At 65.1% G+C, this 54,860-nt stretch carries 58 protein-coding genes and 1 tRNA gene (2 of these 59 only partly in view); 28 read left to right on the top strand and 31 right to left on the bottom strand.

Annotation, left to right across the window (positions count from 1 at the left end):
- Positions 1–854, bottom strand: the 5' portion of a protein-coding gene (locus NV382_RS17145) for a trans-sulfuration enzyme family protein (protein ID WP_260597942.1). The gene continues 355 nt to the left of window position 1, outside the view; the window shows 854 of its 1,209 coding nt (coding positions 1–854); it begins with the start codon at positions 852–854; the stop codon falls past the left edge of the window.
- A gap of 97 nt (positions 855–951) precedes the next feature.
- Between NV382_RS17145 and NV382_RS17140 the strand changes: the two genes are divergently transcribed.
- The gene (locus tag NV382_RS17140; RefSeq protein WP_260597940.1) at positions 952–2,205 is read left to right on the top strand and encodes a glycosyltransferase family 39 protein; all 1,254 of its coding nucleotides are present in this window, start codon (positions 952–954) and stop codon (positions 2,203–2,205) included.
- Between the two features lie 145 nt (positions 2,206–2,350).
- Here NV382_RS17140 and leuB read toward each other — a convergent pair whose 3' ends face one another.
- The 11 genes from leuB to NV382_RS17085 all read right to left on the bottom strand — a co-directional run bounded on the left by leuB (position 2,351) and on the right by NV382_RS17085 (position 11,174).
- The gene (leuB, locus tag NV382_RS17135; protein WP_260597938.1) at positions 2,351–3,394 is read right to left on the bottom strand and encodes a 3-isopropylmalate dehydrogenase; all 1,044 of its coding nucleotides are present in this window, start codon (positions 3,392–3,394) and stop codon (positions 2,351–2,353) included.
- 54 nt (positions 3,395–3,448) lie between these two features.
- Complete coding sequence (gene recO, locus NV382_RS17130) at positions 3,449–4,075, bottom strand: DNA repair protein RecO (protein ID WP_260597937.1); 627 nt, start codon at positions 4,073–4,075, stop codon at positions 3,449–3,451.
- A gap of 160 nt (positions 4,076–4,235) precedes the next feature.
- Positions 4,236–5,150 (bottom strand): GNAT family N-acetyltransferase, encoded by a 915-nt coding sequence (locus NV382_RS17125; protein WP_260597935.1) that lies wholly within the window; start codon positions 5,148–5,150, stop codon positions 4,236–4,238.
- Complete coding sequence (locus NV382_RS17120; RefSeq protein WP_260600461.1) at positions 5,147–6,097, bottom strand: polysaccharide deacetylase family protein; 951 nt, start codon at positions 6,095–6,097, stop codon at positions 5,147–5,149. Before NV382_RS17120 ends, NV382_RS17125 begins: the two co-directional genes overlap by 4 nt.
- 47 nt (positions 6,098–6,144) lie before the next feature.
- Positions 6,145–8,064 carry an excinuclease ABC subunit UvrC gene (uvrC, locus tag NV382_RS17115; RefSeq protein WP_260597933.1) on the bottom strand — a complete coding sequence of 640 codons (1,920 nt, stop codon included), beginning with the start codon at positions 8,062–8,064 and terminating at the stop codon, positions 6,145–6,147.
- A 189-nt stretch (positions 8,065–8,253) separates the two neighbouring features.
- Positions 8,254–8,574, bottom strand: a complete 321-nt coding sequence (locus NV382_RS17110; RefSeq protein ID WP_260597932.1) for a hypothetical protein — start codon at positions 8,572–8,574, stop codon at positions 8,254–8,256.
- Positions 8,575–8,746: 172 nt separating this feature from the next.
- Positions 8,747–9,301 (bottom strand): F0F1 ATP synthase subunit B family protein, encoded by a 555-nt coding sequence (locus tag NV382_RS17105; RefSeq protein WP_260597931.1) that lies wholly within the window; start codon positions 9,299–9,301, stop codon positions 8,747–8,749.
- Positions 9,294–9,788: a F0F1 ATP synthase subunit B family protein gene (locus NV382_RS17100; protein WP_260597930.1), complete on the bottom strand. Its 495-nt coding sequence runs from the start codon at positions 9,786–9,788 to the stop codon at positions 9,294–9,296. Before NV382_RS17100 ends, NV382_RS17105 begins: the two co-directional genes overlap by 8 nt.
- Positions 9,789–9,816: 28 nt before the next feature.
- Positions 9,817–10,029: a F0F1 ATP synthase subunit C gene (locus NV382_RS17095; protein ID WP_260600460.1), complete on the bottom strand. Its 213-nt coding sequence runs from the start codon at positions 10,027–10,029 to the stop codon at positions 9,817–9,819.
- Between the two features lie 63 nt (positions 10,030–10,092).
- Positions 10,093–10,851, bottom strand: a complete 759-nt coding sequence (locus NV382_RS17090) for a F0F1 ATP synthase subunit A (protein ID WP_260600459.1) — start codon at positions 10,849–10,851, stop codon at positions 10,093–10,095.
- A 32-nt stretch (positions 10,852–10,883) separates the two neighbouring features.
- Positions 10,884–11,174, bottom strand: a complete 291-nt coding sequence (locus NV382_RS17085; protein ID WP_260597929.1) for an AtpZ/AtpI family protein — start codon at positions 11,172–11,174, stop codon at positions 10,884–10,886.
- A 222-nt stretch (positions 11,175–11,396) separates the two neighbouring features.
- Between NV382_RS17085 and radC the strand changes: the two genes are divergently transcribed.
- Positions 11,397–12,101 carry a RadC family protein gene (gene radC, locus NV382_RS17080; protein WP_260597928.1) on the top strand — a complete coding sequence of 235 codons (705 nt, stop codon included), beginning with the start codon at positions 11,397–11,399 and terminating at the stop codon, positions 12,099–12,101.
- Positions 12,102–12,438: 337 nt separating this feature from the next.
- Here radC and NV382_RS17075 read toward each other — a convergent pair whose 3' ends face one another.
- Positions 12,439–12,906: an EF-hand domain-containing protein gene (locus NV382_RS17075; RefSeq protein ID WP_260597927.1), complete on the bottom strand. Its 468-nt coding sequence runs from the start codon at positions 12,904–12,906 to the stop codon at positions 12,439–12,441.
- Between the two features lie 197 nt (positions 12,907–13,103).
- Here NV382_RS17075 and purB point away from each other — a divergent pair, with 197 nt between their 5' ends.
- The gene (purB, locus tag NV382_RS17070) at positions 13,104–14,414 is read left to right on the top strand and encodes an adenylosuccinate lyase (protein ID WP_260597925.1); all 1,311 of its coding nucleotides are present in this window, start codon (positions 13,104–13,106) and stop codon (positions 14,412–14,414) included.
- A 320-nt stretch (positions 14,415–14,734) separates the two neighbouring features.
- Here the strand turns inward: purB and dnaJ are convergent, their stop codons facing one another.
- Positions 14,735–15,853 carry a molecular chaperone DnaJ gene (gene dnaJ, locus NV382_RS17065; RefSeq protein ID WP_260597924.1) on the bottom strand — a complete coding sequence of 373 codons (1,119 nt, stop codon included), beginning with the start codon at positions 15,851–15,853 and terminating at the stop codon, positions 14,735–14,737.
- Positions 15,854–15,921: 68 nt separating this feature from the next.
- The gene (dnaK, locus tag NV382_RS17060) at positions 15,922–17,826 is read right to left on the bottom strand and encodes a molecular chaperone DnaK (protein WP_260597923.1); all 1,905 of its coding nucleotides are present in this window, start codon (positions 17,824–17,826) and stop codon (positions 15,922–15,924) included.
- Between the two features lie 166 nt (positions 17,827–17,992).
- Between dnaK and NV382_RS17055 the strand changes: the two genes are divergently transcribed.
- From NV382_RS17055 to NV382_RS17045, 3 genes are all read left to right on the top strand, one after another.
- Positions 17,993–18,442: a copper chaperone PCu(A)C gene (locus NV382_RS17055; RefSeq protein ID WP_260597921.1), complete on the top strand. Its 450-nt coding sequence runs from the start codon at positions 17,993–17,995 to the stop codon at positions 18,440–18,442.
- Between the two features lie 75 nt (positions 18,443–18,517).
- Positions 18,518–18,982 carry a vgr related protein gene (locus NV382_RS17050; RefSeq protein ID WP_260597920.1) on the top strand — a complete coding sequence of 155 codons (465 nt, stop codon included), beginning with the start codon at positions 18,518–18,520 and terminating at the stop codon, positions 18,980–18,982.
- Between the two features lie 442 nt (positions 18,983–19,424).
- Positions 19,425–20,591: an indoleamine 2,3-dioxygenase gene (locus NV382_RS17045; RefSeq protein WP_260597918.1), complete on the top strand. Its 1,167-nt coding sequence runs from the start codon at positions 19,425–19,427 to the stop codon at positions 20,589–20,591.
- A gap of 112 nt (positions 20,592–20,703) precedes the next feature.
- Here NV382_RS17045 and NV382_RS17040 read toward each other — a convergent pair whose 3' ends face one another.
- The 5 genes from NV382_RS17040 to NV382_RS17020 all read right to left on the bottom strand — a co-directional run bounded on the left by NV382_RS17040 (position 20,704) and on the right by NV382_RS17020 (position 24,332).
- Complete coding sequence (locus NV382_RS17040; protein WP_260600458.1) at positions 20,704–21,927, bottom strand: threonine synthase; 1,224 nt, start codon at positions 21,925–21,927, stop codon at positions 20,704–20,706.
- Positions 21,928–21,952: 25 nt separating this feature from the next.
- Entirely contained in the window at positions 21,953–22,105 is a 153-nt protein-coding gene (locus tag NV382_RS17035) for a hypothetical protein (protein ID WP_260597917.1), read from the bottom strand.
- A 49-nt stretch (positions 22,106–22,154) separates the two neighbouring features.
- The gene (gene grpE, locus NV382_RS17030) at positions 22,155–22,703 is read right to left on the bottom strand and encodes a nucleotide exchange factor GrpE (RefSeq protein ID WP_260597916.1); all 549 of its coding nucleotides are present in this window, start codon (positions 22,701–22,703) and stop codon (positions 22,155–22,157) included.
- Positions 22,704–22,729: 26 nt separating this feature from the next.
- Positions 22,730–23,779, bottom strand: coding sequence for a heat-inducible transcriptional repressor HrcA (gene hrcA, locus NV382_RS17025; protein WP_260600457.1), 1,050 nt, complete (start codon positions 23,777–23,779; stop codon positions 22,730–22,732).
- A gap of 61 nt (positions 23,780–23,840) precedes the next feature.
- Positions 23,841–24,332 carry a DUF6438 domain-containing protein gene (locus NV382_RS17020; protein ID WP_260597915.1) on the bottom strand — a complete coding sequence of 164 codons (492 nt, stop codon included), beginning with the start codon at positions 24,330–24,332 and terminating at the stop codon, positions 23,841–23,843.
- 100 nt (positions 24,333–24,432) lie between these two features.
- On the opposite strand from NV382_RS17020, the gene rph reads away from it, so the two are divergent.
- Positions 24,433–25,149: a ribonuclease PH gene (gene rph / locus NV382_RS17015; protein ID WP_260597914.1), complete on the top strand. Its 717-nt coding sequence runs from the start codon at positions 24,433–24,435 to the stop codon at positions 25,147–25,149.
- The gene (gene rdgB, locus NV382_RS17010; RefSeq protein WP_260597913.1) at positions 25,146–25,775 is read left to right on the top strand and encodes an RdgB/HAM1 family non-canonical purine NTP pyrophosphatase; all 630 of its coding nucleotides are present in this window, start codon (positions 25,146–25,148) and stop codon (positions 25,773–25,775) included. Before rph ends, rdgB begins: the two co-directional genes overlap by 4 nt.
- A gap of 392 nt (positions 25,776–26,167) precedes the next feature.
- Here rdgB and NV382_RS17005 read toward each other — a convergent pair whose 3' ends face one another.
- Both NV382_RS17005 and NV382_RS17000 read right to left on the bottom strand, forming a co-directional pair.
- Positions 26,168–27,445 (bottom strand): MBL fold metallo-hydrolase, encoded by a 1,278-nt coding sequence (locus NV382_RS17005; RefSeq protein ID WP_260597912.1) that lies wholly within the window; start codon positions 27,443–27,445, stop codon positions 26,168–26,170.
- Between the two features lies 1 nt (position 27,446).
- Positions 27,447–28,970, bottom strand: coding sequence for a fumarate hydratase (locus tag NV382_RS17000; protein ID WP_260597911.1), 1,524 nt, complete (start codon positions 28,968–28,970; stop codon positions 27,447–27,449).
- Between the two features lie 166 nt (positions 28,971–29,136).
- Between NV382_RS17000 and NV382_RS16995 the strand changes: the two genes are divergently transcribed.
- From NV382_RS16995 to NV382_RS16985, 3 genes are all read left to right on the top strand, one after another.
- A complete protein-coding gene (locus NV382_RS16995) occupies positions 29,137–29,301 on the top strand; it encodes a hypothetical protein (RefSeq protein WP_260597909.1) in 165 nt (54 codons plus the stop codon).
- A gap of 45 nt (positions 29,302–29,346) precedes the next feature.
- The gene (locus tag NV382_RS16990; RefSeq protein ID WP_260597908.1) at positions 29,347–30,087 is read left to right on the top strand and encodes a 16S rRNA (uracil(1498)-N(3))-methyltransferase; all 741 of its coding nucleotides are present in this window, start codon (positions 29,347–29,349) and stop codon (positions 30,085–30,087) included.
- 121 nt (positions 30,088–30,208) lie between these two features.
- On the top strand, positions 30,209–31,579 hold the full coding sequence (locus tag NV382_RS16985; RefSeq protein WP_260597907.1) for a glutamate--cysteine ligase: 1,371 nt from the start codon (positions 30,209–30,211) through the stop codon (positions 31,577–31,579).
- 118 nt (positions 31,580–31,697) lie between these two features.
- Here the strand turns inward: NV382_RS16985 and NV382_RS16980 are convergent, their stop codons facing one another.
- Positions 31,698–32,981 (bottom strand): methyltransferase family protein, encoded by a 1,284-nt coding sequence (locus tag NV382_RS16980; protein ID WP_260597906.1) that lies wholly within the window; start codon positions 32,979–32,981, stop codon positions 31,698–31,700.
- A gap of 238 nt (positions 32,982–33,219) precedes the next feature.
- Positions 33,220–33,372, bottom strand: coding sequence for a hypothetical protein (locus tag NV382_RS16975; RefSeq protein ID WP_260597905.1), 153 nt, complete (start codon positions 33,370–33,372; stop codon positions 33,220–33,222).
- 98 nt (positions 33,373–33,470) lie between these two features.
- Between NV382_RS16975 and NV382_RS16970 the strand changes: the two genes are divergently transcribed.
- The 9 genes from NV382_RS16970 to NV382_RS16930 all read left to right on the top strand — a co-directional run bounded on the left by NV382_RS16970 (position 33,471) and on the right by NV382_RS16930 (position 39,683).
- Positions 33,471–33,544: transfer RNA gene (locus NV382_RS16970), tRNA-Gly, on the top strand.
- Between the two features lie 330 nt (positions 33,545–33,874).
- Positions 33,875–34,972, top strand: coding sequence for a YjgN family protein (locus NV382_RS16965; RefSeq protein ID WP_260597904.1), 1,098 nt, complete (start codon positions 33,875–33,877; stop codon positions 34,970–34,972).
- Positions 34,973–34,987: 15 nt separating this feature from the next.
- On the top strand, positions 34,988–36,028 hold the full coding sequence (locus NV382_RS16960) for a M48 family metallopeptidase (protein ID WP_260597902.1): 1,041 nt from the start codon (positions 34,988–34,990) through the stop codon (positions 36,026–36,028).
- 40 nt (positions 36,029–36,068) lie between these two features.
- Positions 36,069–36,800, top strand: a complete 732-nt coding sequence (locus NV382_RS16955; protein ID WP_260597901.1) for an alpha/beta hydrolase — start codon at positions 36,069–36,071, stop codon at positions 36,798–36,800.
- Positions 36,797–37,549 (top strand): tetratricopeptide repeat protein, encoded by a 753-nt coding sequence (locus NV382_RS16950; protein WP_260597899.1) that lies wholly within the window; start codon positions 36,797–36,799, stop codon positions 37,547–37,549. The genes NV382_RS16955 and NV382_RS16950 overlap by 4 nt, the downstream gene beginning before the upstream one ends.
- Before the next feature lie 45 nt (positions 37,550–37,594).
- Positions 37,595–38,029 carry a VOC family protein gene (locus tag NV382_RS16945; protein ID WP_260597898.1) on the top strand — a complete coding sequence of 145 codons (435 nt, stop codon included), beginning with the start codon at positions 37,595–37,597 and terminating at the stop codon, positions 38,027–38,029.
- Positions 38,030–38,060: 31 nt separating this feature from the next.
- Positions 38,061–38,798, top strand: a complete 738-nt coding sequence (gloB, locus tag NV382_RS16940) for a hydroxyacylglutathione hydrolase (RefSeq protein ID WP_260597897.1) — start codon at positions 38,061–38,063, stop codon at positions 38,796–38,798.
- Positions 38,799–38,850: 52 nt separating this feature from the next.
- Positions 38,851–39,237, top strand: coding sequence for a DUF6491 family protein (locus tag NV382_RS16935; protein WP_260597896.1), 387 nt, complete (start codon positions 38,851–38,853; stop codon positions 39,235–39,237).
- Positions 39,238–39,299: 62 nt separating this feature from the next.
- Positions 39,300–39,683, top strand: a complete 384-nt coding sequence (locus NV382_RS16930; RefSeq protein ID WP_260597895.1) for a DUF6491 family protein — start codon at positions 39,300–39,302, stop codon at positions 39,681–39,683.
- On the opposite strand, the gene hslU is transcribed toward NV382_RS16930, so the two are convergent.
- From hslU to NV382_RS16915, 3 genes are all read right to left on the bottom strand, one after another.
- Positions 39,680–40,975: an ATP-dependent protease ATPase subunit HslU gene (gene hslU / locus NV382_RS16925; protein WP_260597894.1), complete on the bottom strand. Its 1,296-nt coding sequence runs from the start codon at positions 40,973–40,975 to the stop codon at positions 39,680–39,682. The genes NV382_RS16930 and hslU overlap by 4 nt on opposite strands.
- Before the next feature lie 80 nt (positions 40,976–41,055).
- Positions 41,056–41,604 (bottom strand): ATP-dependent protease subunit HslV, encoded by a 549-nt coding sequence (gene hslV, locus NV382_RS16920; RefSeq protein ID WP_260597893.1) that lies wholly within the window; start codon positions 41,602–41,604, stop codon positions 41,056–41,058.
- 409 nt (positions 41,605–42,013) lie between these two features.
- Positions 42,014–42,427 (bottom strand): holin family protein, encoded by a 414-nt coding sequence (locus tag NV382_RS16915; protein ID WP_260597892.1) that lies wholly within the window; start codon positions 42,425–42,427, stop codon positions 42,014–42,016.
- A 168-nt stretch (positions 42,428–42,595) separates the two neighbouring features.
- On the opposite strand from NV382_RS16915, the gene paoA reads away from it, so the two are divergent.
- The 4 genes from paoA (at position 42,596) to NV382_RS16895 (ending at position 47,131) form a co-directional block, all read left to right on the top strand.
- Positions 42,596–43,231 carry an aldehyde dehydrogenase iron-sulfur subunit PaoA gene (gene paoA / locus NV382_RS16910; RefSeq protein WP_260597891.1) on the top strand — a complete coding sequence of 212 codons (636 nt, stop codon included), beginning with the start codon at positions 42,596–42,598 and terminating at the stop codon, positions 43,229–43,231.
- A complete protein-coding gene (locus NV382_RS16905; RefSeq protein ID WP_260597890.1) occupies positions 43,228–44,178 on the top strand; it encodes an FAD binding domain-containing protein in 951 nt (316 codons plus the stop codon). The genes paoA and NV382_RS16905 overlap by 4 nt, the downstream gene beginning before the upstream one ends.
- Before the next feature lie 4 nt (positions 44,179–44,182).
- A complete protein-coding gene (paoC, locus tag NV382_RS16900) occupies positions 44,183–46,402 on the top strand; it encodes an aldehyde oxidoreductase molybdenum-binding subunit PaoC (protein WP_260597889.1) in 2,220 nt (739 codons plus the stop codon).
- 114 nt (positions 46,403–46,516) lie between these two features.
- Positions 46,517–47,131, top strand: a complete 615-nt coding sequence (locus tag NV382_RS16895; RefSeq protein ID WP_260597887.1) for a TetR/AcrR family transcriptional regulator — start codon at positions 46,517–46,519, stop codon at positions 47,129–47,131.
- 229 nt (positions 47,132–47,360) lie between these two features.
- Here NV382_RS16895 and NV382_RS16890 read toward each other — a convergent pair whose 3' ends face one another.
- The 3 genes from NV382_RS16890 to NV382_RS16880 all read right to left on the bottom strand — a co-directional run bounded on the left by NV382_RS16890 (position 47,361) and on the right by NV382_RS16880 (position 48,718).
- The gene (locus NV382_RS16890) at positions 47,361–47,633 is read right to left on the bottom strand and encodes a hypothetical protein (protein ID WP_260597886.1); all 273 of its coding nucleotides are present in this window, start codon (positions 47,631–47,633) and stop codon (positions 47,361–47,363) included.
- 111 nt (positions 47,634–47,744) lie between these two features.
- On the bottom strand, positions 47,745–47,984 hold the full coding sequence (locus NV382_RS16885; protein ID WP_260597884.1) for a hypothetical protein: 240 nt from the start codon (positions 47,982–47,984) through the stop codon (positions 47,745–47,747).
- Between the two features lie 2 nt (positions 47,985–47,986).
- A complete protein-coding gene (locus NV382_RS16880; protein WP_260597883.1) occupies positions 47,987–48,718 on the bottom strand; it encodes a Crp/Fnr family transcriptional regulator in 732 nt (243 codons plus the stop codon).
- Positions 48,719–48,927: 209 nt separating this feature from the next.
- Between NV382_RS16880 and NV382_RS16875 the strand changes: the two genes are divergently transcribed.
- From NV382_RS16875 to NV382_RS16860, 4 genes are all read left to right on the top strand, one after another.
- Entirely contained in the window at positions 48,928–49,476 is a 549-nt protein-coding gene (locus tag NV382_RS16875; RefSeq protein ID WP_260597881.1) for a DUF4142 domain-containing protein, read from the top strand.
- A gap of 285 nt (positions 49,477–49,761) precedes the next feature.
- Positions 49,762–52,173: a UDP-galactopyranose mutase gene (glf, locus tag NV382_RS16870; RefSeq protein WP_260597880.1), complete on the top strand. Its 2,412-nt coding sequence runs from the start codon at positions 49,762–49,764 to the stop codon at positions 52,171–52,173.
- 365 nt (positions 52,174–52,538) lie between these two features.
- A complete protein-coding gene (locus tag NV382_RS16865; protein WP_260597879.1) occupies positions 52,539–53,018 on the top strand; it encodes a DUF2231 domain-containing protein in 480 nt (159 codons plus the stop codon).
- On the top strand, positions 53,015–54,310 hold the full coding sequence (locus tag NV382_RS16860) for a PQQ-dependent sugar dehydrogenase (protein ID WP_260597878.1): 1,296 nt from the start codon (positions 53,015–53,017) through the stop codon (positions 54,308–54,310). Before NV382_RS16865 ends, NV382_RS16860 begins: the two co-directional genes overlap by 4 nt.
- A 98-nt stretch (positions 54,311–54,408) precedes the next feature.
- Here NV382_RS16860 and NV382_RS16855 read toward each other — a convergent pair whose 3' ends face one another.
- Positions 54,409–54,860: the 3' portion of a peptidoglycan recognition protein family protein gene (locus NV382_RS16855; RefSeq protein ID WP_260597877.1), read on the bottom strand. 346 nt of this gene lie beyond the right edge of the window; only the last 452 of its 798 coding nucleotides appear in the window; its start codon lies beyond the right edge, outside the window; it ends in the stop codon at positions 54,409–54,411.

The raw sequence follows: 54,860 nt of genomic DNA, 5'->3' as shown, positions 1-54,860 counted from the left end.
AGGAAAGCGCCGACCTTCAGACTGTTCTCGCTCTGCCGCTGGATGCGCAGGTCGAGCGTCTCCAGGCCCTTCAGCACCACCCAGGCATTGAACGCGCTGAGCGTCGGCCCGGTGTTGCGCGTGAACGGCAGCAGCACGTCGTTGATGAACGCGTTCGTCCCGCACACCGCGCCCGCCAACACGCGGCCCTGCCCGTCCATCATCTTGGTCGCGCTATAGGCGGTGACGTCGGCGCCGAACTCCATCGGCCGCTGCAAGGCAGGCGTCGCAAAGGCATTGTCGACCACCGAGGTGATCCCGTGGCGCTTGGCGATGTCGCACACCGCCTTCAGATCGACCACGTCCATGGTCGGATTGGCCGGCGTCTCGAAGAAGAACACCTTGGTATTGGGCCGCACGGCATCCTCGAACTGCTGCGGGTCACGCGCATCGACGATCGTCGTCTCGATGCCGAACTTGGGCAGCAACGTATCGGTCAGCCAGCGGCACGATCCGAATGCCGCCCGCCCGCCGACCAGATGGTCGCCCTGTTCGAGCTGGCACAACAGAACCGCCGTCATCGCCGCCATACCCGTCGCCATGGAGCGGCACGCCTCGGCGCCTTCCAGCAGCGCGATCCGCTCCTCCAGCATCTGCACCGTGGGGTTCTGCAGGCGCGAATAGGTCATGCCGACCTGCTCGCCGGCAAAGCGCGCGGCCGCATCGGCGGCGCAATCATAGGCATAGCCCGAGGTCAGGAACAACGCTTCGGAAGTTTCGCCGAACTCGCTGCGTGCCGTCCCCCCGCGCACTGCCTGCGTGGCGGGGCGCCAGTGGCGCGTGATATCCTGGTTCTGTCCGGTGCGGCGTTTCATGGCAGATGCTTTGCCGGGCCGGATCGGTGCGCGTCAATGCCGCTCTTGTCCATCGCCGCTCTTGAACGCGCGCCGCGAAGCAGGAATAGCAGCAATGATGGCCGCTGCACCCGCCCCCCGCCCGATCCTCCCCGCGACGATCATCGGCGCTGCGGCGCAGTTCCTGTTCACGCTCAACGTCGCCCGCCCGAGCATCCCGGTGTTCGACGAGGTGCATTATCTGCCCGCCGCCCGCGCGCTGCTTGGGCTCACCCAGCCGACGAACATCGAACACCCGCTGCTCGGCAAGCTGCTGATCGCCTGTGGCATAAAGCTGTTCGGCGACAATCAGCTCGGCTGGCGCATCCCATCGACCATCGCCGCGACCGCCGTGGTGCTGGGCGTGTTCTGGATCCTGTGGATGTTGTTCCACCGCACGCGCACTGCTGTGCTCGGCGCGCTGTTCGTAATGCTCAACATCACCGTCTTCATCCAGGCACGGATCGGCATGCTCGACGGCTTCATGGCCGCGTTCCTGGTGCTGGCGATGGTCGCCTTGCTGCGCGCCGCCTACAGCCCACCCGACCGTGTGTGGCGGCGCTGGCTGCTGGGCAGCGTGCTGCTCGGGCTGGCGGTGGCGGTGAAATGGGCGGCGGCGCCGTACGTAGCCTTCGCCGCAATCGCCTTCCTCGCCGTGCGTTGGCGCGACGCCAAGAGCGGTCGCGCGCAACATTGGCCCTGCATGGCAACGCTGCCGGCGATCCTGGCGCTGGGGACGGTCAGCATCGTCACCTATTTCCTGACCTTTGCCCCTGCCTTCTTCTACGCGCAGGAGCCGATGACACTGGCCGGGCTGATCCCGTTTCAGGCGACCATGTACGGACAGCAGACGCAGATCCTGCCGCCGCACCCGTATCAGTCGGCATGGTGGACCTGGCCGTTCATGGTCCGCCCGATCTGGTACCTCTACGAAGTCGCCGACGGCGCGCAGCGCGGCATCCTGCTGCTCGGCAATCCCGCGATCTTGTGGGGCGGGCTGATCGGGGTCGGCTATTGCCTGTACCAGGGCTGGCGCAGCCGATCGCTCCGGCTCGTCGGGCTGGCAGCATTATGGATCGGATCGGTCGCGGTATGGGCGATCATCCCCAAATCGCTCGGCTTCTTCTATTATTACTATCCCTCGACAATCTGGCTTTGCCTCGTGCTCGCAGCTGCGTTCGATCACTTGCGCGCGCGTGGGAAATATTGGGACGAGCTGTTCCTCGGGGCAGTGGCCGTGCTGTTCGTCTATTTCTACCCGATCATCTCCGCCGCCGCGCTGCCGCATGCTAGCGCGTTCCGATACTGGATGTGGTTCCCGACCTGGCCTTGACGCAAAACAGTTCCCCGCCGAAGGCCGGGGTCCAGTTGCGGAACAGGCATGGCACGCGCTGCGCCTGTTACAGCGACCTGTCCTCCTGGGCCCCGGCCTACGGCGGGGAACATCATGTCGCAAATTGCCTGCTTGTTCCCTAGTGCTACAGCGCGACCAGCACCGCATCACCCATCGCGCGCGTCGACAGCGTACCGCCAAGATCGGCCGTGCGCGCCCCGCCGGCCAGTGCCGCACCGACCGCTGCCTCCAGCCTGTCGGCCGCTTCCGCCATTCCCAACGAATGCCGCAGCATCATCGCTGCCGACAGGATCGTCGCGCACGGATTGGCCTTGCTTTGCCCGGCAATGTCCGGCGCGCTGCCATGGATTGGTTCGTACAGCCCCTTGGCCGACGCATCCAGCGAGGCGGAGGGCAGCATGCCGATCGATCCCGCACACATGCTCGCCTGGTCGGATAGGATGTCGCCAAACAGATTGCCGGTGACGATCACATCGAACTGCCCGGGATCGCGCACCAGCTGCATCGCGCAATTATCGACATACATGTGCGTAAGCGCGACCTGTGGATAATGCGCCGACACTTCGATCACCACGTCGCGCCACAATTGCGACGTCTCCAGCACATTGGCCTTGTCGACCGAGCACAGCTTGCCCGCTCTTTTGGTCGCTGTCTGGAAGCCGAGATGCGCGATCCGCGCCACCTCGCTTTCGTCGTAGCGCATCACATCATAGCCTTCGCGCAGGCCCGCCGCCGTGGTGCGCATGCCCTTCTCGCCGAAATAGACATCGCCGTTCAGCTCGCGCACGATCACCATGTCGATCGCCGCCGCCACTTCCGGCCGCAATGCCGATGCATCCTCGAGCCCGGGGAACAGCTTGGCCGGGCGCAGATTGGCGAACAGCGCCAATTCCTTGCGCAACCCCAGGATCGCCTGCTCGGGGCGGAGCGACCGCTCCAGCGCATCGCACGTGGGGTCGCCCACCGCGCCGAACAATATCGCATCCGCCCGCCGTGCCAGGTCGAGCGTGGCCGCAGGCAGCGGATGGCCGCCTGCCTGATATGCCGCGCCGCCAACCGGCGCCTCCTCGAACGTCAGATCGAGCGACATGGCGTCGAGCACGCGGCGTGCCTCGGCGATCACTTCGGGGCCGATCCCATCACCGGGCAGGAGAGCAATTAAGGGCATGGACGATCCAAAGCTAAACGGTGGCTTCTCCGCCTTTGCCCCAGCGCGCGGCGGTCACGCAACCGCCCTCTTCAGCCGCTCGACGAGCCGCGCGCGCGCCGCAAGCGTATCGGTGCGCCGGTCGGTGAGAATGTCGGCCTCCAATGCCTCCCCCGTCACTTTCAGCGCCGCCAGGATGTCCCGCCACCCCGCCTCGCCACCGGTACGCAGCACGTCGGGCAGCACGTCGAGCTCCATGCCATAGCCCAGTTCCGCCAGCACCAGCAGCTCGAAGCGCGCCAGCGCGACGGCCCAGCCCCGCGCCGCCGGCGCCGCCTCGATCGCCCCGATTACCCCGTCCAGCGAACCGTACAACCGCGGATAGGGCTGCGCCTCGGGCAAAGCGGTGGCGGTGAGTGCGGTGACCCATTCCAGCGCCGCGGCGGGCAACGGCTCGGCGAACAACGGCGCCCGGCTGGTGATCAGCTCCACCGTCAGCCCGGCGAGTTGCTCCTCGGTTCGCGCGCGCCACTCGCCGAGCACCAGATTGGCCGGCTGCAGGATCGGCCGGATACGCCGCGATCGCCCGCCGCGCACATAGCCGGCCTGCAGCCCATCCTCGGCCGTCAGCGCGCGCACGATGCTGCCATGTTCGCCGTGTTGACGGACCGCGAGGATCAAGGCTTCGGCGCGGAGATGCATGGAGAATGCTTAGGCAAGGGTCGCCCCCGCGTCACCTCTCAGCCAAACCAGTTCCCCGACGAAGGCCGGGGCCCAGTCGGAATGGCCGATGTAACTGCGCAAAACACCCGCCAACCGTCGCCTCGCGACAGAACCCCCGCCTTCGCCGGGGAACATAAGACTAAGCCCGCCTTATCCTCTTCGCCAGATCGCCCAGCCCGAACCGCGCCACGCCGCTTTTCCCCAGCGCCATACCCCGGTCGAATGTCCCCAGCGCCAGCGTCGTCATCCGATTGCCCAGGCTTGGCCGCAGCAACAGCATGTCGAGGCACGCCACCCCACCGGTCGAGAATTGGCGCTTGTGCTGCCCTTCCCCTTCGGTGAAATCGAACCGCTTCAGCCCGCCCTCGGCATACAGATCGCGCATCGCCTCCATCTGCAGCACGCCGCCCGGCGACAGCTCGTTGAACACCGGATCATGCCCCAGATATTGGTACAGCACCGTGCCGTCCTCGATCGGGCAATACAGATAGGCCGCAGGTACCTCGCCTATATACAGCAGCCAGCCCCGTACCCCGTCGGCCCCCGCCAGCGCCCCCAGGTGCTGCAGGAAGGACGCATTCTCCGGTAGCCCGGCGCCGAGCAGCTTCTCCTGGTACGTCGTTGCGGAAATCCGCCGCGCCACGCCGTAGAATGCGCTCATCTCCTCCGCCGTGCGAAACCGACGCACGTCGAGCGCCCCGCCCGATGCAGCCGCCAGCTTCTTCGCCTTGCGCTTCAGGCCGCTGCGCGTGTTCGCCGACATGGCGGCGAGATAGGCGTCATGCCCGATCGTCAGGTCGGCATAATAGCGCGTGTAACGCTGCCGCACGAACGCGATCATGTCGGCCCCAGCCTCGGTCATCGCCCGCTGCCGGTCTTGCGGCAGCGAGGTGACCTGATACCCGTCAGCCCCGCTCGGAAGCGACGGCAGCGCGGGCAGCCGCCCGATAATCACGTCGTCGAGATCGAGCGGCACCCGCACCAGCTGCCGGTCGATCGAGGCCAGCGTGCGAGCGCCGACCTGAAACCGAAGCGGCAACGTGACCGCGCTCACGCCGCGCGCTCCTCGATCATGTTCGACCAGGCCTGCTCGGCATAGCGCCAGCCAGTGCGCAGCAGGTTGGGCGCAAGGGGCACATCATGCTGGTCGACTGCCAGATCTGCTTCCGCGAAATGCACGGTCGGTAATAACTCACGTCGCGCAGCCAGCAGAACACATAACGCGTCGAACCGCTTCACGTGCACCGCATTGGGCCTAGTCCCGGCGCGATTGGCGAGCTCGAAGCTATGGCTGACGATCGTCACCGCAGCGTGGCGCTGCATGGCGGCGTGATCGAGCGCCGCTGCCATCTCGCCGCCCGACAGAGCACAGATCTGGAAGTTGCGCGCGCTGCCCGGGCGATCGTGGATCAACGTCACCGGCACTTCGATCAGCCCCTGGTGGCGGACCGGCGCGATCTGCGTCGCGGGAAGGTCGATGGCGCTGGGCCAGGGATGTTCCGCGCCATTATGGCTGCTGTCATAGGCAAAGCCCAGCGCCGCCAGTGCGCGCAACGTGGCGTCGTTTGCACCATAGCTTCCGGCGCGAAACGCCACCGGCATCGGCGCCCCCGCCGCGATCAGCAGGTCACGTGCGCGGTCGATAAGGTCGCGCTGCTCGGTCTCGCTGAAATCGATCAGCTCGAACTTGGCATGGGCCGCCCCGCCATCGCCCACCGTCGCGCCTGTCCAATTGGGATGAAGATGCAGCTGCACCTCCTGCCCGGCCGCCAGGATCGCCCCCACCACCCGCCGCATCGGCTCCATGCCGAACAAAGCGGCCGGCAGCGGATCGACGAAGAAGCAGGCCTTCAGCCGATGCCGCGCAAGCACGGCCAGCTGATACGCGATCCCTACCCCCGCCGGCTCGATCGAGCGTTCGAACAGCGTCGGCGTAGCAAGCCCCGCGGCGTGATGCCGCCAGGCAAGCTCGGTATCGATGGTCAGGAACACGGGGGTCATTCCCACGGGATTAGCCCCGCGAGGTGAAGATTTGCCGAACGCGCCGCTCACCGCCCATGGTAGAAATCATACACTTGCTGCGCCACTGCCGCAGACACGCCCGGCGCCTGCTGCAAATCCGCCAGGCTGGCGTTGCGCACCGCGCGGCCGGTGCCGAAATGCATTAGCAACGCCTTCTTGCGTGCCGGTCCGATTCCCGGCACTTCGTCCAGCGGACTCGCGCCGATCGCCTTGCTGCGCTTGTCGCGATGCGCGCCGATCACGAAGCGGTGCACTTCGTCGCGGAGTCGCTGCAGGTAGAACAATACCGGTGCATTGACCGGCAACTGGAATTCGCGCCCGTCGAGCAGATGGAACACCTCCCGCCCGTCGCGGCCGTGCATCGGCCCCTTGGCGATACCGACCATGCACACGTCCTCGATGCCCATCTCCTCGAGGATCGCCTTGCACGCGTTCAATTGCCCGCGCCCGCCATCGATCAACACCAGATCGGGCCAGTCGCCGGCGTCGCGGTCGGGATCCTCGGCCTGCGCACGCGCGAAGCGGCGTTGGAACACTTCGCGCATCATGCCGAAATCGTCGTTGGTCTGCGCTTCCTTGATGTTGAACTTGCGATACTGGCCCTTGCGGAAGCCCTCCGGCCCGGCGACGACCATCGCGCCGACCGCCGCGCTGCCCTGGATATGGCTGTTGTCGTACACCTCGATCCGGTCGGGCGGCTCGGCCAGGTCGAACAGATCGGCGACCTCGCGCAGCAATTTCGCCTGCGTCGTGCTTTCCGCCAGCCGCCGCTCGAGCGCCTCGACCGCGTTGCGCTGCGCCTGCTCCATCAGCCGCTTGCGCGTGCCCCGCTGCGGCACCGACAGCCCGACCTTGTAGCCGACCGCCCCGCCCAACGCCTCGCCGAGCAGCTCCGCCTCGGGCAAATCGCGATCGACGAAGATCGCCTTGGGCGGCGGCACTTCCTCGTAGAATTGCATCAGGAAGCTGGTCAGCACTTCCTCCTCGCCGACATCGTTGGTGTGCTGCGGGAAGAAGCTGCGATGCCCCCAATTCTGGCCACCGCGGATGAAGAACGCCTGGATGCCCATCACGCCATTCTGGTTGGCGAGCGCGAAGATATCGGCGTCGCCTACGCCCTCTGCATTGATCGCCTGGCTACCCTGGATGAAGGTCAGCGCGCGCAGCCGATCGCGCAGGATCGCGGCGAGCTCGAAATCCATGTTGGCAGCCGCCGCCTCCATTTGCCCGCCGAGCTTGGCCTGGACCTGGGTCGACTTGCCGCCGAGGAACGCCTTGGCGTCGTTGTTCAGCTCGGCATAATCCTCCTTCGAAATGCGGCCGACGCACGGCGCCGAGCAGCGCTTGATCTGGTACAGCAAGCACGGCCGGTCGCGCGTCTTGAAGAATCCGTCGGTGCATGAGCGTAGCAGAAACAGCTTCTGCAAGGCGTTCAGCGTGTTGTTGACCGATCCGGCGCTGGCGAACGGGCCGTAATAACTACCCTTGGCGCGGCGGGCGCCGCGGTGTTTTTGGATGCGCGGAAATTCATGATCCTCGCGCAAAAGGATGAAGGGGAAGCTTTTGTCGTCGCGCAGCAGCACGTTGTAGGGCGGGCGGTAGCGCTTGATCAGTTGCGCCTCGAGCAGCAGCGCCTCGGCCTCGTTGTTGGTCGTTACGATCGTCATGCTGCGGGTCTGCGCGATCATGCGCTGCAGCCGCTTGGAGAGGCGATCGACCTGCGTGTAATTGGTCACGCGGTTCTTCAGCGCGCGCGCCTTGCCGACATACAGGACGTCGCCGCGGGCATCCTGCATGCGGTACACGCCGGGGCGCGCCGGCAGCGTGGCGAGGACGTTGCGGATCGCCGCGACTCCTGCCTCCAGGTCAGGCGTGTCGCCGCTGCCGCGAACGGCGAAGGTGGATTTCTCTTCGTTGAAACGGTCGGGGGCATTGGGCGATGACATGGGGGAGATTTAGGGCCTCGGCGTCCTAATCACCACCCATCGTGTTCGCTCGACCGGCCGGGCAGTCCGTTACGGCATCCGTCATCCCCGCACAGGCGGGGATCCATAAGCTCCAGCTGTCAGGCGACATAACGAACCTTGGCCAGTATGGATTCCCGCCTGCGCGGGAATGACGGGAGGGGCGGTGGCTTATTTGACGGCCGACAGGTCGGTGGCGACCTTGGTCAGCGTTTCGGGGGTCAGCTTGTCGGGTGCCATTGGCGCGACCTGGTTGAGCGACATGCCCTTGAACTGATCGTACATCGGGTGAGTCGTGGTGCCGGGCAGATCCTTGTCGATCACCGCCTTGCCGGCAGGATCGGCGACGATCGTCTCGATCGGCGTATCCAGCGTGAACCGGGCGGCAGCAGCGGGCGCCGGAGCGCTGGTCTTTGGTGCAGCGGGCTTTGCCGTCTGGGCGGAAGCGACGACGGGCAGCATCAGGGCAGCGGCGAGGAGGACGAATTTCATGGGGCAGGCTCTCCGGAGCGATGGCGCGAATCGCCAGCGGTCGGATGTCTAGCCCGGATGTTGGTCGGTCGTCATGCGCTCGATCAAGCGCTGGGGTAATCAGCGTTGCGCTTGATCACAACTACCTTCCCGACTGGGCCCCCGGCCTTCGCCGGGGAACACCGAGGGGATCTTAGTTGAGCCGACCCAGGCCGGCGATCGTGCGATCGACCAACGGCTGATCCGCCGCGGCATCATGCCGTTCGGCGATGATCGACGCCGCGGCGCGCGCGGCGGCCTCAGCGGCATGCGCCCGCACTTCAGCAATGGCGATGCGTTCGGCCGCACCAATCTTGTCCTCGGCCATCTTGCCGCGCCGTGCGACCAACTCGGCCGCATGGGCCTCGGCCTCGCTGACAATCGTCCGAGCTTCCGCTTCAGCATGGGCGACAAGTGCGGCGGCATCGCCGGCGCTTGCCGCATGTCGTGCCTGCGCCTGCACCAGCAGCGCCTCGGCTTCGGCACGCAACGCCGCCGCTTCGTCCAGATCGTGCCGGATCGTCGCAATCTTGGCATCGAGCATCCGAGCGATCAGTGCCGGCACCTTCTGCCACAGCATGATCAGGATGACGACGAGCATCGACAAAGCGACGAAGCCCGGCGCCGAGATGCCGAATGCCGTCGGCATATGGTGCAGTTCTGCCACGCCGGTTTCCGCGACCGCTTCCATTGCGTGCCCCTCAGCCATGCGCGCGTTCCGCCCTTACCTTCTGCTCGACCGTCGCACGATCCACCGCCACGCCCGAAAGCTTGGCGACGATATCCTGCACCGCATCGACCGTTGCCGTCTCGATCTCCGCCTCGGCCGCAGCCTTGGCATCATCGATCCGTACGGTCGCCGCGGCGATCCGGTCATGCGCCTGCGCATCACCGATCTTCAGCGTCGCCTCGGTCGAGGCGATTGCCTGTTCCTTGGCGGCACCGACCGTCTTGAGCGACTGCGCGCGAGCCGTGTCGAGGCCGCTCTGGTAAGCGGTCTCCAGCCCTTGCGCCGTCTCGTTCGCCTGATGAGCGGCGAGCAGGTCACCCGAGACACGCGCGGCACGATCTTCGATCGTGCGCTCGATCTTGGGGACCATCGCCTTGCCGATCCCGAAATAGATCAGCGCGAACACGATCGCGAGCCAGAACAGCTGCGACGCGTAAATCTCACCGATCTGGGAAATCTGTGGCATGGCGATACTTCCTTCGGGGTCGCTGGTCTTAGCGAACGACGAAGAGGATGAGGATCGCGACGACGAACGCGATCAGGCCGAGAAGCTCGGCACCGGCGAAGCCGATGAACAGGCGGCCCTGCTGGCCGTCTGCTGCGCTCGGGTTGCGCAGCGCGCCTTCGAGATACTTAGCGAACACGTTGCCCACGCCGAGCGACGCGATGCCGCAACCGATCGCTGCCAGGCCGGCACCGAGATACATTGCACCAAGATCAGTCATGTCAAAACTCCTCAGAAAATACGATATTGTTGTTGGAAACGGGGACTAGTGCAGATGCACCGCGTCGTGAAGGTATAGCGATGTGAGCAACGCGAACACATAGGCCTGGATCGCGCAGACCAGCAGTTCGAGCGCGCTGACGCCGACGATCATCACGAAGCTGAGGATAGAGACCATCCAGCCGAGCGGACCGCCGCTGGCAAATCCCTGCACCACGAAGCTGCCGAACACTTCGAGCAGGATGTGGCCCGCCGTCATCGCGACGAACAGTCGCAGTGCCAGCGAGAACGGGCGGACCATGAACGACAGCAACTCGACCGGCGGGATCAGCCACAACAGCCACCATGGCGTGCCAGCCGGCACGAACAGGCTGAAGAACTTCAAGCCATGCCGGGCGAAGCCGACGATCAGCACGATCGCGAACGACAGGAATGCCAGCACCGCGGTGACCGTGATGTGGCTGGTCACCGCAAAGGTATGCAAGCCCGGCACCACCGCCAGCGGCATGACGCCGATCAGGTTGGCAAAGAGGATGAAGAAGAACAGCGAGAAGATGTACGGCGCGAACTTCTTGCCGCCCGAGCCGATGTTCACGTTGACCATGTTGTCGATGAACCCGACCGCGCCTTCGGCCATCACCTGCCAGCGGCCAGGAATAAGCTCGCGCTTCATGCCGCCGACCATGAACACGGCGAGCAGCACGAACACCACGACCATGAACAGGGCCGAGTTGGTGAAGGACACGTCGTAGCCGAACAATTCCATGTGGCGGCCGAGCACCGGCTCCACCAGGAACTGTTCCATCGGATCGATCTTGCCGGCGCTCGCTGCGACAGTCACTCTGCGCGCTCCTTCGAAATCTTCATGATGTTCACGAACGCACCGATAATGGCGAGCGTGAGGACGATCAGCAGGCCCCAGGGCGAGGTATCGAACCAATGGTCGATCGCCCAACCGATGATCCCGCCGCCGAACAAGGCGCCAAGCAACAGAGCGAGTACGCGACCGCCCTGCGAATAGCCCTTGCCCGGCTGGCCCGCGGCCCCGCCGCCCACGCGCGACTGATCATCGCCGCGCGCTTTCGCAATGCGACTGGTCAGATCGTCGGTATGGCGGTTGTCGGCCAAGTGCAGATACGTCCTAATAAGAAAACGCCGCCACACCATGGGTGCAGCGACGAGGGAATGTGGGAGCGACGCCCCCGTTGCGCCGTCCGTTTAGGAAAGGGGGTGCGCCAAGTCAACTCCAGCGCGACCCACCCGCGCGCCATGAGGAGGCTCCCCACCAGCCGACACCAGGCTGCGACATGTCATTGCGCACCCGTTCCACCCTGCTATTCGTGAGCTTGCATGAGCACGCCAGAGCCTCCGCCGGCCCCGGAATCAGTTGATACTGCTGGCCATCGCGCGCGCCTGCGCCAGCGGCTCAACGACACTGGCGGCGACGGGCTGCTCGACCACGAACTGATCGAATATCTGCTGGCGCTCGCCATTCCGCGGCGCGACACCAAGCCGCTCGCCAAAGCCCTGCTGCGCGAATTCGGCGGTATCGGCGGGCTGCTCACCGCCGACGCGCAGGCATTGTCGCGCGTCCCCGGAATGGGCGAAACGTCGATCGCCGCGCTCAAGATCGCCCACGCCGCCGCCATCCGTCTGGTCAAGGCGGAGATCGCCGACCGTCCGGTGCTCGCCAACTGGCAGGCGCTGCTGGATTACCTGCGCGCCGACATGGCGCATCATCCGATCGAGCGCGTCCGCGTGCTGCATCTCAATACGCGCAACATGCTGATTCGCGACGAATTGATGAGCGAGGGATCGATCGACCAGGCCGCCGTGCATATCCGCGAGGTGATCCGCCGGGCGATCGATCTCGGCTCGGCGGCGATCATCCTGGTCCACAATCATCCCAGCGGTGACCCCTCACCCAGCCGCGCCGACATCGATCTCACGCGCAGCATCATGGAGGCGGGCAAGCGGCTCAATATCGCGGTGCATGACCATATCATCATCGGCACCGGCGGGCATGCCAGTTTAAGGGCGCTGGGTTTGATCTAGGGGTGGGGGCGTTGGTTTGCGCCCCGCCCTGTCACCCCGGACGTGTTCGGTGCTTATCTCCGCCAAGCAAATACCGTCATGCTGAACTCGTTTCAGCATCCAGGCGCGGTCATTTGTACCACGGGCACCGTCTTTATGGTCACTGACCGCGCCTGGATCCTGAAACAAGTTCAGGATGACGATGCTACTTGTCGGATCGGTATAACTGCCGGACCAGTGCGGGATCCACCACGCGGCTTTTGAGGACGATGTGTTTTGAAGACAGCCCGTGCTGCACGGGGGACCTGGGAACAAGTCCGGGGTGACGGTTGGGTGGCTGGGCTGGCCAGCAGACGCCTCAGCCGCCTTGCGACAAAAAGCCATTCAGTTCCTTCTTCGACACCGATTTGCTCTGGTCCGCATCGGCATTGGCAAAGGCCTGCCCGACCCAGGTCTTGAGCGCCGGGCTGTCGGCCTTGGTGGTGGGGTCGGCCACGGTTTTCAGCGCCACCATCCACGCAGCGAATTCCGCCGCATTGAGCGTGCCGCTCGAATCCTTGTCGTAGGTCGGGAATTCGGTGTCGACCACCTGTGCGACCTGCTCCGCCTTGCTCGCCGGGGCCGCTGCAGGTGCCGCTTGCGAGGCGTCCGCACTGCTTGGGGGCAATGCTTCTGTAGCCATTCCAGCCGGTGCGCGGGCGCCGGCGCCTCTGTCGGGCACTTGCGCGGCAGGCGCTTGTGGTCCGCTGGTCGATGGCAGTGCCGTATGGGCGAGCGCCGGAGCGGCGATGATCATCGCGCCGCCGAGCAGGACAAACTTCACCATTCGCGTTCTCCTAATCCTGCGCACCGCAGACGCTCCCGTCAGCCGCCTGCCACATCACCGATCAACCCGGCGGCGGGCGCTTTGTTCAGGCGCCTTGCCATTTGAAGCCACGATCCGTCCCTGCTACCTGCCGCCCCGTCGCGACTTGAATGACTCGCGCGACGACCCGACGCTGCTCGGCTATTCAAGGACCCGCCATGATCCCCCGCTATTCCCGCCCCGACATGACCGCGATCTGGACGCCCGAGGCACGGTTCCGCATCTGGTTCGAGATCGAGGCGCACGCCACCGACGCACTTGCCGAGCTGGGTGTCGTGCCGAAGGAAGCGGCGGCGGCGCTGTGGGCGTGGTGGAACACCAACCCGACGATCGACGTCGCCGCGATCGATGCGATCGAGGCGGTGACCAAGCATGACGTGATCGCCTTCCTCACCTGGGTGGCGGACAATGTCGGCGATCAGGCGCGCTTCATGCACCAGGGCATGACTTCGTCCGACGTGCTCGACACCTGCCTGTCGGTGCAGCTTGCGCAGGCGAGCGACCTGCTGATCGCCGATCTGGATGCGCTGCTCGTCGTGCTCGAACGCCGCGCCATCGAGCACAAGATGACGCCGACGATCGGGCGGAGCCATGGCATCCACGCCGAGCCGGTCACGTTCGGCCTCAAGCTTGCCCAGGCCTATGCCGAATTCGACCGCAACCGTGCACGGCTGGTGGCGGCACGCGCCGACATCGCCACCTGCGCGATCTCCGGCGCGGTCGGCACCTTCGCCAATATCGATCCGTTTGTCGAAGCGCATGTCGCCGAGAAGATGGGGCTGACGATCGAACCGGTCTCGACCCAGGTCATCCCGCGCGATCGCCATGCGATGTACTTTGCCACTCTCGGCGTGATCGCCAGTTCGATCGAGCGGCTGGCGACCGAGATCCGCCATCTGCAGCGCACCGAAGTGCTGGAGGCGGAGGAATATTTCTCGCCCGGGCAGAAGGGCTCGTCGGCCATGCCGCACAAGCGCAACCCGGTGCTGACCGAGAACCTCACCGGGCTGGCGCGGATGGTGCGCGGCTATGTCACGCCGGCGATGGAGAATGTCGCCTTGTGGCATGAGCGCGACATCAGCCACTCCTCGGTCGAGCGGTATATCGGGCCCGATGCGACGATCACGCTCGATTTCGCGCTCGCCCGCCTGACCGGCGTGATGGACAAATTGCTCGTCTATTCGGCGCGGATGGAGAAGAACCTCAACAAGATGGGCGGGCTCGTCCATTCGCAGCGCGTGCTGCTTGCGTTGACGCAGGCCGGGGTGAGTCGCGAGGACGCCTATCGGCTGGTGCAGCGCAATGCGATGAAGGTGTGGGAATCGGACGGGGAATTGTCGCTGGAGGAGCTGCTCAAGGCCGATCCGGAAGTCACCGCCGCGCTGTCGGTTGAGGAGATCGCGGACAAGTTCGACCTTGGTTATCACCTGAAGCATGTCGACACGATTTTTGCACGGGTGTTCGGCTGAGGAACTAGTCGCCTCCTGCCGTCACCCTAAACATGTCCGGGGTGGCGGTAGGCGGATCATCCAGCGCTACGATTGCGTCTGACGCAATCGTAGCATCGCGCAACAATATTGCGTCTGCGGGAAACATTCCTATTTAGGCCGGGTCGGACTTATCCGGCACTCGGAGACCTAACCATGCGTACGTTCGAAGCCGTTGTCAGCTCGGTGCTGGCAGTTGCGGCTCAGGCGCTGGTGGTCGGGGCGATCTTCGCCTCCTGATCCATCGGCCAGCCAGCCCCCTGTGAAGGGGGCGGACACGGCCGACGTCTCATCGCCGGGCATCAGGCCCAGGCGCTCTTCACCTTGTGGAAGAAACCCGTCGTCTGCGGGTTGCACGCACCGTCCTCGGTCGCGCGGAACGCCTCGAGTAATTCCTTCTGCTTGGCGCTCAGCTTGGTCGGCGTTTCCACCTCGATCCGGATCACCAGATCGCCCCGCCCGCGACCTTGCAGCACCGGCATGCCGGCCCCACGCTGACGCAGCTCACGGCCCGATTGGGTGCCGACCGGGATCTTGATCGTGTGCTGCTCGCCGTCTGGCCCCGGGATGTGGATCTCTCCGCCCAGCGCGGCGGTGGTGAAGCTGATCGGCGCGCGCGCGAACAAGGTCGTGCCTTCGCGCTCGAAGATCGGGTGCTGTGCGACATGCAGGAAGATGTACAGATCGCCCGCTCCCGCGCCGCGACCGCCCGCTTCGCCTTCGCCGGTCAGGCGCACGCGCGTGCCTTCGTCGACGCCGGGCGGAATGTTGACGGTGAGCGTCTTGGTCTTCTCGATGCGGCCCTCGCCATGGCAGCGGACACAGGGATCGGCGATCACCTGGCCCTGGCCATGGCAGGTCGGGCAGGCGCGCTCGACCACGAAGAAGCCCTGTTGCGCGCGCACCTTGCCGTGCCCGGCGCAGGTCGCGCAGTTCTTGACGCTGGTGCCGGGCTTGGCGCCGCTGCCGTCGCAGACATCGCACTGCGCCGACACGTCGATCGTGATATCGCTCGACTTGCCCTGAAAGGCATCCTCCAGCGTGATCTCCATGTCGTAACGCAGGTCGGCACCACGGCGCGGCCCGCGCTGGCCGCCGCTGCGCTGGCCGCCCATGAATTCGCCGAAGATGTTCTCGAAAATATCGCTGAAGCCGCCGCCGAAATCCTGGCCGCCGCCACCACCGCCGCCATTCTTGAAGGCGGCATGGCCGAAGCGGTCATAGGCCGCGCGCTTCTGCGGATCCTTCAGGCAGTCATAGGCTTCGCTGATCGCCTTGAACTTGCCTTCGCTGTCCTTGCACCCGGCATTCTTGTCCGGATGGTATTTCATCGCCAGCTTGCGGTACGACGACTTGATCGTGGCGTCGTCCGCGCCGCGCTCGCATTCGAGCAATTCGTAGAAATCGACTTCGGTGGTCATGATCGGCCCCCGCCCGCCCCGTCATTCCGGCGTAGAATGGAATGACGGGGGGAACGCATCGCTAAAGGTCAGGCTTTGTGGTCGTCGACTTCGGAGAATTCGGCGTCGACGACGTCTTCCTTCGGTGCTGCCTCATCGGCATCGCCCGTGGGAGACGCCTGTTCCTGCGCCTGCTTCTCGTAGATCGCCTGGCCAAGCTTCATCGCGACCTGCGCCAGCGCGTCGGTCTTGGTCTTCATGGCTTCCGGATCACCGCCTTCGACCGCCGTCTTCGCTTCGGCGACCGCCGCCTCGATCTCGCCCTTCAGGCCGGCATCGACCTTGTCGCCATGCTCTTCCAGCTGACGCTCGGTGGTGTGGATCAGGCTGTCGGCGTTGTTCTTGGCCTCGGCTGCCGCACGACGCTTCTTGTCGTCCTCGGCGAACTGCTCGGCGTCGCGGACCATCTGGTCGATGTCCTTGTCGCTCAAGCCCCCCGATGCCTGGATGCGGATCTGCTGCTCCTTGCCGGTACCCTTGTCCTTGGCCGAGACGTTGACGATGCCGTTGGCGTCGATGTCGAACGTGACCTCGATCTGCGGCACGCCGCGCGGTGCGGGCGGAATGCCGACCAGGTCGAACTGACCGAGCATCTTATTGTCCGCCGCCATCTCGCGTTCGCCCTGGAACACGCGGATCGTCACCGCGCCCTGATTGTCGTCGGCGGTCGAATAGGTCTGGCTCTTCTTGGTCGGGATCGTCGTGTTGCGATCGATCATGCGCGTGAACACGCCACCCAACGTCTCGATGCCGAGCGACAGCGGGGTCACGTCGAGCAGCAGCACGTCTTTGACGTCGCCCTGCAGCACGCCGGCCTGGATCGCGGCGCCCATTGCCACGACCTCATCCGGGTTGACGCCCGAATGTGGCTCCTTGCCGAAGAAGTCCTTCACCACCTGGCGCACCTTGGGCATGCGCGTCATGCCGCCGACCAGCACGACTTCGTCGATCTGGTTGGCGCTCAAACCCGCATCCTTCAGCGCCTTGCGGCACGGCTCCAGCGTACGCTGGATCAGGTCCTCGACCAGCCGCTCCAGATCGGCGCGGGTGATGGTCTTGACGAGATGCTTCGGGCCATTCTGATCGGCGGTGATGAACGGCAGGTTGACCTCGGTCGAGGCCGCCGACGACAGCTCGATCTTCGCCTTTTCGGCGCCTTCCTTCAGACGCTGGAGAGCCAGCTTGTCCTTGGTCAGGTCGATACCTTCGGCCTTGCGGAAGTCTTCAGCCAGGAAACGCAGGATCTTGTCGTCGAAATCCTCGCCGCCCAGGAACGTGTCGCCGTTGGTGGCCTTCACCTCGAACACGCCGTCGCCGATTTCCAGCACGGAGATATCGAACGTACCGCCGCCCAAGTCATAAACCGCGATCGTCTTGTTGTTATCCTTGTCGAGCCCGTAGGCGAGCGCTGCCGCCGTCGGCTCGTTGATGATGCGCAGCACTTCGAGGCCGGCAATCTGCCCGGCATCCTTGGTTGCCTGCCGCTGTGCGTCGTTGAAATATGCCGGCACAGTGATGACGGCCTGCGTCACGGTCTCACCGAGATACGCCTCGGCGGTTTCCTTCATCTTCTGCAGCGTGAACGCGCTGATCTGCGACGGCGAATAATCCTTCTCGCCAGCCTTGACCCATGCGTCGCCGTTGGTGCCCTTGACGATCGTGTAAGGCACCAGCTCGGTGTCCTTCTTGGTCACGGGATCGTCGAAGCGGCGGCCGATCAGGCGCTTCACTGCGAAGATGGTGTTTTCCGGATTGGTCACCGCCTGGCGCTTGGCCGGCTGGCCGACCAGCCGCTCGCCATCCTTGGCGAACGCGACGATCGACGGCGTGGTGCGCGCACCTTCCGCATTCTCGATGACCTTGGGCTTGCCGCCCTCCATCACCGATACGCAGGAATTGGTCGTGCCCAGATCGATACCGATTACTTTAGCCATGGTCCTGTTAGGTCCCCGTCTCTCTTGAAAAAATACGCTGTGGTCGCGGAACCATTTGCAGGCCCTGCGACACTCACTGAACGCGATATAGGGGGGCTTTCGCTTGCCGCAAGATTTTGCGCGGCTAGAGTGACATGCGCACCATCCCGATGCGGGAGCTTCCTTCATGCGCTTGCCTGCCCTATCGACCCTTATCCCGGGCGCGATGCTCGCCGTCACGGCGTGCAGCCCACCGCCGGTCATCTCGGTCGATGACGCCTATGTTCGCCTTCCCGCCGTCGCGCGCGGCCCGGCCGGCGCGTATTTCACGCTGCACGGCGGCGCCCAGGACGCGACGTTGATCAGCGTCGGCAGCACGGTGGCGATCCGCGCCGAGATGCACCGCTCGATGACGTCGGGCAATATGGCGAGCATGAAGCCGCTGGCGCAGATAGTGCTGCCGGCAAAAGCGACGCTCGTATTCAAGCCGGGCGGCAATCACGTGATGTTCTACGACATGAACCCGGGCATCAAGCGGGGCTCGATCGTGCCGTTGCTGTTCACTTTTTCCGATGGCCAGCGCGTGAGTGCGAAGGCGGTCGCCATTGCCGCAGGCGATCCGCCGCCTGAGGATTGAGGCGCGTTGTGAAAAGGTCATGCTGAACTCGTTTCAGCATGACGACTAGGGACCGCACATGATCACCGGGCATCCATGACCCATAGCCGCCCGCTCACCCCCGGCGAGATAACGCTCGCTCGCTCCGTCTTCGGCACGGCGATCGATTACACACCCGTGCGCATCATCCGCCGCAAATGGGCCTTCTTCCAGCCGCGCGACACGATCATGGCGCCGAGCGGCAACATCCACTTCCACCCCGAGGGGGCGCTCTACCGCGACGATTTCGCCGCCGCCGCGCTCAGCGACCAAGGCCTGTTCGTCCATGAAATGACCCATATCTGGCAGCATCAGCGCGGCATCGTCCTGCCGCTCAAGCGCCATCCCTTCTGCCGCTACGATTACGCCATTCGACCGGGCTTGCCGCTCAACCGCTATGGCATCGAGCAGCAGGCGGAGATCGTCCGCCACACTTTCCTGCTGCGCTGCGGCTGCACCGTCACCGGCGCCCCTGACCTTGCGCGCTACGAGAGCATCCTGCCGTTCGGCACCCGCGCATGATCTTCCCCTCGCGTGGGCGGCTGGGAAGCGCCGAACATCCCTGCTCCGTCACCCCGGACCTGTTCCGGGGTCCGCGGTTCCACACTATCAACGGCGTGCGAATTTGCGGCGCCTGAACCCCGGGACAGGTCGCTACTTAGCCCTGCCGAGCATGTAACTTCCGTCATCCCCGCGCAGGCGGGGATCCATAGTCTCGACGGTAACGATCTCGCCGCCAGCTAAGCGAATATGGATTCCCGCCTGCGCGGGAATGACGATGACATGTCGGATCAGTATAACTGCCGAACAGGTCTGAGGGTGACGAACTGTATCCGAAGTTTCGAGCCTCGCGGGGGGCAGCTCGCTGAAGACGCTTTGCAGGCGCAGGAACCCGCCGTTTTCCTTCTGCCGTCCAATCCGCTAGCAAGGTATCACGCGATACCAGTTTGTCGGAGCCAGCACGATGATCCTCCAAAACCTCAGCCATTATGGCCTGTCCGCCGAGCGCGGCTATCTCTCGCAGCACGAGATCGATGCGATCGAACTGCCGGAAATGTTCGACGAGATCGAGGATGCCGCTGCCATGCTGCCGGCGCTGATCTCCACCGGGCGGCTGCGCCACTGGCTCCACGCGCTGTCCATCCCGGACGTTCCCGCCTTCCTCGAAAATGCGAGCGAGGAGCAGGTCAACGTGGCGATGGTGCGCTATTCCTTCCTCGTTCAGGCCTATGTCTGGGGTGAGGCTTCTCCGCCCGCCGCGCTGCCCGCCAATCTCGCCATCCCCTATGTCGCACTGTGCGACGCCATGGGGCTGGAGCCGGTGATGAACTACGCCGCCTATGTGCTCGACAACTGGTTCCGCATCGACAAATCCGGGCCGATCACGCTCGAGAATATCGCCATGGACCAGCATTTTGCCGGCGGGCAGGACGAGAGCTGGTTCGTCCTCGTCCATGTCGCGATCGAGGCGGAAGCGGGCCGTGCGCTGCAGCTTGGCGTCGACCTGGTCCGCGCGGCCGACGCGGGGGACGCCGCCACGGTGGAGGCGATGCTGACCGAGATGAACCAGGTGTGGGACCGCATCAACGGCGTGTTCGACCGCATGGTCGAGCGCTGCGACCCCTACGTCTATTTCAACCGGGTTCGTCCCTATATCAACGGCTGGAAGAACAATCCGGCATTGCCCGACGGGCTGATCTACGAAGGAGTCGCCAAGTTCGGCGGCCGCCCGCGTGCGCTCCGCGGCCAGACGGGCTCGCAAAGCTCGATCGTGCCCGCGATGGACGGGCTCTACCAGGTCGAACACACGCAGGACGAGTTGCGCGAGTTCCTCGCCGAACTGCATCACTACCGCCCGCTCAAGCACCGTGCCTTCATCGAGGACATGACCGCCGCCAGCCACTTGCGCGATTTCGCCAAGACGCAGGGCCAGACGGTGAAGGACGCGTTCAACGCCTGCGTCGAACAGGTAGCCAGGTTCCGTACCCGCCATCTGGAATATGCCGCCAGCTACATCGCCAAACAGGCAAGCACCGCGGCCGGCAACGACCCGGACGTCGGCACCGGGGGCACGCCGTTCATGAAATACTTGAAGAAGCACCGCGACGAGAACAGGGCGCAGACGATCTGACATCGCCGTCATCCCGGACTTGGTCCGGGATCCAGGGTGCCGCAAACCAACCAGCAGTTGCGCACGCGGCACATTGGATGCCGGACTAAAATCCGGGCATGTCGGGTGAAGGTTACAGCGCCGCCAGATCGATGTCCGAGAACCTATCCACCACGGCGTCCGCGGCCGGCATTGGGTATTTCAGCCCAGTCGCACAGTTGAACAGCACCGCGCTTTCTTCCTCATCCACCCAGCCGAGCCGCAGCGCCTCACGATAGGCCGCCAGCGTCGCACCGCCCTCCGGACACAGCAGCAGCCCGTCCTGCTTGGCAGCGTCATCCACCGCCTTCAGGATCGCGGGGTCGCCCACTGCCATCGCCTTGCCGCCGCTTTCGCGCACCGCGCGCAGGATGAGGAAATCGCCCACCGCCTTGGGCACGCGGATGCCCGCCGCCACCGTCGCCGCATCTTCCCAACGCTCGGCATGCTCCACGCCTTCGTCGAACGCGCGCACGATCGGCGCGCAGCCGCTCGCCTGCACGGCAAACATCCGCGGCCGCTCCGCACCGATCCAGCCGAGTTTCTCCAGCTCGTCGAACGCCTTCCACATGCCGATCAGGCCGGTGCCGCCACCGGTCGGGTAGAAGATCGTATCGGGCAATTTCCAGCCGAACTGCGCGGCAAGTTCGAGGCCCATCGTCTTCTTGCCCTCGATCCGGTACGGCTCCTTGAGCGTCGAAAAGTCGAACCACAGCCCTTGCGCGGCACCCTGGGCTACGATCGCGCCGCAATCGTCGATCAAGCCGTTGACGCGGTAGACGCGCCCGCCCTGCAGCGCGATCTCGCGCACGTTGATCTCGGGCGTATCGTCCGGGCAGAACACGATCGTCTCGATCCCGCACCGCGTCGCGTAAGCGGCCAGCGCCGCGCCGGCATTGCCGTTGGTCGGCATCGCGATCTTGGTCACGCCCAATGCCTTGGCCATCGCCACCGCCATCACCAGCCCGCGCGCCTTGAAGCTGCCGGTCGGCAATCGCCCCTCGTCCTTGACCAGTACGTTCGGCCCGCCCGACCTGGTCAGCGGAATGAGCGGAGTCTCGATCTCGCCCAGGCTGACGATATCGCTCGTCCGCCGCACCGGCAGCAATTCGCGCCAGCGCCACAGATCGGTCTCGCGCGCCTCCAGCATCGCCTTGGGCAGGAACGCCGTGATCGCCGCCAGATCGTAGCGGACGAGCAATGGCCGCCCGACCCGGGATAGGCCGTGCAACTGATCGGCCTCATAGCGCTCGCCCGTCATCGAACATTCGAGATGCGTCACGAAAGTCGGGCGATCGACGGTGATGTTGGCGTTAATAGTCACCTTGGGCTCCGATCCATCGTTAGCGGAAGAACGATGTCCACAGGATCCCGACGGCGGTCACGACCGGGATAGCGAAGGCGTAAACGAACGCCGCTTTGCGCAAGCTCGCCGAATAGCCCGGCAGCAGCAATAACCAGACGAACACGATCGGCAACGCGATCAGTCCCAGCATCAAAGGGCCGTTGACGACGCGGACTGGCGCGGGCGTCAACGGCTAGACCTCAATCCGCCTTCTTCGCCACGCCGACCAGCGCCGGGCGCAGCAGGCGGTCCTTGATCATGTAGCCCGCCTGCATTTCCTGCACAACGGTGCCGGGGCGCTCGTCGCTGGGCAGTTCGAACATCGCTTGGTGGCGGTTGGGGTCGAGTGCCTCGCCCATCACGGTCATCTTGGTGATGCCATGCCGCGAGAAGACGCTCTCCAGCTCACGGCCCGTGGCCTCGAGACCGGCGACCAGGCCCTTCATCTTGTCGTCGCCGCGCAGCTCGGCCGGAATGGCTTCCAGCCCGCGCGCGAGATTGTCGGCGACCGACAGCAGGTCGCGGGCGAAGGCGGTCGCGGCATAGGAGCGTGCGTCCGCGGCTTCCTTCTCCGCGCGGCGGCGCACGTTCTGCGCCTCGGCATGGGCGTACAATGTCGCCGCCTTGGCCTCTGCCAGTTGCTTTTCCAGCTCTGCCACCCGGTCGTGCTCGGCGAGTTCGGGCGACGCCTCGGCAGTCTCCTCGCGCAGGTCGGCGGCTTCGGCGGTCTTGTTGTCGTCGTCGATCATGTCGGTCCTGAAATCCCTCGAATTGGTCAGCCGCGGCCCATCAATCTGGCGAGCGTCGCGGCAGTGAAATCCACCATGGGCACGACGCGCGCATAGTTCAACCGCGTCGGGCCGATCACGCCCACCACGCCGACCACGCGGCCGTCCAGCCCATGGAACGGTCGAGCGATCACCGATGACCCCGACAGCGAGAACAATTTGTTCTCCGCGCCGATGAAGATGCGCGTCGAATCGCCCGCGCTGGCGCTGTCGAGCAACCCGGCAATCTCCTGCTTGCCTTCCAGATCGTCGAGCAATTCGGTGATCCGTTCGAGCTGTGCTGCGTCCGCCGCATCAATCAACCGCCCCTGCCCGCGCACGATCAGCACCGGGCGGCGATCGCCATCCTCGCTCCACACCGCTAGGCCGCGTTCGATCAGCACGCGCGACGCGGCGTCGAGCATGGCGCGCTCCTCGGAAATCTCGCGCTCGATCCTGCCGCGCGCCTCGCCCAGCGTCAGCCCGGACAGCATGGCAGTCATGTAATTGCCCGCCTGCACCAGCGCGGAAGGATCGACCCCGCTCGGCAGGTCGATGACGCGATTCTCCACCGCGCCATCCTCGCTGACCAGCACGGCCAGCGCCTTGTCCGACGACAACGGCACGAAACTCATCTGTCGCAACACCAGTTCGCGTTTGGGCACCATCACCAGCCCCGCACAGGCCGACAGGCCGGAGAGCGCCGCGGTCGTCGCCGCCAGTGCCGCCTCGACCGGGCCCGGCTGGCCGATGCGCGATTCGATCGCCGATCGCTCTTCCGCGCTCGGCTCCAGCGCCTGCATCATCCCGTCGACGAACAGCCGCAGGCCGGATTCGGTCGGCAGCCGCCCCGCGCTGGTATGCGGCGAGGCGATCAGGCCGAGTTCCTCCAGATCCTGCATCACGTTGCGGATCGACGCCGGCGACAGATTGAGTCCTGATAGCTGCGCGATCGTTCGGGATCCCGTCGGGGCGCCGGTCTCGAGATAGCTCTCGACTACCACGCGGAAGACATCCCGCGCGCGGTCGTTAAGGTCGCTGATCGGCGGTGCCGGCATCATCATCATGTGGTGAGCCGACAGTCGATGCTCAACGCCCACCCCGTCAACGGCGCGTCGTTCAACGCTTGCCGATCAGATCGGCGATCGGCAGCGCCTGCGGTGCGCCGCGCAGCGCGTCGGCGAGCGTGCGGTGCGCGTCGCGGTCGCAGCCATAATTGTACAGCAGGTGCCCCGAACCGCCGGTGCCGCTCCACGTGACTTCCGCCGCCGGCAGGTCCGTCGCGTACATCTTGCAGGCATCGGGGCCGCTCAGCAGCAGCTCGCCGGTCGGGAGATAGGGCTGCAAGCGACCGAAGAAGTCGGCGACCTGCGCCGGCGTCGCGGTAAAGCGGCGCGCGCCGGTGACGGCGGTGTTGCTCGTGCCGGTGAACATTCCCTCGCCATCGGCGTCGATGGTCACGGTATAAACCGGGCAAAAGCCATGACACGGCAAGGTCGCATAGGTCATGTTGCGAATCTGCGGCTGCGGGGTCGAACCCGGCGTGGTCCCGGTCGTCGCGCATCCGCCGAGCGCGAGTGCCGCACCCGCCATCCATGATGTCATCCGCATTGCCATGTTCTTCGTCTCCCTGCTCGACACTGGCGTGTTGGCCGGCACCCGTCTAGGTGCCTGCCCATTGCCTGCCCGACCAAACCTTGAGGAGAGTTGAATGCGCCCCAGCGGCCGTGCCCCCGATCAGATGCGCGCCATCACGATCGAACCCCGCTTCACCAAGCATGCGGAAGGCTCCGTGCTGATCGGCTTCGGCGACACCAAGGTGCTGGTCACCGCTTCCGTCGAGGAGAAGGTCCCGCCGTTCATGCGCGGACGCGGCGAGGGCTGGGTGACCGCGGAATACGGCATGCTGCCGCGTGCCACCAACACGCGCAACAATCGCGAAGCCGCCAAGGGCAAGCAATCCGGCCGTACGCAGGAAATCCAGCGCCTGATCGGCCGCTCGCTTCGCGCGGTCACCGACATGAAGCTGCTCGGCGAACGCCAGATCGTGCTCGATTGCGACGTGATCCAGGCCGATGGCGGCACGCGCACTGCCTCGATCTCGGGCGCCTGGGTTGCGCTTCGCCTGGCGATCGACGGGCTGCTGGCAAGCGGCAAGCTGACCGCCGATCCGCTGACGCAGAAGGTCGCGGCGATCAGCTGCGGCATCTATCAGGGCACGCCGGTGCTCGACCTCGATTACGACGAAGACTCGACCGCCGATGCCGACGCCAATTTCGTGCTGCTCGAAAACGGCAACATCGCCGAGGCACAGGCCACCGCCGAAGGCGCGACCTATGACGAGGAAGCTTTGCTGCGCTTGTTGCGTTTGGCCCGTATCGGCTGCGCGGATATCTTCGCGGCACAGGCAAAGGCAGTGGCAAAATGAGTGGTGAAGGCGATGTCCCTCAGGCGATCCGCAAGCTGAAGCCCGGCCCGCTGGTCATCGCCAGCCATAACGAAGGCAAGGTGCGCGAAATCCGCGCCTTGCTGGGTGCCTATGGGATCGAGCCGGTGTCTGCAGCCGAACTCGATCTGCCCGAGCCTGAGGAAACCGGCACCACCTTCGTCGCCAATGCCGAGCTGAAGGCGCTCTATGCTGCCGATCTGTCGGGCTTGCCGGCGCTCGCCGACGATAGCGGGCTGTGCGTCGATGCGCTGAACGGCGATCCCGGCATCTTCTCCGCGCGCTGGGCCGGGCCGGAGAAGAACTTCGTGCTGGCAATGGAGTCGATCGAGTCGAACCTGGCCGAACAGGGGCCGGACGCCAGCCGAGCCGCGCACTTCGTCTGCGCGCTGGCGCTTGCCTGGCCCGATGGCCATGTCGAATGGTTCGAGGGTCGCGTGGATGGCACGCTCGTCTGGCCGCCGCGGGGCGACAAGGGCTTCGGCTATGACGCGATGTTCGTGCGGGATGGCGATCACCAGACCTTCGGCGAGATCGAGCCGGACGCCAAGCATGCGGTCAGCCACCGTGCCGATGCGTTCCGACAATTGGTCGCGGCGGTACTGTAGCCCATAGCGATTGGCGGAGAGATGCTGGGAACATCGGTCCGTCAGCCCGGACCTGTTCGGCGCTATCCCGTTTGAGCATGATACGTCATCCCCGCGCAGGCGGGGACCCATAAACTCGGGCGACGGGACTTCAGCAGCAAAGTAAGCCGGTATGGATCCCCGCCTGCGCGGGGATGACGAGGTTGGCCATGTCCGAGTGGTGCAATCACCGACCTGTGCCGGGGTGACCGAGGGGGCGAGCATTGTCGGCTGTGAGCAGACACTGATCCGGGCGCCCACAAACAACAGGGTTCTCCTGCGAACGCAGAAGCCCAGAGTAACTAAGTGCGGCGCTCGTGACTCCTGGACTCCTGCGTTCGCAGGAGAACGATGGAGTGGTTGCTACCTCCCCCTCACCGCATCGCCTCCACCGCCGGCGTATCCAGGCAACGTACCACCGCCGCTCGATCAACGCGCGACACGGCACCGCCACCAAGGGACCTGATCGCCACCGGCCGCCCGATTCGGACCGGCGCGAACCGCCCCGCCGGTACGCCCGCGCAGCGCGCGGCCGCCGCCAACAGCGTCGGTGGCGTGCGATATCCTTCGTAGCTCAGCCTGAACGTGCCCCAATGGATCGGGATCGCGGTGCTCGCCCCTAAGCGGCGGAACACCTCCACCGCATCGATCGGGCCGATATGCGCGGCGGACTGCATCTGCCTGGGCACGAACCGGAACGCACCGATCGGGATCAACGCCAGCCGGATCGGCTGGATTGCCGCTGCCTTGGCCTCATCGATCCAACGGCCGTCGCCCAAACCAGTGTCTCCGGCGAAAAAGATGCTGCCACTGCCCGGTACATCGACAACGAAGCCGGACCACAATGCCCGATTGCGATCGGACAACCAGCGACTACCCCAATGATGCGTCCGGACCACCGATACTCGCGTGAACGGCGCCGCCCCTATTGGTCGCGCCTGCCAACCACGCATCTGCGCACCTTCGACGATCGTGTTCTGCCCCCAGTCCAGCGCCGCGACGCCGGGGCACTGCCCACAATCGTAAACATTGCGTGCTGGGATGCCGGCGCTCCGCAGCAATGCGTCATTTCCCAAGCTGGTGATGAATACCGGCCGGTCGCGATCCCACAGGCGCTTCAAGGTGGCGAGGTCCATATGGTCGTAGTGATTATGGCTGACCAGCACGAGATCAATCTTGGGCAGGTCTTCAAACCGTACGCCCGGCGCGGCCACTCGCCGCGGGCCAAACCCGAAAGGCCCTGCCGTATCGCTCCATACCGGATCGGTCAGGATGTTTAGCTTGGGCGTCTGCACCAGGACGCTGGCATGCCCGATCCAGGTCGCGCGCATCCCGCCGGCTGCAAGCGGGCCCAGTTCCGCCGCCCGCGCCGGACGGACCGGTACGGCATCCGGCCAGGCGGGTCGCCCATCGCGCCCGGTCGCCTGCCGCCAGAAGAAGCCGGCTCGCCCGCCGCCGCCGGGTACCGGCCTGGTGTCGTCGTCGCTGCCGTCGCTGTTGAAGAAGCGGGCGCCGTCGAAATGGCCGCTGGTCGCCCCGCGATAATAGATGCGGTCGAGAAACTGCGGCACGATCGTGGCGGCGAGACACATGATGACGACCAGCCAGAGCAGGACCGCCACGATCCGGCGAAACACGACGCGCAAGGTCATCTCAGACCGTTTCCAGCAACCGCTCGCGCGCGATCTTCTCCTTCCAGACGAGCGGCGCCAGCTGGTGCACGTTGGCCCCGCTGGAATCCACCGCCACCGTCACCGGGAAGTCGCTCACCTCGAATTCGTAGATCGCTTCCATACCGAGATCGGCGAACCCCACCACCTTCGATCCCTTGATGGCGCGCGCGACGAGATAGGCCGCGCCGCCGACCGCCATCAGATACGCGCTCTTCGCCTCGGCGATCGCCAGCGTCGCATCCGCACCGCGCTCGGCCTTGCCGACCATCGCCAGCAGGCCCTGGCCGAGCATCATGCGGGTGAACTTGTCCATCCGCGTCGCCGTGGTCGGCCCTGCCGGCCCCACGACCTCGTCGCCGACCGGATCGACCGGGCCGACATAATAGATCACCCGGCCCTTGAACTCGACCGGCAGCGGCTCGCCCGCGTCCAGCATGTCCTTGATCCTCTTGTGCGCGGCATCGCGCCCAGTGAGCATCTTGCCGTTCAACAGCAGCCGGTCGCCCTGCTGCCAGGTCGCCACCTGCTCGGCGGTCAGCGTATCGAGGTCGACGCGGATCGCCGCTTTGTCCGGCGTCCAGTTTACGTCGGGCCATTCCTCCAGCTTCGGCGGTTCGAGATAGACCGGCCCCGACCCGTCCAGCGTGAAGTGCGCATGCCGCGTCGCCGCGCAATTGGGGATCATCGCCACCGGCTTGGATGCGGCATGCGTCGGCCAGTCGGCGATCTTGACGTCGAGGATGGTGGACAGGCCGCCCAGCCCCTGCGCACCGATGCCGAGCGCGTTGACCTTGTCGTAGATCTCGATCCGGAGCGCCTCGACGTCGGTCCTAGGGCCGCGCGCCTTCAGCTGCGCCATGTCGATCTGCCCCATCAGCGATTCCTTGGCGAGCAGCATGCTTTTTTCCGCCGTGCCGCCGATGCCGATGCCAAGCATCCCCGGCGGGCACCAGCCGGCGCCCATCTGCGGCAGCATCTCCAGCACCCAGTCGACGATCGAATCGCTCGGGTTCATCATCTTGAACTTCGACTTGTTCTCCGATCCGCCACCCTTGGCCGCGACATCGATCGATACGGTGTTGCCCGGCACCATCTCGACGCTGAGCACGCTTGGCGTATTGTCCTTGGTGTTGCGCCGGGTGAAGGCTGGATCGGCCAGGATCGAGGCGCGCAGCTTGTTCTCGGGATTGAGGTACGCGCGGCGCACGCCTTCGTCGACGACCTCCTGCAGGGATCGGCTGCCGTCGGCGAAGCGGCAATCCTGTCCCCATTTAACGAACACTGTGACGATGCCGGTATCCTGGCAGATCGGCCGATGCCCCTCCGCGCACATGCGGCTGTTGGTCAGGATCTGTGCGATCGCATCCTTGGCAGCGGGGCTCTGCTCCGCCTCGTAGGCGACACCGAGCGCGCGGATATAATCCATCGGGTGATAGTAACTGATGAACTGCAACGCGTCGGCGACGCTCTCGATCAGCTCGGCTTCGCGGATGATGGTCGTCATGGACACGCTTTTCTGCTGGGATCGGGTTGTATGCTCCTTAAGCGTCTTTCATCCTCCGCCGAAAGTCCCTGCCACGCTTTTCCGCCGACGCGACTGCGCGGCCTTTGCCAGGTGGGGCCATAGCGTCTACCCACGAGCAGGTGACGCAAAACGCTCTCTTTTCCGAATGGTAGGCTGGTCGGTCGCCGTCGGTCGGTTCTTCGAAGCCTTGTTCTGGGCGATGATGCAGGCCGCGGGACAGATCGCGCTTGGCACCATCGCAGGGCTCGTCACGTTGGTCGTCGTCTGGCGGCTGGTGCGGCGCCGCTGGCCCTGGGCGCGCCGGCGATAGTCCCACCGGGGTGACGTGGAAACCGCGACACGCTAGTCCCCCAGGATGACCGCCACCCCAGCCTGGCCGCCGCAATCGACGCCGCGGCTCTTCGTCGATACGCCGCTCGCGCCCGGATCCATCACCATCACCGGCCCGCAGGCACATTACCTCGTTTCCGTGATGCGGATGAAGACCGGCGATCCGCTGAAGCTCTGCGACGACCTGACCGGCGAATGGCTCGGGCTGGCGAGTTCGGTCGGCAAGCGCGATGTCACTCTCGACGTGACGGAGCAGCTGCGGGAACGCGAGGCGGTGCCCGATCTCTGGCTCTGCGCCGCACCGCTCAAGAAGGGGCGGATCGACTGGATGGTCGAAAAGGCGTGCGAACTCGGCGTCGCGCGGATCGTGCCGGTGGTGACGCGGCGCTCGGTGGTCGACAAGCCTAAGGAAGAGCGGCTGCGCGCGCACATGATCGAAGCGGCCGAGCAATGCGGCCGCACGGCGATCCCCGAGCTTGCCGAGACGGTGAAGCTGCCGGCGTTGCTGCGCGACTGGCCGGCGGGGCGAACCTTGTTCTTCGCCGACGAGGCGGGCGGGGAGCCGGCGCTGGCGGCGATGCGGGATGGCGGTGCTTCCGCCGCGATATTGATCGGGCCGGAGGGTGGATTCGACGATGAGGAGCGCGCCGCGATCCGCGCCGTGCCGGGGGCAATCGGGGTCGGTCTGGGGCCACGTATCCTGCGCGCGGATACGGCGGCGGCGGCAGCCGTGGCGGTATGGATGGCGGCGCGGGGGGATTGGTAGAGGCTGAGATGCCTGCACATAACAGTTCTCCGGCCTTCGCCGGGGAAGCACCCCTTTTGGGTGCAATTCGTCGCCGCGGTCGCCACTAGCGCGCCCCCTTCCCCACCGCTACAGCGCGACGATGACGAGCCCGACGCCAGCCAAGATCTCACCGCCGATCGAATCGCGCGACCAATTGATCGCGAGCTTCGCGCGGGGCGAAAAGCCGATCGAGCAGTGGCGCATCGGCACCGAGCACGAAAAGTTCGTCTACGCGCTCTCCGACCATCACGCGCCAAGCTACGAGGAGCCAGGCGGTATCCGCGACCTGCTGAAGGCGCTGGAAGGCTATGGCTGGACGCCGGTCATGGAGGGCGGCAACGTCATCGCGTTGAACGGTGCCGACGGCAGCGTCAGCCTGGAGCCTGCCGGCCAGTTCGAACTGTCGGGCGCGCCGCTCGACAATCTCCACCAGACCTGCGCCGAGACCGGGCGGCACCTGGAACAGGTGAAGGCGATCGGCGAAAAGTTCGGCATCGGCTTCCTGGGGCTCGGCATGTGGCCGGACAAGACGCGCGACGAGCTGCCGCGCATGCCCAAGGGGCGCTACGGCATCATGCTGCGGCACATGCCGCGTGTCGGCACGATGGGGCTCGACATGATGCTGCGCACCTGCACGATCCAGGTCAATCTCGATTACGAGAGCGAGGCCGACATGGCCAAGAAGTTCCGCGTCGGGCTGGCGCTGCAGCCGCTGGCGACCGCCCTGTTCGCCAATTCGCCGTTCACGGAAGGCCGGCCCAACGGCATGCTCAGCTATCGCAGCCATATCTGGTCGGACACCGATCCCGCGCGCACCGGCATGCTGCCGTTCGTGTTCGAGGACGGCTTCGGCTACGAGCGCTACGCCGAATATGCGCTCGATGTGCCGATGTACTTCGTCTACCGCGAAGGCAAGTATATCGACGCCGCCGGCCTGTCCTTCCGCGACTTCCTGCAGGGCAAGCTTTCCGTCCTGCCCGGCGAGTTGCCGTCGCTGGACGACTGGACCGATCACCTGTCGACTGCCTTCCCCGAGGTGCGGCTGAAGACGTTCCTCGAAATGCGCGGCGCCGATGGCGGCCCGTGGGGCCGGATCTGCGCGCTGCCGGCGCTGTGGGTCGGGTTGCTCTACGACGGCAGCGCGCTGGATGCCGCGTGGGACTTGGTTAAGGACTGGACCATCGAGGAGCGGCAGGCATTGCGCGATGCCGTGCCGAAATTGGGCCTCAACGCACCGATCGCCGGTGGCGGTACGCTCCGCGATATCGCCGGCGAAGTGCTCGACATCTCGCACAGCGGCCTGGCCGCGCGCAGTCGCCTGGATGGCGGCGGCAGCAACGAAACCGGCTTCCTCGATCCGCTGCGCGAGGTCGTACGGTCGGGCAAGGTGCCGGCCGAGATACTGCTGGAGAAGTATCACGGCGCGTGGAACGGCGACGTGTCGAAGGTCTATGACGAGCTGCGCTTTTAGGCTGCAGTTACTTCTACGCTAACCGTTCGTGTCGAGCGAAGTCGAGACACCTTCCCTAGCGCAGGTGTCTCGACTTCGCTCGACACGAACGGATGATGTTGGGCCAAGTCGTCGTTCGCTAGCTGCGCAGCCACCGGAAGAAGCGCGGGACCGGCGCGTTGCGCTCCATCCATGCGCTATATTCCTGGTACGCCGGATCGAGCCCGAGATGCCGCTCCTCGGTCTTGGCGCGCCAGTAATAGACGCCGGCCACGCCCCCCATCAGCAGCGTGGCGCGCGCGGCATCGGCCAGCGATCCCGTGCTCAGCACCGGCACGGTCGACACCAGCCAGAACAGGTTCTTCGACAAATACGCCGGGTGGCGCGACCAGGCATAAGGCCCGTGCGTCAGGATGCCGCGGTTGGTGAGATTGGAAAAGCGGAACCCAAACGCGATCGTCGCCCAGGCGTAGATCGCGGTCAACACAACCAGCACCACGCCGAACGCCGCCAGCACCAGCGGCTGCCCGGCGAACCAATAGGACCATTCCTCGGTCCCTTGATGATAATCGAACGGCCCGCCATCGCTCATCAGGATGAACGGCGGGTAGCAGATCAGCGCCGCGGCCCAGCCGGCGGCATAAGGCGTGGCGCTGCGAATGTGCGAGTCGAGCGGCCTGAGCGCCAGGATGTACCCCGCCGTGGCGAAGGCGACGTCGATCGTGAACATCAGCGTGATCAGCCAGCCCGCAAGCGCGACCGGATCATACGACAGACGGCTGATGTCGGTGCGGATGAAATCGCCGAAGCCCGGCGGCACGATCGCCAGCATGAAGGCCAGGAAGAACCCCTTTACCGCCCAGCCGCGCAGATGGTTGAAGATCGCCTCGCGCTCGATCGCCTGGTTCAGCCCCATCAACCACGCGCCGAACGCCCAGCACCCGTCCTTCGGATCCACCGCATAGCGGTCGAGCCAAACGATATACGGCACCGACAGGACGAACAGCACCGGTGCCACGACCTGAAAGCATTGCATCGCGAAGGCGAAATTGCCTTCCCAGTAGAAGCGCTCGGTGGCGTAGATCAGCCCGATCACCGCCCAGGTCGCCCACAGCCCGGCAAGCTTGGTCAGGCTGACGTCGATCGTCTCGCGCCACGGCCTGGCGTTGTTCCAGGCCAGCCCGGTCGATGGATTGCGATGTACCTTGTCGACCAGCACCGCCCAGAGCACCATCGGCAACGCGCAGGCGCTGATCCCCACCAGCGCGGCATAGGGCCCGTCCATGCCGTAACGCCGGGCAATGCCGAGCCACAGCAGCAGCCCAGCCATCCCCGCCACGCCGCAACCGGTGCTGACCGCGGAGGCGGGGCGAGGATCCGCCGCCCGGGTGGCGGCACCAGCGAGGGCGGCATCGTGAAACATGCCGCCGACGTAGCGCAACAATGGTAAGCAACCCGTGAAGCAACTTTGTCGCCCTCCAATGCGGGAGGGATCAGCCGCCTTACCAAACGCCTTTGCATCCGAGAACGCCGCCATCCAGTCCCAGTTGCAGTTTTTGCAATCGCAATGGCCTTCAACGCACTTGCGAGGAACGGTGCTGCACTGCACAAAGGGGGTGCCTTTCAGGCATCCTCTCCTAAAACTTTCAAGGGCTGGCCATTTATTGGCCGGCCTCTTTTTTTTGGTTCGCATTTGCCGTACACGGATGCTCGCTGTCGTCACGCCGAACAATGACAACAAAAACGTTCGAGGAGTGGAGCCAGCCGGTCAGACCGGCACCGGTGAGATTGCAGTGTGGGGGATCGAGCAGCATTCGGGCGCTCTCCCCCACGTTTCCCCTCCGACGCCGCCCTTGCAGCTGATAAAGCCGTATTGACCGGGGGCCGCCCGTCGTCTTAGTGACGATGGCATGCGGGTATAGCACAATGGTAGTGCAGCAGCCTTCCAAGCTGAATACGCGGGTTCGATTCCCGCTACCCGCTCCATCCCTCAGCCGCGCGATCTGCTGACGAACCTCGTCCCAGTTAGGGTACGAACGAAGCACATCTTCATTGCTACCGCCGCAAGAGCAATCCGGTGATTCTGATTGCCGGGCTTTCCTCGCCGCGCGGCATGGGACGATGTGGTGCCCGCACTCGCCCGCACGCGCCGCGTCTATCTGATACAGGCCAACGGCTTCGGCGGGGATGCGCCTAGCAAGCCGGCAGCGCCGCGGCGCTGCAAGCGTTCGCCGACGCACGCTGAGCGAATTTGCAGAACGCCATTGACCCACCCCCCGGCTTGCGCTCCACTGGTGCAAACCGGGGGGTATCTTGATGAGCGACGGACACGACCACGCGCCAGCGCGCGCGCCTGAGACAGAGGGCGGCGCCTTCGGCTTTACCGGCACGTGGCAGCAATTCGCGCCGATCGCCTTCACCAATCTCGCGCTCACGATCGTTACGCTCGGCATTTATTCCTTTTGGGCGCGCACCCGCGTTCGGCGCTATCTGTGGAGTGAGACACGCTTCATCGACGATCGGCTGGAATGGACCGGTACCGGGCTGGAGCTGTTCATCGGCTATCTCCTCGCCTTCGTGCTGATCCTGGTGCCGCTGGGCGTGATCCAGCTGGTCGTGCAGGGGATCGTGCTGCGCGGGCATCCGGGCGCTGCGGGCCTGATGGTGGTCGTGCTGTACATCGCGCTGTTGTATCTCGTCGGCATCGCCGTCTTCCGCGCGCTCCGCTACCGGCTCAGCCGCACCTTCTGGCACGGCATCCGCGGCGGCAGCGACGATCAGGGGCTGGGCTATGGCTGGCAATATCTGTGGCGCACGCTGTGCGGTGGCCTGGTACTCGGCCTGCTGATTCCCTGGTCAATGACCTCGCTGTGGAACGAACGCTGGAACAAGATGAGCTTCGGCCCGCTGCGGTTCGAAGCCGCGGCTGAGGCGGGCAAGCTCATGCCGCGCTTCCTGCTCTTCTATCTCGTGCCGATCCTGCTGTTCGGCGGCGGCATCGCGGCGGCCTTCATGTTCCACGGCGAGCCCTCCGGACTGCCGACGCCCAGTTCCGTCATGGTGATCGGCTTCCTGCTCGTGTTCGTCTTTTACGGGGTGCTTGGCGCCGTCGCCTTGTTCTTTTACTCGGCCTATTTCCGTGAGGCGATCGGCACGTTGTCGCTTGGCGATCTGGAATTCCAGTTCACCGCGCGCACCTGGGATTGGGCGAAGCTCATGCTCGGCAATATCGCGCTGGTCATCTGCACGCTCGGCATCGGTTATATCTTCCTCGCCTACCGCAACTGGGCGTTTTTCATCCGCCACCTGCACGCGTTCGGCTCGGTGCATCTCGACGATCTGACGCAATCGGGCACGCGCGAGCCCGGCCAGGGCGAGGGCCTGCTCGACGCGTTCGACATCGGCGCCTTCTAGGCGATGGAATATCCGGTGTGGCATTATGACGGCATCAGCGCGCTCCGCCATGCGCGCGCCTTCGTGCTCGACGGCGATCGTTTCCGCCTCGCCGATGGCGAGCCTCTCGCACTTGCCGATCTCGAGCCGCGTGACGCCGTGGGTGGCGACGCCGTCTATGGCCTGCGCGGCAAGCTTGGCTGGCGCATCGGTTTTGCCGGCGGGGTACCACCGGAACTTGCCCCTCGCCTCCCCGGCCAAGTGCGCTACGGTCGCATCATCGATCGCTACGGCTTGTGGCCGTCGATGGCGGCATTCGCCTTGCTCGCGACGATCACGGTCGTGCTGTTCCTGCGCACCCCGCGACTCGTTGCCCGCGCCGTGCCGCCATCGGTAGAGCGCAAACTGGGTGATCTGATGGTGGGCGATCTCGGGGGCCGCACCTGCGACGGTGAAGGCGGCGGCGAGGCGCTGGCGGCGATCGTCGAGCGCATCGACGCACAGGACGCGGCGATCGACGTGCGTGTCGTCAATCTGCCGATCGTCAATGCGGTGACGTTACCCGGCGGCCGCATCGTCGTGTTCGACGGCCTCGTCCGCGCGGCGAAATCGCCCGACGAACTGGCCGGCGTGATCGGCCATGAGATCGGCCATGTGAAGCATCGTGACGTGATGGAATCCCTGCTACGCCAGCTTGGCCTCAGCGTGCTGCTCGGCGGACTGGACGGCAATGTCGGCGGCTACACCAACGCCCTGCTTGCCTCGTCTTACTCCCGCACTGCCGAGGCGGAAGCAGACAAGACCGCGATCGAGATGCTGCGCACGGCGCGCGTCTCGCCGCTGCCCACCGCCGCCTTCTTCACGCGCCTGGGCGGCAAGCAAGGCGATAACCGCCTGGTGCGGACGATCAATTACCTGCAGAGCCATCCCGTCTCCAGCGACCGAGCGAAGGCGTTCACCGACAGTGCAAAGGGGCAAAGCGGCTACCAAAAGACGCTCGATCCGACACAATGGCGCGCCCTTCGTCAGATCTGCCTGACCGACAAGAGTGTCGAGAAACCGGCGTTCCGCTTCTGAAGGCTGTCATTCTCGCCAGCCGATCCTTAAGTGCCGCAGCATGACCGGAACGCCCCCGCTGCTGCGCCCTGCGCTTGCCTATCACCTGACCCCGGGCACCGGCCCGACGATCGTCTTCCTGCCTGGCTATGCCAGCGACATGAACGGCACCAAGGCGCTGGCGCTGGAAGCCTGGGCCAAGGACAAGGGCCGCGCTTTCCTGCGCTTCGACTATGGCGGGTGCGGGCAAAGCGAGGGCGCGTTCGAGCATCAGACGCTCACCGGCTGGCGCGACGACGTATTGTCGATGCTCGAGCAACTCGCCGGCGGCCCTGCCGTGCTGGTGGGGTCGTCGATGGGCGGCTGGCTGATGCTGCTGGTGGCGCGCGACCGGCCGGATCTGGTCGTCGCTTTGGTGGGCGTGGCACCGGCGCCGGACTTTACCGACTGGGGCTTCACGACCGACGAGAAGCTCGCGCTGCTGTCCAATGGCCGACTGGAGCGCCCCTCCGCCTACGCGCCGCAGCCGACCGTCTACACCGGCGGCTTCTGGGCGTCGGGCGAGGCCAACCGGCTGATGTTCGGCACGATCGCGATCGATTGCCCGACGCGGCTCGTACAGGGCCAGTTGGACCGGGACGTGTCGTGGACACGCACCACGCGCCTCGCCGAACTGCTGCGTTCAGCCGATGTGCAGACGATCCTCGTCAAGGATGGCGATCACCGCCTGTCGCGCGATACGGATATCGCGACGATCATCTCGGCGGTCGAGAATGTGATGACAGGCTTATGATGCTACCGTTGCTGCTGCTCGCCGCCATGCCCGACACGGGGCCACCTGCGCCGACGCTGGAAGCACGCTTCAACAAGTGTGTCGATCTCGCGACCAGGGACCCCGATGCCGCCGCAGCCGAGGCTGGCCGCTGGCAATTGGCCGGCGGCGGATCGCTTGCCCGGCAATGCCTCGGCATCGCTTATGCCAACAGCGAACGCTGGGCCGCCGCTGCCGCCGAATTCGAGGGCGCTGCCCATGCCGCCGAGATCGCGAAGAACCCACGCGCGGCGCTATATTGGGCGCAGGGCGGCAATGCCTGGCTGGCGGCGAAGGAGCCGGTCAAGGCGCGCGCTGCGCTAGATGCGGCGCTCGCCGCGGGCACGCTGACCGGGCTCGATCGCGGCGAGGCCTATCTCGACCGCGCGCGGGCGCAGGTCGCTGGTGGACAGCTGGAAGGAGCGCGGGTCGACATCGATCAGGCGCTGGTCGATGCCCCTGCGGATCCGCTGGCCTGGCTGCTGTCGGCAACGCTGGCGCGCAAGATGGACGATCTGCCGCGCGCCAAGAAGGACATTGCCGAAGCGCTGAAGCGATCCGGCGACGATGCCGCGGTACAATTGGAGGCCGGCAACATCGCGGCGCTGGGTGGCGATGCGGACGGCGCCAAGGCAGCGTGGCGCCAGGCTGCCTCGATCGCCCCCGACAGTGCGGTGGGCAAGAACGCGCAAACGGCGCTGGCGCAGTTCGACACGGTGGCAAAGCCTTAGGCGAGACCCTATCTCAGGCATGACATCGACAGGAGCGTGCTGCCCGTGAATTATCTCCACACCATGATCCGCGTCACCGATCCCGACGCGACCATCCGGTTCTTCGAGCTGCTCGGCCTGCAGGAAGTACGCCGCCTGGAAAGCGAGAAGGGCCGCTTCACCTTGATCTTCCTGGCAACGCCCGAAGACATGAACGCCCCGGGCGAGCGCGCCAATGCCGAGGTCGAACTGACCTATAACTGGGATCCGGAGGAATATTCCGGCGGACGCAATTTCGGGCATCTCGCCTACCGCGTCGATAACATCTACGAAACGTGCCAGCGGCTGATGGACGGCGGCGTGACGATCAACCGCCCGCCCCGCGACGGCCATATGGCGTTCGTTCGCACTCGGGACAATATCTCGATCGAGCTGCTGCAGAACGGTGTGCTGGAGCCGGCCGAGCCATGGGCTTCGATGCCCAATATCGGCGAGTGGTAAGGCGGTTCGCCGCTCTTCTGGATCGGAACCCATGATGACCGAGCTCGAGATCGTTCGCATTCCCGCCCTCAGCGACAATTATATCTGGCTGGTCAACGATCCGGTGTCCGGCGAAACGATGGTCGTCGATCCCGCCGAAGCGGCTCCCGTGCTGGCCGAGGCCGACCGGCGCGGCTGGCGGATCGGGCAGATCTGGAATACGCATTGGCATCCGGATCACACCGGCGGGAATGCCGCGATCAAGCTGGCGCATGGCGCGACGGTCAGCGGCCCGGCGGCCGAGGCATCGCGCATCCCGACGCTGGATGTGCCGCTGGCGGAGGGCGACACGGTGCGGCTCGGCGATCACGTGGCGACGGTCATCGAGACGCCAGGTCACACCGCGGGCCACATCACCTTCAATCTGCCGGACGACGGCATCGTCTTCACCGGCGACACCTTGTTCGCGATGGGATGCGGGCGGTTGTTCGAAGGCGACGCGGCGCAGATGTTCGCCAACATGCAGCGGCTAGCCACCCTGCCGGCCGAAACGATCGTCTATTGTGCGCACGAATATACCGAGAGCAACGGCCGCTACGCCGCCACTGCGGAGCCCGACAACCAAGCGATTGCAGAACGGATGATCGAAGTGGTCGCACTGCGCGCCCGGGGCGAGGCAACCGTGCCAACCACGATCGGCCGGGAACTGGCGACCAACCCCTTCCTGCGCGCGCGTTCCGCGGATCAACTCGCCGAGCGGCGTGCCGCCAAGGATGCGTTTCGCGGCTAGCCGCTCGACACACCACCGTTTATGGCTGTCGCGGGGGACGAGGAGAAGACCGATGCGATGGTTAGCACTTCCCTTGTTGCTAGCCGCCTGCACCAGCGTGCCAGGCGACACGTCCACGGCAGATCGAGACTTTGCCAAGCTGATCGCGGGACGGACTGCGGGCACCCCGCAGAGCTGCATCGACCTATCGCAGTCGAATGGGCCTCAGGTCATCGATGCACGCCGCATCGCCTATCACCAGTCCGGTCGGCGCGAATGGGTCAGCGACCTGCCCGAAGCGTGCCCTGGCTTGCGCCGCGACGTGACGTTGATCGTCGAGGTCTATGGCAGCCAATTGTGCGAGAACGATCGCTTCCGCACCATCTCGCCCGGGCAGAGCATCCCCGGCGCCAATTGCCGCTTCGGTAAGTTCACGCCGTTCGACAAGCCCCGCAAGTGATGCGGCGCGGGAGACGATCCCGCGATGGTGCGTTGAGGCGGCAGGGACATGGGAGCTTGTCGATGCGTATCCTCCTTCTTGCGCCGATCGCGCTGCTGGCTGTCGCCACTGGCGCGGACAGCCAGAGCCGACCGGATGAACTCGCCCGTGCGACGGCGGGCCGGATCGCCGGAAAACCGGTCAGCTGCGTCGATCCGCGGCTGGTTGACGGCCCGACCGTCGTCGGCAAGCAGACGCTGATCTACCGCCAGGGGCGCGGCCGGGTGTGGGTCAACACCTTGCCCGAGGAGTGTCTCGGCCTACGGTTCAATGCAGTGCCCGTGGTCGAGATGTTGAACGGCGAAATGTGCCGCAACGACAGCTTCACGCCGGTCTCACCCGGTGCGATCCCCGGTGGCCGGTGCCGGTTGGGCAGCTTCACGCCCTATGACCGGCCCAAGCGCTAGAGCACGAAGCGCGACAGATCCGCGTTGCGGGCGATGCTGGCAAGTTGACTTTCGACATAGGCCGCGTCCACCATCACCGTCTCGCCGCCGCGATCCTCGGCGTTGAAGCTGACTTCCTCGAGCAGTTTCTCCATGACCGTCTGCAGGCGGCGCGCGCCGATATTCTCGATCTCGCCATTCACGTCGGCGGCGATCTTGGCGACCGCGGCGATGCCGTCTTCGGTGAAGGTTACCGTGACGCCCTCAGTGCCGATCAACGCCGTATATTGTTGGAGCAGGCTGGCCTTGGTGTCGCTGAGGATGGCGACGAAATCGGCCTCGGTCAGCGCCTTCAGTTCGACACGGATCGGGAGGCGGCCCTGCAATTCGGGCAGCAGGTCGCTGGGCTTGGCGACGTGGAACGCGCCGCTGGCGATGAACAGAATATGGTCGGTCTTCATCGGCCCGTATTTGGTCGCGACCGTCGTGCCCTCGATCAGCGGCAGCAGATCGCGCTGCACGCCTTCACGGCTGACCGAGCCGCCGCGCACGTCGGAGACGGCGATCTTGTCGATCTCGTCGAGGAACACGATGCCGTTGGCTTCGGCGTCGGCAAGCGCCGCGCGGCTGACCTCTTCCTGATCGAGCCGCTTGTCGGCCTCTTCCTCGACCAGTTTCTCCCACGCGGCAGGGACGGTGAGCTTGCGGCGCTTGAGCTGCGGGCCGCCGAACGCCTTGCCCATCATCTCGGACAGGTTGATCATCTGCGGCGCGCCACCGGGGACCTCGAACGGCATGGCGGGCGGCGCCTCCATTTCGATCTCGATCTCAGTCTCGTTGAGATGCCCGTCACGCATGCGCTGGCGGAACGCCTCGCGCGTCGCCTCGCTGGCGCCCTTGCCGGTCAATGCATCGAGCAAGCGGATCATCGCCGCATCCTCGGCCTTGTCCTTCACCGCGACGCGGCGGCGCTCCTTCTCCAGCCGCACCGCTTCCTCGACCAGATCGCGCGCGATCTGCTCGACGTCACGGCCGACATAGCCGACCTCGGTGAACTTGGTCGCCTCGACCTTGATGAAGGGCGCGTCGGCGAGTTTGGCGAGGCGGCGGCTGATCTCGGTCTTGCCGCAGCCGGTGGGCCCGATCATCAGGATGTTCTTGGGCGAGACCTCATCGCGCAGATCGGCGCCGAGCCGCTGGCGGCGCCAGCGATTGCGCATCGCCACGGCGACAGCCTTCTTGGCATCGGTCTGGCCAATGATGTGCTCGTCGAGCGCGGCAACGATGGCTTTGGGGGTGAGGGCGTCGTTCAAAATTGTCATTCCCGCGAAGGCGGGAATCCATATTACCCGCCGTGATTATGGATCCCCGCCTGCGCGGGGATGACGGTATTCTAGGAAGCCTCGAGGCTCTCCACGGTCAGGCGGTCGTTGGTGTAGACACAGACCTCGGCGGCGATCGCCATGGCCTTGCGGCAGATCGTCTCGGCATCCTGTTCGTAATCGACCAGCGCGCGCGCGGCGGCGAGCGCGTAATTGCCGCCCGAGCCGATCGCCGCGACGCCCGCTTCAGGCTCGAGCACATCGCCGTTACCGGTCAGGATCAGCGTCACATCCTTGTCCGCGACGATCATCATCGCCTCCAAATTGCGCAGGAACTTGTCGGTGCGCCAATCCTTGGCCAACTCGACTGCCGCGCGCAGCAGCTGACCGTGATGCTGTTCCAGCTTGCGCTCGAGCCGCTCGAACAAGGTGAAGGCATCGGCAGTGGCGCCGGCGAACCCGGCGATCACCGATCCGTCGCCGAGGCGGCGGACCTTCTTGGCATTGGGTTTCATCACGGTCTGGCCCTGCGTCACTTGGCCGTCACCGGCGACGACGACGCGTCCATTGCGGCGCACGGAGAGAATGGTCGTGCCGTGCCACGTCAGTTTTTCACTCATGCGCCGGGATATGGGAGCGGATGGGCGATGGTGCAATCAGCGCGAATTCGCCCGCAGCAAGTCGACGCTGTCCCCGAGGCTCGCGCTCGGCTGCGAAAGGGCTTGGAGATGCCCATGATCAGGTCGTTGTGGCTCTTGCCCGGATACAGCCGGAGCTCGACCCTGGCACCCAGGCGCTGAGCTTGTCGGCCTCTTGCGGGCCGTGATTGGCATGTATGCGGGCAAATAATCCAGTGGACAAGTGGCTCCCCGGCGGAGGCCGGGGCCCAGTCGCGAAGGCGGCGGTAATCGGGCGCAGCGGCTCTTCTGAGCCGCTACTGGACCCCGGCCTTTGCCGGGGAACAGGTAGGGGAGCAGTAGATAGCAGACCGCGAACGTTGCGAATGTTGAGAACGTTGAGCCGCGGCGACTATTTCTCCACGCCTTTCGCCTTCCCCCAGCTGCGCGCGGCGGTGTAGCCAAGATAGCCGGTGCCGAAGAGCGCATAGAGCGGCTCGGGTATGCCGTTGAGGTACGCGCCCATGCCCGCCGCGATGCCCTGGGCCATGGCGGGGCGGAAGGCGGCGATCAAGCCCATCGGAATCGACCACAACAGCAATGCATACATGACGTAGAGGAAGCCGGGCCTCGCGCGGCTGGTCCAGGGATCGGCCGATTGCGCCTCGGCCAGGATCGCCGACAATTGCGTGCGCAACTGCTCGGCCTCCTGGCTGCCCTGCAGCTTCAACAATTCCAGCTTGGCGGCGTCCCGTGCACGCGAATCGGGGATGATCTTGTCGATCAGCCCCGCCAGGGGGCCGATCAGGCCGTCGATGATGCTCATGAATGCGCCCTTCCTATTGGTTAAATCAACCTGGCGAAGATAACCTATCTGGCACTTTGTAGGACAGCACTTTAGTGTTGGATCGATGGACACCTTACGAACGCCGCCGCGTTATGCTATTGATCCCACGACATTCGCGTACTTGCGCGGCGACCAAGGACTACCTTCATGAGCGACAGCGGAGAATTCGACGTATCGCGCCGCGCGATCCTGGCCGGCGGTGCGGCCGGCGCGGCGGTGGTGGCGGTGCCGGTCACCGCCCAGGCGGCCGTGCCGCCGGGTACGGCACCCAGCATGGCCAAGGTCGCGATGGAGGTGAACGGCAAGCGCCGTGCCTTCGTGGTCGACACCCGCACCACCCTGCTCGACGCGCTGCGCGAGAATTTGCAACTGACCGGCACCAAGAAGGGCTGCGACCATGGCCAATGCGGCGCGTGCACCGTGCTGGTGGATGGCGTGCGGATCAATTCCTGCCTCAGCCTGGCGGTGATGCACCAGGGCGACAAGGTCACCACGATCGAGGGGCTGGGCCAGCCGGACGATCTGCATCCGATGCAGGCCGCCTTCATCAAGCATGACGGATATCAGTGCGGTTATTGCACGCCCGGGCAGATCTGCTCGGCCGTTGCGGTGCTGGGCGAGATCAAGGCCGGCGTACCGAGCCACGTCACCGACGATCTCACGGCGCGCCCGACCGCATCCAATGACGAGATGCGCGAGCGGATGAGCGGCAACATCTGCCGCTGCGGTGCTTATTCCAACATTCTGGAAGCAATGGCCGACGTTGCGGAGAAACGCGCATGAAGCCCTTCACCTATAACCGGGCGAGCACGCCCGCGGCGGCAGCGGCCGAAGCGCTGCGTACGCCAAACGCCAAGTTCATCGCAGGGGGCACCAACCTGCTCGACCTGATGAAGCTGCAGATCGAGGCACCGGCGCATCTGATCGACGTCGGCGGGCTGAAGCTCGATCGTATCGAGGGCACGCCGGATGGCGGCCTGCGCATCGGTGCGTTGGTGACCAATACCAATCTGGCCAGCGACACACGCGTGCGGCGCGATTACGGCGTGCTCAGTCGTGCGATCGTCGCGGGTGCAAGCGGGCAGTTGCGCAACAAGGCGACCACTGCGGGCAACCTGCTGCAACGGACGCGCTGCCCCTATTTCTACGACACCAACCAGCCGTGCAACAAGCGCAAGCCCGGATCGGGCTGCGCGGCACTGGGCGGCTATAGCCGTCAGCTGGCGGTGATCGGCAGCAGCGACGCCTGCATCGCGACCTATCCCGGCGATATGGCGGTGGCGATGCGCGTGCTGGATGCGGTGGTCGAGACGGTGCAGCCCGACGGCATTACCCGCTCGATCCCGATCGCCGACTTCCACCGGTTGCCGGGCGATACGCCGCACATCGACACCGTGCTCAAGCGCGGCGAGCTGATCACGTCGGTCACGCTGCCCAAGCCGATCGGCGGCACGCAGATCTACCGCAAGGTTCGCGACCGTGCATCCTATGCCTTCGCGCTCGTTTCGGTGGCGGCGGTGGTGCAGCGTGACGGCACCGGCCGGGTCGCGGTCGGCGGCGTGGCGCACAAGCCGTGGCGGGTCGAAGCGGCGGAGGCGGCACTGCCGCAGGGAGCCCAGGCTGTGAACGCCCGCCTGATGGCCGGCGCGCGCCCGACGCAAGACAATGCATTCAAGGTGACGCTGGTGGAGCGCACGCTCGCCTCCGCACTCGCCGAAGCGAAGGGTTGATCGCATGAAGTTCGACACGCCCGCGGGCAAGAATCCGATCGACCAAATGAAGGTCATCGGCAAGCCGCACGACCGCATCGACGGCAAGTTCAAGACCACCGGCACCGCGCCTTATGCCTATGAACGGCACGATGTCGTCGCCAATCAGGCATATGGCTATATCGTCGGCGCGGGGATCGCTAAGGGGCGGATCAATTCGATGGACCTGGCCGAGGCCAAGGCCGCGCCGGGGGTGATCGCCATCGTCACTGCCGCGGATGCGGGCAAGCTGTTCAAGGGCGATTTCAACACCGCCTTGTTGCTGGGTGGCCCCGAGATCCAGCACTACCATCAGACCATCGCGCTGGTCGTGGCCGAGACGTTCGAACAGGCGCGCGCCGCCGCACAGCTTGTCCGCGTCGACTATGCCCGTGCCAAGGGCCGATACGATCTGGCCGAGGGACTGAAGACCGCCCCGCTGAAGGGCGCGAGCAGCGGCGAAGGCAGTGCGGCCCCGCCGGTCGAGGAGATTGGCGATTTCAAGCGCGGCTTTGCCGACGCGCCGGTCAAGCTCGACGCGACCTACACCACGCCCGATCACAGCCATGCAATGATGGAGCCGCATGCCTCGATCGGCGCATGGGACGGCGACAAATTGACGCTGTGGACATCGAACCAGATGATCGCTTGGGGCAAGGGCGACGTCGCCAAGACGCTCGGTATCCCCAAGGACAATGTCCGGCTGATCTCGCCCTATATCGGTGGCGGTTTCGGCGGGAAGCTGTTCGTCCGTACCGACGCGATCATGGCGGCACTCGGCGCCAAGGCGGCGGGCCGCCCGGTGAAGGTCGCGCTGCAGCGCCCGTTGATCATCAACAATACCACGCATCGTCCGGCGACCACGCAGCGCATCCGCATCGGCGCGAACAAGGACGGCAAGATCACCGCGATTGCGCATGAGAGCGGCTCGGGCGATCTGCCCGGCGGCAAGCCCGAAACTGCGGTCAGCCAGACCAAGCTGATGTATGCCGGGGCCAATAGGCTGACGTCGATGCGGCTGGCGGTGCTCGATCTGCCCGAGGGCAATGCGATGCGCGCGCCAGGCGAGGCGCCAGGGCTGATGGCGTTGGAAATCGCGATTGACGAGATGGCCGAGAAGCTCGGCATGGATCCGGTGCAGTTCCGTATCGTCAACGATACGCAGGTCGATCCGGAGAAGCCCGAGCGGCGCTTTTCGCAGCGGCAATTGGTGCAGTGCCTGCAGCAGGGGTCGGCGGCGTTCGGCTGGAACAAGCGCAATGCCAAGCCCGGCAGCGTGCGTGACGGACAGTGGCTGATCGGCATGGGTGTGGGCGCGGGCTTCCGCAACAACCTGCTGATGAAGTCGGCGGCGCGGGTCGCGGTCGACGGCAAGGGCATCGTGACCGTCACCACCGACATGACCGATATCGGCACCGGCAGCTATACGATCATCGCACAGACGGCCGCCGAGATGATGGGCGTCGATCTCGACCGGGTGGTCGTGCAGCTGGGCGATTCGGACTCGCCGGCATCGGCCGGCTCGGGCGGGCAGTGGGGTGCGAACAACTCGACCGCCGGCGTCTATGCCGCCTGCGTCAAGCTGCGCGAGATGGTGGCGCAGAAGCTCGGCTTCGATGCGGCCGATATCGAGTTCGCCGGTGGCAAGGTGCGTGCCGGCGGCCGCAGCGTGTCGCTGGCCGATGCGGCGGGCGCGGCTGGCCTGACGGCCGAGGACTCGATCGAATATGGCGATCTGGACAAGAAGTATCAGCAGTCGACGTTCGCCGGCCACTTCGTCGAGGTGGCGGTGAATGCCTATACCGGCGAGACACGCATCCGCCGCATGCTCGCAGTGTGTGCCGCCGGGCGCATCCTCAACCCCAAGTCTGCACGTAGCCAGGTGATCGGCGCGATGACGATGGGTGCGGGCGCCGCGCTGATGGAGGAACTGGCGGTCGACACGCGCTTCGGCTTCTTCGTTAATCACGATCTGGCGACCTACGAAGTGCCGGTCCATGCCGATATCCCGCACCAGGAGGTGATCTTCCTCGACGAGGTCGATCCGATTTCGTCGCCGATGAAGGCCAAGGGCGTGGGCGAATTGGGGCTGTGCGGTGTGGGCGCGGCGATCGCCAATGCGATCTACAATGCGACCGGCGTGCGGGTGCGCGATTACCCGATCACGCTCGACAAGATGTTGCACCAATTGCCGAATGTCGCTTGAACGGGGGCGGCGGGCGACGGTGTCGCCTGCCGCTGCCGGCCGTTGACTCGGCGCCTGCAGATTTCTCTAGCGATACTGGACGTTTAGGCGCGAGCTGCCTATATACCGTTCGGTATGTATAACCTCTGTTCCTCACCGGCCACGAAAGGCCGCCCGCGCGAGTTCGATCTCGACGTCGCGCTGGCAGCGGCGTTGCAAGTGTTCTGGCGCCACGGATACGAAGCGGCGTCGATGGCCGAGCTGACGGCGGCGATGGGAATCACCAAGCCCAGCCTGTACGCCGCGTTCGGGAACAAGGAGGCGCTGTTCCACAAGGCGCTCGATCTCTACGAGCGCGAAAAGCTGGCTTACATGAGCACTGCGCTGGAGGCGCCGACGGCACGCGGCGTGGCCGAGCGGCTGCTGACGGGGGCGCTAAAGATGCAGATGAGCACCTGCGATCCCAAGGGGTGCCTGGGCGTGATCAGCAGCGTGGCCTGCGGCGTGGAAGCCGAGCCGATCAAGACCGAGGTCGTCAAACGCCGCGCCTCCTCCGAGGCTGCGCTGGTCGCACGCTTCGAGCAGGCCAAGGCTGCGGGCGAATTGCCCGAGGGCATGGAGGCGGCCGCGCTGGTCAAGTTCCTCTTCGCGCTATTGCAGGGGCTGGCGCTGCAGGGTGGCTCCGGCGCCACGTGCGAGGAATTGCAGCAGCTGGTTGCCACGACGATGACAATCTGGCCGACCAAATAGTTTGCGGGTGGCGTGCGGTTGAATTGATCGCTGCGCGTCATCGCCGGCTAGTTCTAGGGTGACGGCTTGGGGGATGGGGCCACGATTCAACGGGGTGCCACCCCCCTCTTGTTCCCCGGCGACGGCCGGGGTCCAGTCGTGAGACGTCATTTGGCTGAGCGCCGCCCTTGGTTACACCCGCCTTTCCGACTGGGCCCCGGCCTTCGCCGGGGAGCAGCATCTTCGGCAGTTATTCCAGATCGTTCTCGCTAATCACGATCAGCGCCGGATCGCTGTTGCGCGCCAGTGCCACCAGCCCGGCTTCGGCGATCGCGTCGCTGAACAGGTTGAACATCTCGACGGCATCGTCGTCGGGGGCGTCGCCGCTCAGTGCTTCGAGCACGGCATATTGCACGCCGAATTCATACTCGTCGCCATCCACCTCTGCGCTGAACTCCACCATCTGTTCGTGCACGTTGTCGAGGATCGTCGACTGGTCGATCTCCATCTTGTCTGCGGCCATTGCTCGTATCCTTCCTGCTAGGGCATTAATTGCGCTATGAACGACCGCATCCGATAACCCCTCCGCCACGTCAAGCATGTGTCGTCGGCATCGCGCCGCAAAAGGCGCGGTTCAAGCCTCGCCCGCGCCCCCTTCGATCCAACGTGCCGCATCCGGCAAGTCCGCGAATGGATCGGGCAGTCTCTCCCCTTCATGGCCGGGCAGGAATTCGATCGACCAGCGCCCCGCATCGTCGCCGTGATCCGCGCTCAACCTCGCCAACACCGCGACCAGCACGTTGCCGTCAAACACGACGACGCCTTCATGATCGCGAGCGGTGCGCAACTCCACCTGCTCGTAGCGTGGGATCACGCTCAGGCGGCTTCGTGGAGATAGGCTGCGTCGAAATCGGCGATGCGCTTCATGCGCGGCCAGTCGGCAATCTGGATCTGCTGCCGCTGACGCACGATCACGCCTTCCGCATCCAGCGCCGCGAGCATGCGGTTGACGTGAACCGGCGTGAGTCCGGTCGCGTCGCCGATCGTCTCCTGCGTCATCGGCAGGTCGAACCGTTCCGGCGACCCCTGCCCGGCCGCCGCGTTGCGCACCGCGAATTCGCACAGCATGTGCGCAATGCGGGTCCGCGCGTCGCGCTGCCCGACGTTGAGCACCCATTCGCGGAACACCGATGCATCGATCAACGAATCGCGCCACAGCGCGTCGGCGATGTTGGGACGGCGATGGACGAGATCGCGCAGGTCCGCTGCCTTCATCACGACATAGGTGGCGGGTGTGATCACCTGCACATTATGGTCGGCGCGATCGAGCAGGATGTGCTGAACGTCCAGGATGTCGCCCGGCATGTGGAACGAGACGATCTGCCGGCGGCCTTCGCGCGTCGTCTTGCTGCGGCAGGCATAGCCCGTCACCAGCACCGCGCACGTATCGACCCGGTCGCCTTCGCGCACCAGGTACGTGCTCGCGCGGCGACTCTCCCGCCGCACGGACAAGGCGGTCACGGCCGCTATGTCGTCGGCGTCGATCGGCCCCATTCGCCGGAGCTTGGCGATCAGCGCTTCGTAAGGACTATCGTCGTTCGCGTTCATGCTGTTTTGCGATCCCTGGTTGCCCCGCGCAGCCACTATGGCGCGAGGCAGTTACGCCGGTGATTGGGAGAGCAAGATCAAGCGCGCATTATCCTGGGTTAAGCCGCAATATCACTAACCTGGATTGTGATCGGTTGATCCTGTCCAACTCAGGCGGAACCACGCGCGTGGGCGATGGTTGCAGCCAGACGAAAAACAGGAGAAAATTCATGCAACGTAAAAGCTTAGCCTTCATCGCGACGTTGGCTGCCTATGCCATGCCGGCCATGGCGCAGACCCCTCCGCCGCCGCCGCCGCCTGAGGCGAAGACCAGCGCGATGCCCTATGTGATGGCCGCCGGGATGAGCGATTTGTACGAGATCAACTCGAGCCAGGTCGCACTCGAAAAGACGCAGAACCCGGCGATCCGCAAGTTCGCCACGATGCTGATCAAGCATCACCAGAAAACCACGGCCGCAACGATGAAGGCAGCGCAAAAAGCCGGCCTGACGCCGACACCGCCGATGCTGGATGCCGGCGCGACCGCATCGATCAACGAACTGCAGACTGCCGCACCGGCCGACTTCGACCGGCTGTATCTTGGCCAGCAGGTTCCGGCGCATCAGGCTGCGCTCGACCTGCACCAGAGCTTCGCCACGGGCGGCGATCAGGCACCGTTGCGCACCTCGGCAAAGGCCGCAGTGCCGATCGTCAAGCAGCATCTGAACGCGGCGATGAAGCTGCAGGACGGCAAGTCGCACAATATGCAGGGCATGTAAGAGACGCGACGACCTCGATCGGGGTCGTCGGTACTTTGGCCGCGGGAGCTTCTGCTTCCGCGGCCAGGTTACAACCTGAACGCGCCTTTATCCTCCTTCGCTGGTCGCCAGAGATCGCCGGGAGAGCATGGCTGATGGCGGTGCGTCACTGCACGGCTCGGACGGATTGACGCAGGTCAAGTACATGCGCCGAAATTTGCGCTATCCGGGTCGCCAAGGGCGCAGACGGAACAAAAGTGCACCCCCTCTTGTTCATCCTGTTCATTTTACAGCAAGGTTTCAGATATGCACCGCAGCCAAGAACACGATACGCATGGCAGCGGGTATGAGGAACAGCATCACGATCGCACGCTGATCTGCTTCAGCCATTTGCGGTGGGATTTCGTCTTCCAGCGTCCACAACATCTGATGAGCCGCTTCGCGCAGCAGGCCCAGGTGCTGTATTGGGAAGAGCCGCGCTATGTCAGCGGGCTGTCCGCCCCGCGGCTGGCGGTAAAGACCTGTTCCAACAGTGGTGTCGTGGTGGTGACGCCCGAACTGCAGGGCGGCCTGTCCAGCGAGGCCGAGAACGATGCCTTGCATCCGCTGCTCGATGAGCTGCTCGGTAACCGCAAGTCGTTGATCCGCTGGTATTACACGCCGATGATGCTGCCCTTCTCCGAGCATGTCGCAGCAGATTGCGTCGTCTATGACTGCATGGACGAACTCGCCAACTTCAAGAACGCGCCATCGCAATTACTCGCGCTCGAGCAGCGGTTGCTCGATCAGGCCGATATCGTGTTCACCGGCGGCCACAGCCTGTACGAGGCAAAGCGCAACCGGCACGCCAACATCCACGCGTTCCCGTCAAGCGTGGACGTAGCGCATTTCGCCGCGGCGCGTGGCCCCGGCAACGAGCCGGTCGATCAGGCTTCGCTGCCCCGGCCGCGCTTCGGCTTCTACGGCGTAGTCGATGAGCGGATGGACCTGAACCTGCTCGACACACTGGCGGTCGCGCGACCCGATTGGTCGATCGTGATCGTCGGGCCGGTGGTGAAGATTTCCGAAGACGAACTGCCGCGCCGCGCGAACCTGCACTATCTCGGCGGCCGCGATTATGCAGCATTGCCGGATTACCTACGCGGGTGGGACGTCGCGTTGATGCCGTTTGCGATCAACGACTCGACGCGGTTCATCAGCCCGACCAAGACCCCCGAATATCTGGCGGCCGGACGCCCGGTGGTGTCCACGCCGATTGTCGACGTCGTGCGTCATTACGGCGATCTGGAGGCCGTGCGCATCGCCGAAACGCCGGAGGCGTTCGTGCAGGCGTGTGACGATGCGCTTGCGCTGTCGCGGACCGATGGCACGTGGCGCGCTGCGGTTGATGCTGCGCTCGCCGATCTGTCGTGGGACAACACCCAGGCGCAGATGGCGCAGCTGATCGAGCGTGCCAGGCGCAGCAACGTGCGCGCTTTCGCAGCCGCCGATCGCATGCCAGGCGACCGGTCGAAGCATTATGATGTGATGATCGTCGGTGCAGGTTTCGCCGGATCGGTGATGGCGGAGCGGCTTGCCGCGGGCTCGGGCAAGAAGGTGCTGGTGGTCGATCGCCGGCCGCATATCGCCGGCAATGCCTTCGATCTGTTCGACGATGCGGGCATCCTGTTCCATCAATATGGGCCGCACATCTTCCACACCAATTCGGACGAGATCGTCGACTATCTGTCGCGCTTCACCGAATGGCGGCCCTACGAGCATCGCGTGCTCGCCGATGTCGATGGCAAGCTGGTGCCGATGCCGATCAATCGCACGACGCTCAACATGCTGTACGATCTCGATCTGAAGACCGACGAGGATGCGGAGGCGTTCCTCGCCAGTCGTGCTGAGCCGGTCGACGTCGTCAAGACGTCTGCCGACGTCGTGATTTCGAAGGTCGGGCGTGATCTCTACGAGAAGTTTTTCCAGGGCTATACGCGCAAGCAATGGGGCATGGACCCGTCCGAGCTCGACAAGTCGGTCACCTCGCGCGTGCCGACGCGGACCAACACCGACGATCGCTACTTCACCGACACCTTCCAGGCGATGCCGCTGGAGGGCTACACCAAGATGTTCGAGCGCATGCTCGACCACCCCAATATCGATGTGCTGTTGGGCGTCGATTATACCGAGGTGCGCGAGGTCTACACGCACGATCACTTGGTATTCACCGGCCCGATCGACGAATATTTCGGCCATCGTTACGGCAAGCTGCCTTACCGCTCGCTGCAGTTCCGCCACGAGACGCATGACGTCGAGTGGTTCCAGCAAGTGGGCGTGGTGAACTTCCCCGATCCCTCGGTGTCGTCCACGCGCGTCAGCGAGTACAAGCACTTCACCGGCCAGCAACACCCGCGCACCAGCGTCACCTACGAGATTCCGAGCGCGGAGGGTGATCCTTATTACCCCATCCCACGCGAGGAGAACCAGGCGCTGTTCAAGCGCTACGAGGCGCTGGCCATCGCGCAAGCGGACGTGACGTTCGTCGGGCGACTGGCGACCTATCGCTACTATAATATGGACCAGGTCGTTGGGCAGGCGCTGGCGACGTATCGCCGGATGGTGGCAAAGCCTGCGGTGGCGACTGGATCCGTTGCGGCTGGCGCGTCGAGTGCCGCCAAGGTTGGTGTAGCGGTTGCCGCTGGCCCGTCTGACGGACAGAAAACCAAGGCGGCCTGATCTGCATTGGTGATGGCGGCGACCACCTGAAAGGGTAGGTCGCCGCTGTTGCCAGAGCCTAGCGGCCCAACCCATACGCACCATCGACTTCGGTCGGGCGGGTCCACCCAAAGCGTCACCCCAGACTTGGTCCGGGGTCCCCCGTGCCGCATGTTCAGTGGCCAAGAAAAGGCCCGCGCGAAAGCCGCTCGGCGGCCCCTGGAACAAGTCCGTGGTGACCATATGGGCTGCGCAGACGCGACCACGAACCGTCTCTGAGCCACTGGCGCCGGGACATTGATCCGCCATACCAAACGGCTCTTGCCTTCAGACGGAACGGACGCCGCTGTCGATCGTACACCGCGAAACGATAAGGGCATTTCACGATGGCAACCACCTACCCCCCGGCCGCGCCAGTGCATCACCCTCATCCGGTGCATGCGATCTTGTCAGCCTATCCGCTGGCGTTCTTCACGGCGGCACTGGTCGCCGACATTGCGTACGTGAACAGCGCCGAGATGATGTGGGCCAACTTCTCGATCTGGCTGATCACCGGTGGTTTGTTGATGGGCGCGTTTGCAGCGCTGGCCGGGATCATCGATGCGATTGCGTTCAAACGTCGCCAGACGCGGCATCGTGGCGCCATGCTGCACACGATCGGCACGAGCCTGATGTTGGTGCTCGCGCTGTTCAACGCCTTCGTTCACAGCCGTGACGCCTGGACCTCGGTTGTGCCGACGGGGATCGTCTTGTCCGCGATCGTCGCCATCCTGGCATTGTATACCAGCTGGCAGGGCTATGCCGTTCAAGCCGAAGGGACCGTTCCGGTGGAGCGGCCCGTTGAAGTTTTTGGGGAGGCCAAATGATGCGCCGGAATATGCTCGCACTCGGCCTAATTGCCTCGCTCAGCGCCTGTGGTGGCAAGGGTGGCGACGCCAGTGCCCAATTGGGCGCCAACCCGAACCTGCCGGGCCTGGAGCAATATCTGCTGCCCCCGATGCACATCGCCAAGCCGGTGCCGTGGGGCAATGCGACCCCGACCGTGCCGCAGGGGATGAAGGTGACGGCGCTGGCCACCGGTTTCAAGAACGTGCGGTCGATCTACGTGCTGCCGAACGGCGACATCCTGGCGGTCGAGCCGAAGGGGCCGTCCGAGCCGATCTCGCGGCCCAAGGACATCCTGGTAAACTGGATCCAGGGCTTCGGCCACAGCAAGGTCGGCGGCGGCGATCGCATCACCCTGCTGCGTGATGCCGATGGCGACGGCAAGCCGGAAGTCCGCTCGGTGTTCCTCGATCATCTCGTGTCGCCGTTCGGCATCGCATTGGTCGGCGGTGACCTGTATGTCGCCAATACCGATGCGATCGTCCGCTTCCCGTACCAGACCGGCCAGACGCGGATCGATGCGCCGGGACGTATCCTGACCCCGCTGCCGGGCGGCCCGATCAACCATCACTGGACAAAGAGCCTGGTCGCCAGCCCGGACGGCTCGAAACTTTATGTCGGCATTGGCTCCAACAGCAATATCACCGAAAAAGGGTTCGAGGCGGAGAAGGACCGCGCGCGGATCTGGGAAGTGGATCGCGCCACCGGCGCACACCGCGACTATGCCACCGGGCTGCGCAATCCCAATGGGCTCACCTTCAATCCCGAGAGCGGGCAATTGTGGGCGGTGATCAACGAGCGTGACGAGATCGGCCCCGATCTGGTGCCCGACTACCTGACATCGGTCAAAGACGGCGCGTTCTACGGCTGGCCGTACAGCTATTGGGGCCAACATGCCGATCCGCGCGTGAAGCCGCAGCGACCCGACATGGTCGCCCGCGCCGTGATGCCGGATTACAGCCTCAGCTCGCACGTCGCACCGTTGGGCCTGGCCTTCTACGGCGGCGCCAGCCTGCCCGCGAGCTATCGCGGCGGCGCGTTCATCAGCGAACATGGCAGCTGGGATCGCGGTGCGTTCAACGGCTACAAGGTCGTCTGGGTGCCGTTCAGCGGTGGACGCCCGAGCGGCAAGGCGCGTGATGTCGTCACCGGCTTCCTGGACGGTGCCGGCAATGCCCGCGGTCGCCCGGTGGCGCTCGCGGTGGACCGCACCGGTGCGCTGCTGATCGCGGACGATCTGGGGAATGTGGTCTGGCGCGTGACCGGCGCCTGACGATACGGCCGATCGTCGCCTTGGTGGCGATCGGCTGCAATCCCGGAATGCGCGGTGGAAGTGCGGCGCGCGATTGGACCTACTCAGTGCCGCGCTTATTAGCCGATCGGCGTGACGGACAACAGCGCCTGCCAGGTTCTGGGGCCGGCGATACCATCCGGAACGATGCCGGCCCGGCGCTGGAACGCACGCAAGGTCGCTTCGGTGACGGGCCCGAAATCTCCATCCCGCGCCAGGCTCAACAGAGCCTGTATCTCCTCCACCTTTTCCCCTCGCGAACCCCGCCTTAGTGTCGGCCGGCCCGCACCGTCCTGTACCGGGATCAACGGCGCGGGTGTATCCTCCTCCAGCGCGGTCGCCACCGCATGACGAAAGTCGGTCATGTCGAAGCAAGGGTCCGACTTGCGACCCCTGGGTAGTGCATATTCCAGGTGGCCGCAGCACATTATGGCCGGCGCCTTGATGTGTCTCAGCAGCGCGGCACTGCCACGGACATAAGCGACCCGCTGTTCCGGCGGCCAATCGTCGTGCGGCTTGCCGCTATGTTCGG

The sequence above is a fragment of the Sphingomonas endolithica genome (assembly GCF_025231525.1).
Lineage (GTDB): Bacteria > Pseudomonadota > Alphaproteobacteria > Sphingomonadales > Sphingomonadaceae > Sphingomonas > Sphingomonas endolithica.
This window is presented reverse-complemented; position numbering and strand designations above follow the sequence as displayed.

What these genes read in the sequence shown, in the direction of transcription:
- NV382_RS17110 (WP_260597932.1), bottom strand. Translation starts at nt 8,574, where the DNA reads ATGAAATTCGTCCTCCTCGCCGCTGCCCTGATGCTGCCCGTCGTCGCT.
- NV382_RS17045 (WP_260597918.1), top strand. Translation starts at nt 19,425, where the DNA reads ATGATCCTCCAAAACCTCAGCCATTATGGCCTGTCCGCCGAGCGCGGC.
- NV382_RS17140 (WP_260597940.1), top strand. Translation starts at nt 952, where the DNA reads ATGGCCGCTGCACCCGCCCCCCGCCCGATCCTCCCCGCGACGATCATC.
- NV382_RS16865 (WP_260597879.1), top strand. Translation starts at nt 52,539, where the DNA reads ATGGCAACCACCTACCCCCCGGCCGCGCCAGTGCATCACCCTCATCCG.
- NV382_RS16860 (WP_260597878.1), top strand. Translation starts at nt 53,015, where the DNA reads ATGATGCGCCGGAATATGCTCGCACTCGGCCTAATTGCCTCGCTCAGC.
- NV382_RS17020 (WP_260597915.1), bottom strand. Translation starts at nt 24,332, where the DNA reads ATGCGGATGACATCATGGATGGCGGGTGCGGCACTCGCGCTCGGCGGA.
- NV382_RS17005 (WP_260597912.1), bottom strand. Translation starts at nt 27,445, where the DNA reads ATGACCTTGCGCGTCGTGTTTCGCCGGATCGTGGCGGTCCTGCTCTGG.
- glf (WP_260597880.1), top strand. Translation starts at nt 49,762, where the DNA reads ATGCACCGCAGCCAAGAACACGATACGCATGGCAGCGGGTATGAGGAA.
- NV382_RS16915 (WP_260597892.1), bottom strand. Translation starts at nt 42,427, where the DNA reads ATGAGCATCATCGACGGCCTGATCGGCCCCCTGGCGGGGCTGATCGAC.
- paoA (WP_260597891.1), top strand. Translation starts at nt 42,596, where the DNA reads ATGAGCGACAGCGGAGAATTCGACGTATCGCGCCGCGCGATCCTGGCC.
- recO (WP_260597937.1), bottom strand. Translation starts at nt 4,075, where the DNA reads ATGCATCTCCGCGCCGAAGCCTTGATCCTCGCGGTCCGTCAACACGGC.
- NV382_RS17100 (WP_260597930.1), bottom strand. Translation starts at nt 9,788, where the DNA reads ATGCCACAGATTTCCCAGATCGGTGAGATTTACGCGTCGCAGCTGTTC.
- NV382_RS16895 (WP_260597887.1), top strand. Translation starts at nt 46,517, where the DNA reads ATGTATAACCTCTGTTCCTCACCGGCCACGAAAGGCCGCCCGCGCGAG.
- NV382_RS16935 (WP_260597896.1), top strand. Translation starts at nt 38,851, where the DNA reads ATGCGATGGTTAGCACTTCCCTTGTTGCTAGCCGCCTGCACCAGCGTG.
- NV382_RS17095 (WP_260600460.1), bottom strand. Translation starts at nt 10,029, where the DNA reads ATGTATCTCGGTGCCGGCCTGGCAGCGATCGGTTGCGGCATCGCGTCG.
- NV382_RS17105 (WP_260597931.1), bottom strand. Translation starts at nt 9,301, where the DNA reads ATGGCTGAGGGGCACGCAATGGAAGCGGTCGCGGAAACCGGCGTGGCA.
- gloB (WP_260597897.1), top strand. Translation starts at nt 38,061, where the DNA reads ATGATGACCGAGCTCGAGATCGTTCGCATTCCCGCCCTCAGCGACAAT.
- NV382_RS16975 (WP_260597905.1), bottom strand. Translation starts at nt 33,372, where the DNA reads ATGCTGCTCGATCCCCCACACTGCAATCTCACCGGTGCCGGTCTGACC.
- NV382_RS16985 (WP_260597907.1), top strand. Translation starts at nt 30,209, where the DNA reads ATGACGAGCCCGACGCCAGCCAAGATCTCACCGCCGATCGAATCGCGC.
- NV382_RS16965 (WP_260597904.1), top strand. Translation starts at nt 33,875, where the DNA reads ATGAGCGACGGACACGACCACGCGCCAGCGCGCGCGCCTGAGACAGAG.
- NV382_RS16955 (WP_260597901.1), top strand. Translation starts at nt 36,069, where the DNA reads ATGACCGGAACGCCCCCGCTGCTGCGCCCTGCGCTTGCCTATCACCTG.
- leuB (WP_260597938.1), bottom strand. Translation starts at nt 3,394, where the DNA reads ATGCCCTTAATTGCTCTCCTGCCCGGTGATGGGATCGGCCCCGAAGTG.
- NV382_RS16930 (WP_260597895.1), top strand. Translation starts at nt 39,300, where the DNA reads ATGCGTATCCTCCTTCTTGCGCCGATCGCGCTGCTGGCTGTCGCCACT.
- paoC (WP_260597889.1), top strand. Translation starts at nt 44,183, where the DNA reads ATGAAGTTCGACACGCCCGCGGGCAAGAATCCGATCGACCAAATGAAG.
- hrcA (WP_260600457.1), bottom strand. Translation starts at nt 23,779, where the DNA reads ATGCCGGCACCGCCGATCAGCGACCTTAACGACCGCGCGCGGGATGTC.
- NV382_RS16990 (WP_260597908.1), top strand. Translation starts at nt 29,347, where the DNA reads ATGACCGCCACCCCAGCCTGGCCGCCGCAATCGACGCCGCGGCTCTTC.
- radC (WP_260597928.1), top strand. Translation starts at nt 11,397, where the DNA reads ATGAGCACGCCAGAGCCTCCGCCGGCCCCGGAATCAGTTGATACTGCT.
- dnaK (WP_260597923.1), bottom strand. Translation starts at nt 17,826, where the DNA reads ATGGCTAAAGTAATCGGTATCGATCTGGGCACGACCAATTCCTGCGTA.
- NV382_RS16950 (WP_260597899.1), top strand. Translation starts at nt 36,797, where the DNA reads ATGATGCTACCGTTGCTGCTGCTCGCCGCCATGCCCGACACGGGGCCA.
- rph (WP_260597914.1), top strand. Translation starts at nt 24,433, where the DNA reads ATGCGCCCCAGCGGCCGTGCCCCCGATCAGATGCGCGCCATCACGATC.
- rdgB (WP_260597913.1), top strand. Translation starts at nt 25,146, where the DNA reads ATGAGTGGTGAAGGCGATGTCCCTCAGGCGATCCGCAAGCTGAAGCCC.
- NV382_RS17090 (WP_260600459.1), bottom strand. Translation starts at nt 10,851, where the DNA reads ATGGAACAGTTCCTGGTGGAGCCGGTGCTCGGCCGCCACATGGAATTG.
- grpE (WP_260597916.1), bottom strand. Translation starts at nt 22,703, where the DNA reads ATGATCGACGACGACAACAAGACCGCCGAAGCCGCCGACCTGCGCGAG.
- hslV (WP_260597893.1), bottom strand. Translation starts at nt 41,604, where the DNA reads ATGAGTGAAAAACTGACGTGGCACGGCACGACCATTCTCTCCGTGCGC.
- NV382_RS16995 (WP_260597909.1), top strand. Translation starts at nt 29,137, where the DNA reads ATGGTAGGCTGGTCGGTCGCCGTCGGTCGGTTCTTCGAAGCCTTGTTC.
- dnaJ (WP_260597924.1), bottom strand. Translation starts at nt 15,853, where the DNA reads ATGACCACCGAAGTCGATTTCTACGAATTGCTCGAATGCGAGCGCGGC.
- NV382_RS16980 (WP_260597906.1), bottom strand. Translation starts at nt 32,981, where the DNA reads ATGTTTCACGATGCCGCCCTCGCTGGTGCCGCCACCCGGGCGGCGGAT.
- NV382_RS16905 (WP_260597890.1), top strand. Translation starts at nt 43,228, where the DNA reads ATGAAGCCCTTCACCTATAACCGGGCGAGCACGCCCGCGGCGGCAGCG.
- uvrC (WP_260597933.1), bottom strand. Translation starts at nt 8,064, where the DNA reads ATGTCATCGCCCAATGCCCCCGACCGTTTCAACGAAGAGAAATCCACC.
- NV382_RS16890 (WP_260597886.1), bottom strand. Translation starts at nt 47,633, where the DNA reads ATGGCCGCAGACAAGATGGAGATCGACCAGTCGACGATCCTCGACAAC.
- NV382_RS16875 (WP_260597881.1), top strand. Translation starts at nt 48,928, where the DNA reads ATGCAACGTAAAAGCTTAGCCTTCATCGCGACGTTGGCTGCCTATGCC.
- NV382_RS17055 (WP_260597921.1), top strand. Translation starts at nt 17,993, where the DNA reads ATGCGCTTGCCTGCCCTATCGACCCTTATCCCGGGCGCGATGCTCGCC.
- NV382_RS17035 (WP_260597917.1), bottom strand. Translation starts at nt 22,105, where the DNA reads ATGCTGGGACTGATCGCGTTGCCGATCGTGTTCGTCTGGTTATTGCTG.
- NV382_RS17000 (WP_260597911.1), bottom strand. Translation starts at nt 28,970, where the DNA reads ATGACGACCATCATCCGCGAAGCCGAGCTGATCGAGAGCGTCGCCGAC.
- NV382_RS17075 (WP_260597927.1), bottom strand. Translation starts at nt 12,906, where the DNA reads ATGGTGAAGTTTGTCCTGCTCGGCGGCGCGATGATCATCGCCGCTCCG.
- purB (WP_260597925.1), top strand. Translation starts at nt 13,104, where the DNA reads ATGATCCCCCGCTATTCCCGCCCCGACATGACCGCGATCTGGACGCCC.
- NV382_RS16880 (WP_260597883.1), bottom strand. Translation starts at nt 48,718, where the DNA reads ATGAACGCGAACGACGATAGTCCTTACGAAGCGCTGATCGCCAAGCTC.
- NV382_RS17120 (WP_260600461.1), bottom strand. Translation starts at nt 6,097, where the DNA reads ATGACCCCCGTGTTCCTGACCATCGATACCGAGCTTGCCTGGCGGCAT.
- NV382_RS17050 (WP_260597920.1), top strand. Translation starts at nt 18,518, where the DNA reads ATGACCCATAGCCGCCCGCTCACCCCCGGCGAGATAACGCTCGCTCGC.